We start from the raw sequence: 57104 nt of genomic DNA, 5'->3' as shown, positions 1-57104 counted from the left end.
GGTGGTCCGCGACGAGCTCTCGGCTCTCCAGCCGGTCCAGTGCGGCGGTGGTGAGATCGATCAGGAAACGACAGATCTGTTGTTCGTCCTCGTCGAGCACCTCATGCACGACGAGGGTGATCTCCGGTGGTCCGGCGTGCACGATGAAGGTCGTGGTCGACACCGCCCCTCCCGAGCGCTCCGGGACGGGGACGGACGGCCCCTTCTTCTCGGTATCGCCTCTGTCCCTGCAGATCTCGGTGCCGTCGGCGCCGAGCAGAAGCACTTTCGCTGCCGCGACGCTCGTGGCCACACCCTCGCACAGCGCGCGTGCGAGTCCGGTTCGGTCCGTCGCCCCGAGCACCGCGGCGGCGGCAACGTCCAACGCCGGACCAGCCGGCGAGTCCGGGCTCATCGGGCGGAGGCTGCCGCGACTCTGACTTCCCGGTGATAGGCCGCTGCCTCCGCGCGGGAACTGGCGCCGATCTTGCGGAATATCCGGCGCACATGGCATTTGACCGTTCCATCGGAAATGAACAGTCGGTCGGCGATCTGTTGGTTGGTGGCGCCGGTGGCGAGAAGCCGGAGGACTTCGTCCTCCCGATCGGTGAACTCGATCGCGGGGTCGTCCGATCGTTCGTCCAGTCGACGGCCGGGATGTGCCTCGCTCCCGAACTGCGTCCCGGGCCGAGACGTCGGCACGGGCCGCGTCAGGTCATCGACGAGCGCGGTCAACTCCTGGATGTCACGACGGACACGCCGGCGGTTGTCCCTCGTGGCGATGACGGTCCCGGAGATGTGCGCCGCGAGAAGCAGGAGACGGACGTCCTCGTCGGTGATCCCGTCCCGGTTTCGATCGACGTGCAGAGTCGCCACGGTGCGACCGTCGGCCACGATGGGTGCGGCAGCGTACGCGGCCGGGTCGGAGAGGTCGATGAGCGGGCGGTAAGCCTCCCGGTGGAAGGCGTTGCGCCCAAGCACATACGGGCGACGATGACGGATGAGGTCGGCCTCGCGCGGCGCGCGGACGAGCGGTACCGCAGTGCCGTCGACCGCGTTGCAGAGCTCGTCGAATTCGTCGCGGACGCCCTCGGCGACATGCACGTACTCGGGCGCCCACGATGCGCCACGGACCCACGAGAACATCGCTTTGGAGAACCCCAGGGACGTGCACGCCTCCCGGCAGGCGACGGCACCGGTCGCGGCGTCGTCGGAGCTCTGCAGCTCGACCAGGAACCGGCGTAGTCGTGTCGCCGTGGCAGCTGCGGTCTTCGGTTCAGCCGTTGTCATGAGGTGAGTTCTTTCGGATGCTCTCGACGTGTGACGCAGAGCACACTCTATCAGGGTGCCCTGCGTCGACGTCACGGTCAGCCGGCCGGGGGCAGGTAGACGGTGTGCAGGTGCTGGAAGGTGTGCAGTCCCTCGGGTCCGAGTTCTCGTCCCATCCCGCTGCTCTTGATTCCGCCGAACGGGGCGACCGGGTCATTCGTGTAGTGATTCACTCCCACCGTGCCGGATCTGACCCGGCCGGCGAGATCGGCGGCGCGATCGATGTCGGAGGACCACACCGAACCGCCGAGCCCGTATTCACTGTCGTTCGCGATCGCCAGGGCCTCGGCTTCGTCGGCGAACGGGATGACACTGAGGACGGGGCCGAAGATCTCCTCGCGCGCGATGGTGGCCGTGTTGTCCAGATCGGCGAACACGGTCGGTTGGACGAAATAGCCGCTGTCGAGTCCGGTCGGACGTCCGCCCCCGGTTGTCAGCCGAGCACCCTCGCTCTTGCCCGTGGCGATGTATCCCTCGACGCGCTCGCGCTGCCGCGCCGACACCAGTGGGCCGACCTTGGTCTCCGGATCGAGAGGGTCGCCGATCTTGAGGGATTCGGCAAGACCGGTCAGTGCGTCGACGACCTCCGAGTACCGGGACCTGGGTGCCAGTACGCGGGTGTTGAGCCAGCAGATCTGTCCGTTGTTCAGGAAGGTGACGCCGAACAACGACTCCATCGACGCGTTCAGGTCGACGTCGTCGAGCAGGATCGCGGCGGATTTGCCGCCCAGCTCGAGTGTCACCGGGCGCAGCAGTCGACCGCAGGTCTCGGCGATGGAACGGCCGGCCGCGGTCGAACCGGTGAACGAGACCTTGTCGACACCGGGGTGCTCGACGAGGTAGGCGCCGATCTCACGGCCGCCGGGTACCACGTTGAGAACACCGGGCGGCAGGCCCGCGGCGGCGGCTGCCTCGGCCATCAGGAAGGCGTCCAGCACCGTCTCCTCGGCGGGCTTGAGCACGACCGTGCATCCGGCTGCCAGGGCCGGCGCGAGTTTCAGGAAGCTGATGGCCTGTGGGACGTTCCACGGAACGATCGCGGCCACGACGCCGATGGGTTGCCGCGTCACACGCGCGGTGCCGCCGAGCATGCCCGGGCGCTCGTCCACCTCGGGGGAATCGACCATCATCTGGCTGAAGTAGCGAATCAGGACGGCCGGGAAACCGCCTTCGAACTGCTCGGCCAGCCAGATCGGCATCCCGTTCTGGATCGACACCCGTCGGGACGTCTCGGCCGCCCGCGACTCGAGTTCGACCGCGAACCGTTCGAGGATCTCGGCGCGTTGCTTGGGGTGCAGCGTCGCCCAGCCGTCCGGGGAGTCGAACGCGGTCCGGGCGGCGGCGACCGCGCGGTCGATGTCGGCAGTGGACGCCGACGGCACGCTTCCGATCGCGGCTTCGGTCGTGGGCGAGTGTACGTCGATCACGTCGGTGCCGGCCGGCTTCTGCCAGCCGCCGTCGATGTAGAACTCGCGGTAGTCGATGGTGGTCATCTCGCTCCTAGATCGGTGCCGTGACGACATGGTCGTCCGGTGTGAACGGCGTCACTACAGGATCGTAGACTTGGACCTATAAGGCAATGGTTTGTTTGGTAGGACCATAAATATCACCCCTCGATCCCTCGTGTTACCCCTTTCGAGTGATCTCTCGCCGATCCCCGGTCAAGCGGATGTCGACTTGATTCGATGGGGGGCGGTAGGGACTTGCAGATATGGTCCAACCATTCTAGCCTTTAGCTGATGTGTGGGACTGATCAACGGAGGACGGCGTCATGACGAGCGAACACAACCTCGGCCGGTACACCACGGCGCAGGTCGAGCAGTTCTACGCGAGCGGGCAGTGGACGAGCGAGAATTTCACGGAGCTGTTGCGGTCCCGCCTCGAGGCCAACCCGGACAAGGTGTTCGTCACCGACGGGGTCCACGCCCTGACGTATTCAGACCTGTACGACACGTCGCAGCGACTCGCGCTCGGACTCCACCGACGTGGGCTCGGTTCCGGGGACCGGGTGGCGGTACAGCTACCCAACTGGGCCGCGTTCGTGGTGATCGCCGCGGCGCTGTCCCGGATCGGCGCGGTCATGGTCCCGATCATGCCGATCTACCGCAAAGACGAAGTCTCCCACGTCGTTTCCGATGCATCGATCAAGATGGCGATAGCCCCGGCCGATTTCAAGGGATTCGACTACATCTCCATGTTCGACGAGATCCGTCGCGACTCGGACACGCTGACCTCCATCGTGGCCGTACGCGCCGTCGACTCGCTCCACGATGCACTCGCCGAGCGCGACGTCCTCGTCCTGGAAGACCTTGTCGTACCCGACGTCTCCGCGCAGGACGTCGATGCCGAGCTGGACGTGCGCGTGCACCCCGACGATCCGTTCGTCATCGTCTACACGTCGGGAACGACGTCACGACCCAAGGGGTGCCTGCACACCTTCAACACCTACGCCTCCGGCGCTCGCGCGCTGACCGTGGCGTTCGGACACACCGAGGCCGACGTGCAGTTCGGACCGTCGCCCATCACGCACACCACCGGATTGGTGACCAGTGTGTTGATCCCGCTGCTCGCGGGCGCGTCCACGCACGTCATGGCGGAGTGGGATCCGGTGCAGGGCCTGGCGGAGATCGAGAAGTTCGGCTGCACGGCGGCGGTGACCGCGACGACGTTCCTGCAGACGCTGCTGGCTGCGTCGGACGAGCACCCCGAAGCCGACCTCTCGTCCCTGCGCGTGTGGACCTGTGCCGGATCGCCGATCCCGTCGTCGGTCGTGGAGAACGCCTACTCGAAGCTGCCAGGGACCAGCATCCTGTCCCTGTACGGGCGCAGCGAGAACCTGTCGACCACCACCTGCACGATCGACGACGATCCGCAGCGTGCCGTCACCTCGGACGGAGCCGCGCTCCCGGGTGCAGAGGTCAGGGTCGTGGGCGAGGACGGTTACGAGGTGCCGCGCGGCAGCGAAGGTGACATCGCCTATCGCGGACCCTCCCACATGATCGAATACCTCAATCGGCCCGACGAGACCGTCGAGTTGTTCACACCGGAGGGATTCTCTCGTTCCGGCGATGTCGGGGTGATGACCGATGACGGGTTCGTGCGGGTGACCGGGCGGACGAAGGACATCGTGATCCGGGGCGGCATGAACATCAGCGTGCGCGAGGTCGAGGACAAGCTGGCCGATCACCCGGATCTGCTGGCGCTGGCCGTGGTCGGGATGCCCGACGAGAAGCTCGGCGAGAAGGTCTGCTGCTACGTCGTCGCCAAGCCCGGACACGCCGCGCCCACCGTCGACGAGCTGCGCGACTATCTCACCAGCCGGGGCGTCGCGATTCAGAAGACGCCGGAGCGGGTCATCGCGATCGACGAGTTGCCGATGACGGCAACGGGGAAGATCCAGAAGCATGTGCTGCGCAAGCGGATTGCCGAGCAGCTCGACCAGCCGTCGACGGCGGGCGCACGCTGAGCTCGGCCCAGCTCACCACTGACGACTTCGTCCTCAGTGGACCCGAGGTGCTGCTCGGGGTGACACCCGTGTCCCTCACGTCCCGGAATGCCTCGCTGTCGATGCCGGCGGGACCGAGGTTGGTCGACGAACGCTCCGGGAGCGTGCGGAGTGCGCTCGCGGTTCCACTCGACGACGTGACGGGGTACGTCGTCGCCGCCGGGGCGCCGGCGGGACGATGGCCGGTCAGTCTGGGAATACGGGTGGACTTCCTGTGCGACCCGCCGTCGCGGGGGCGGCCCATGACCGTCAACGGCGATCTCATCGCCAGGGACGAGCGCGGCGGCACCACCAGAGGTGTCGTGACCGGCCCCGACGGCACGCCGATCGCGATCGTGGTGCAGCGGTCCCATCTGGTCGCTGTTCCGGCGCGTCCGACGAGCCGGCTGAACCTGCCCGCTCGTCCGCCCGAAGCGGTGCCCATCCGGCACGCGCTGGGAATCGGTGAGTCGGCCCCCGGGGTCGTGACCATGCCTCCAACCCTGTTCGCGGCGAACGGGATGGGCAACGTGCACGGTGGAATCCTGCTGTGCGGAGCAGAGTTCGCCGCGATGTCGGCGGTCGATGCACGCTGCGAATGGCGAGTCACCAGCATCGACATCAACTACCTTCGCCCCGCATCGGCCGAGGACACCACGACCTTTGCCGCGGACGTCGTGCACCGGGGCCGCTCGACCGCAGTGGTTCACGTGATGTCCTCCCTGGCCTCCGGGAAGCCCTGTGCCACGGCCACTGTCACGCTTCAGATGTCTGTCTGACTCTCGGGTGGTCAGCTCGACGCCACCCGGGCCCGCGCGTGCGCAGAGACGACGACCCGGTCGCCGACGCTGGCTCGCAGGGACAGTTCGGCGACCAGGCCGTCGACGAGGTCCCCGACCGACTCGACTTCACCACTGAGCGTGAGAGTTTCACCGATCTGAAGAGGCGAGGCGAAGCGGACCGAGAAGCCGAGCAGGTGTTCGACGTGAACGAGATCGGCCACCCACGCGGCGAGCATTCCCGCCTGCATCTGACCCATCGAGATGACACCCGGCAGTCCCGCGCGGACCGCGTACTCGGCGTCGTGGTGCAACGGGTTGAAATCCCCACCGGCACCGGCGAACCGGACGATGTCGGTCTGCGTGATCGGGCCGATGGATCGGGACCCGAGGTCTTGGCCTTCGGTCAGAACGGCAGGTTCGCGCATGGTTCAGACACCTCTCTCGATCAGGACCTCGCGTTGTATGACGGCCGTGTCACCGGATGAATCGACCCAGGTGGTCTCCAGGGTGACCAGCCGCATGGTCCCACCCCGCTTTCCCTCGCGGGTCGTGTCGTCGACCACCCGCCGGGTGCCGGTCACGTGATCCCCCGCGAGCAGCGGCCGGGTGAACTCCCACTCCACCGATCCGACGACCACCCGCTCGATGGCGAGACCCAGTGTGGCAACGAATTCGGCCTGATTGCGATGGTGGCCGGCGACGACCACGTGTGTCGGGGTCGCGGGTACGCGATCGAACCCCGCCGCTCCCGCGGCGGTAGTGTCGACATATACCGGGTCGTCGGCGCGTGTCGCCCGAGCGAACTCCCTGATCTTTCCTGCCTCGACATCGAATGTGACGACGTCGAGGACACCGTCCTCCGGCACCGCGCGTGTCATCGAAAGCCTCCCTTGGTTTTTTGGTCTGACCTATTGTAGCGTTGGTCCGTAACGATGTGGAGGTTCGAATGGATCTGAGCGATTCGCCCGACGAAGCCCGCTTCCGGACCCGCGTCCGCGACTGGCTGACCGAGGTGCTGCCGACGCTGCCCTGGCCGGAGCCGTCGCGGCTCGAAGACAAACGCGGGTTCTGGTCCGCATGGCAGCGACAGTTGTTCGACGCCGGGTTCGCCGGATTGTCCTGGCCGGAGGAGTTCGGCGGCGCGGGTGCCGATGCCAAGGTCAAGGCGATCTTCAACGAGGAGATGGATCGCGCCGGTGCGCCGGAGCGGCTCAACATCATCGGTGAGGACTTCGCCGGGCCGACGATCGTGACCTTCGGGAACAGCGAACAGAAGCAGCGCTACCTGGCTCCGATTCTGAAGGGTGAGGAGATCTGGTGCCAGCTCTTCTCCGAGCCCGAGTCCGGTTCGGACCTGGCGTCGCTGCGGACGAAGGCGACCAAGGTCGACGGCGGCTGGAGCATCCAGGGTCAGAAGATCTGGACGTCACGTGCGCAGATCGCGGACAACGCCATCCTGCTGGCCCGCACCGGGGGCGGTGACCGGCACAAGGGGATCACGTACTTTCTGCTGCCCATGGATGCGGCGGGCGTGACCGTGCGGCCGCTGGAACACATGCTCGGCGAGGCGGAGTTCAACGAGGTGTTCCTCGACGACGTCTTCGTCCCGGACTCGGCTGTGGTGGGCGAGGTCGACGGGGGCTGGAAGGTGGCGATGGGCACGCTCGCCTTCGAGCGCGTCGGGATCGCCACCGGCCGGGTGAACACGACCCGTGCGGTCAAGGATGTCGTGGCGCAGATGTCCTCGACGACCGACGAGGACGGCGCGCCGCTTTCGTCGGATCCGACTGTCCGGCAGACGATCGCCGATCTGTACGGCCGAGCGCTCACCCATTACCTGATCGGTCAGCGGGTCATCTCCGGCGCCGCATCCGGCGAACCGCCCGGCCCCGTGGCGTCGATCGGGAAGCTGTACTTCTGCCCGCTCGTGGAGGACATCGCCGATTTCGGGCTGTCCATTCGCGAGATGGGTGGTCAGTTCGGTCTGTCCGACGCCTCGGCGGACCCCGTGCAGCAGAGATGGCTCCGCCTGGCCTATCAGGCGCGCGGCACCGCGATCGCCGGCGGTTCGACATTCATCCAACGCAACATCGCGTCCGAGCGCGTGCTCGGCATGCCCCGAAGCTGAGAGAGGTCGCGACATGAGTTCCTATGTGTGGAATCCGACCGCCGAGCACCTCGAGAGTGCCAATGTCATGCGGCTGGCGCGGCGTCACGGCGTCGAGTCGATCGACGATCTGCGACGACGGTCGACACAAGACGTGTCCTGGTACTGGGATGCGGCCGTCGAGGATCTCGGCATCCCCTTCGCGACGCCGTACGAGTCGGTGCTCGACACCTCGCAGGGGATTCAGTTCCCCGACTGGTTCATCGGCGGCACCTTCAACGCCGTCGACGCCTGCATCGGCCGCTGGCTCGCCGACGACGCGCATCGCCCGGCCATCGTGCACGAACGTGAAGACGGGGTGGTCACGACCCTGACCTACGCCGAGCTGGCCGAACGCGTGGGACGAGTGGCCGCGGGCTTCCTCGATCTGGGTATCGGTGAGGGCGACGCGGTCGCGATCTACATGCCGATGGTCCCGGAGGCGGTCATCGCCTGCTATGCCGCGGTGGGGATCGGGGCGATCATCGTTCCGTTGTTCTCCGGGTTCGCCGCGCCGGCCATCGCGTCCCGGCTCAACGACGCCGAGGTCACCGCGGTCGTCGTGGCCGACGGTACTGTTCGTCGCGGCCGGACGGTCGCCATGTCCGGCGAGTTGAGCAAGGCGCTTGCCCAGACCCCGTCCGTGCGGTCCGTGATCACCGTCGAGAACGTCGGCATCGCAGCCGATCTCGACGTCGATGGCCGGACGGTCACCGTCACCGAGTGGGCGTCGCTCGTCGCCGACGGCAAGCCGGGACACGAATTCCGGGCGTTCCCGGCCATGCAGACGATGATGCTCGGCTACACCTCCGGCACCACCGGCAGACCGAAGGGCGCGGTGCACACGCACGCGGGCTTCACGATCAAGGTGGCCACCGAGGTCGCCTACTCCTTCGACATCTCGCCGGGGGACTCGTTCTGCTGGATCACCGACATGGGGTGGGTCATGGGCCCGCTCGCCGCCTTCGGCACACACGCCAACGGCGCCACACTCGTGTTGTACGAGGGCTCGCCGGATGTCCCCGACGCGACCCGGCTATGGGATCTCGTCGCACGTCAGCGTGTGTCGATGCTCGGCGTGTCGCCGACCCTCATCCGGGCGCTGAAATCCACGCCGCTGGAGCAGATCTCCTGGCACGACCTCAGTTCGGTCCGGGTGCTCGGCTCCACCGGCGAACCCTGGGACCCGGATTCCTACGACTGGCTCGCGGCCGAGGTGTTCGGCGGGCGGGTCCCGGTCATCAACTTCTCCGGCGGTACCGAGGTGGGCGGGTCCTTCCTGGCCCCTTACCCCGTGGAGCCGATTCCGAGCTGCTCGCTCGGCGGCCCCTCATTGGGTATGGACGTCGACGTCGTGTCCGACGACGGGTCACCGTTGCGCGGTGCGATCGGTGAACTTGTGTGCCGCCAGCCCTGGCCGGCGATGACCCGTGGGGTCTGGCGCGACCGGGAACGGTACCTGGAGTCCTACTGGTCGACCTTCGAAGGTATGTGGTGCCACGGCGACTTCGCACTGGTCGACGAGGACGGCAGGTGGTACATCCTCGGCCGTTCCGACGATGTGATGAATGTGGCGGGCAAGCGACTCGCGCCCGCGGAGGTCGAGTCGGTGCTGACCACGCATCCGGCGGTGGCCGAAGCCGCGGCGGTGGGCATTCCGGACCCGAAGAAGGGCGAGACGGTGTGGGCCTTCTGGGTCCCCCGCGCGGGGGCCGACACCGAGCACGTGTCCGACGAGCTGCGTCGGCTGGTCGCCGACGGGCTGGGCAAACCCTTTGCGCCGTCGCAGGTCTGGATGGTCGACGCACTGCCGAAGACGCGGTCGGCCAAGATCTTGCGCCGGGCGATCCGAGCGGCAGCCACGGACACCGAACCCGGCGATCTGTCGAGCGCGGAGAATCCCGGCGCGGTGGACGCAATTCGAGACGTCGTGCACGGCACGTCGGTGAGCTGAGGAGAGCGGCATGCACTGGGAGTTGTCCGACGAACAGGAGATGTTCGCCTCGTCCCTGCGCGAATGGATCGGCGCGAAGTTCCCGACCGAGACCGTGCGCGAGCTGCAGTCCGGCGGCGACGCTGCGAAGTTCGGTTCCGCGCTCGTCGGCGAGGGCTGGTGGGGCGTCGGTTATCCCGAAGAGGCCGGCGGTGAAGGAGGCGGTGTCCTGGAGCTGGCCCTGGCCGCGCGCGAATTCGGTCGCGCGGCTGTGCCGAACTCCCGATGGGTGGCCGCGGCGCTGACCGTGCCGCTCCTGACCGAGGCGGAGCTGGCCGCCCAGGTGTCCGGCGAGCGCCGGTTCACGGTGGCGATCCCCGCCGATCGGGTGCCCGGCTGGAGCCCGCTGGCCGTGAGCGGTGCGGAACTGAGTGGATCGGTCGCGCATGTCCTGGGCGCCGAGGACACCGACGTGTTCCTCGTCGCAGTCGAGGGGCCGGAGGGTCCCGGGTATGCCCGTGTCGAGGCCTCCGCGGTCTCGGTGTCCGCGGACGATCTGCTCGATCGTTCGCGCTCGACGGGAACCGTCGATTTCTCCGGTGCCACGGTCTCCGACGTCGTCGTCGGTGTCGAGGGCATCGCGGTGGCCGCGAACCTCGCTGCGGTGCTGGTGGCCGCCGACGCGCTCGGCAGCGCCGAGCGCATGCTCGAACTGGCCGTGGACTACAGCAAGCAGCGCAAGCAGTTCGGGCAGGTCATCGGTTCCTTCCAGGCCGTCAAGCACGCCGCGGCGCAGATGCTCGTGACCGTGGAGTCCTCGTTCTCGATCGCTCTCTACGCCGCGGCCGCCGTCGACGCCGGTCTGGACGACGCCGCAACCGTGGCGGCGGTGGCGAAGGCCCAGGTGACCAGAACGGTCGCGGACCTCGCGGACACGTCACTCACCGTGCACGGCGCGATCGGATACACGTGGGAGCACGATCTCCATCTGTTCTACAAGCGGGTCAAGCTCGACCGGACGCTCTTCGGAGCACCGAAGGTCTGGAACGAACGAATCGCGGCTGCACTGCTGGACGGAGAACGGTCAGCGTGACCGCTCCGTTTGTTTTTGGTCAGTCCATTGATATAGTTGCGAAAAATGTGAGAGACGGAGGACCGACGTGGATTTCGAACTGACCGAGGATCAGGCCACGATCCGAGACGCGGTTGCCGAACTGGCCGCCAAGTTCGACGACCAGTACTGGGCCGCCAAGGACGAGGCGCACGAGTTCCCCCGCGAGTTCTACGATGCCTTCGCCGACGGGGGATGGCTCGGTATCACCATCCCCGAGGAATACGGCGGACACGGCTACGGCATCACCGAGGCGTCGATCCTGCTGGAGCAGGTCGCGGCGTCGGGTGCGGGGATGAACGGTGCCAGCTCCATGCACCTGTCCATCTTCGGGATGCACCCGGTGATCGTGCACGGCAGCGAGGAGCTGAAGAAGCGGACGCTGCCGCGCATCGTCAACGGTGATCTGCATGTGTGCTTCGGGGTGACCGAACCCGGCGCCGGCCTCGACACCACCAAGATCACGACATTCGCCAGGCGCGAGGGCGACAAGTACATCGTGAACGGTCGAAAGGTCTGGATCTCCAAGGCCGTCGAATCGGAGAAGATCCTCCTGCTCACCCGGACGCAGAAACTGGACGAGTCGCCCCGGAAGACCGACGGGATGACCCTGTTCCTGACCGACCTCGACCGAGACAAGGTCGACATCCGGCCGATCAAGAAGATGGGCCGCAACGCGGTCACGTCCAATGAGCTGTTCATCGACGGGTTGGAGATCCCGGTGGAGGACCGCGTCGGCGAGGAGGGCGAGGGCTTCAAGTACATCCTCGACGGTCTGAACCCGGAGCGGATGCTGGTCGCCGCCGAAGCGCTCGGGATCGGTCGGGCCGCGATGCGCGCCGCCGTTCGGTACGGCAACGACCGCGAGGTCTTCGGCCGTCCGATCGGGAAGAACCAGGGCATCCAGTTCCCGCTCGCGGATTCGCTCGCGCGCCTCGACGCCGCCGAACTCGTGCTGCGCAAGGCCACGTGGCTCTACGACAACGGCAAACCCTGTGCCCGCGAGGCGAACACGGCCAAGTACCTGTGCGCCGACGCCGGCTTCGACGCCGCCGATCGGGCGCTGCAGACCCACGGTGGAATGGGTTACTCCGAGGAGTACAACGTGTCCCGCTACTTCCGCGAGGCGCGCCTGACGCGTATCGCGCCGATCAGCCAGGAGATGGTCTTGAACTACCTCGGTTCGCATGTCCTCGGCCTCCCGAGGAGCTACTGATGACCGCAGTCGACAAAGACGACCTGAACTCCGCGTACCCCGCGTCGGAAGGCGTGTTCGGACTCGCAGGCCGAACGGCCCTGATCACCGGCGCCGGCGGTGGAGTGGGCGCGGCGGTGGCCGAGGCCTATGCCGCCGCGGGTGCCGCGGTCCTGGTGACCGACATCGACAAGGATGCGGCGGCCCAGGTCAGTCAGCGGATCACCGCGCGTGGCGGTGTGGCCGAGCCGTTCGCGCTCGACGTGTGCGACGGCGACAGTGCTCGTGATGCCGCGGCGGCCGCCGCGCAGCTCGGCGACGGAACCCTCAACATCGTCGTGAACAATGCCGGGGTGATCGCCCCCGCCATGTTCCCCAAGATGGACGAGGCGCGGTTCCGCAAGGTCCTCGACACCCACCTGATGGGTAGCTACCACTGCAGTCACGCGGCTCTGGACCATCTGCCCGACGACGGCACCGGCCGGATCATCAACGTGACGTCGGCCGCGGGCCTCACCGGCACCATCGGCCAGGCCAACTACGGTGCGGCCAAGGCGGCGATCGTCGGGCTGACCAAGTCGCTCGCCCGCGAACTCGCCAAGCAAGCGGTGACGGTCAACGCGGTCGCACCGCTGGCCGCCACCGCCATGACCGAGAACATCCGGTCCAACGAGAAGCTCGCGGCCAAGACCCTCGCTCGGATTCCCCTTGCGCGCTGGGCATTTCCCGAAGAGATCGCCCCGACGTTCGTCTTCCTGGCCTCGGACGCGGCGGCCTACATCACCGGTCAGATCCTGCCGGTCGACGGCGGGACGGTGATCTGAGATGGCCCGTGTGACCGGACCTTTCGTCTCGTCGGGGCGGGAAGTGGTGATCGCCGAGGCGGTGCGCACGCCGATCGGCAAGTCGCATCTGGAGAAGGGCTGGTACCGCGACATCCATCCGAACGCGATGCTCGCCGCCTGCTACCAGGACCTGATCGGACGGTCCGGCCTCGATCCGAGCGCCGTCGAAGACCTCGTGATCGGGTGCACCGCACCGTTCGGCGAGCAGTCCCGCAACATCGGCCGGAACGCCTGGCTACAGGCCGGGTATCCGGCCGAGGTGCCCGCCACCACCCTCGACCGGCGGTGCGGGTCCGCGCAGACGGCCGTCAATTTCGCGGCGTCCCTGGTGGCGTCGGGAGTTCACGACATCGTCATCGCGGGTGGCGTCGAGCACATGGGACACGTCCCGATGAACTCGCCGGCGAAGATCAGCGAACTCTACGGCGAACCGTGGCCGGCCGAGTTGCGTGCGCGCTACGACTTCGTGACGCAGGGGGAGAGCGCCGAACTCATCGCCGAGCGGTGGGACATCTCCCGTGAGGAGATGGATCGCTTCGCCGCCCGCTCCCACGAACTCGCGGTCGCGGCGATCGAGGCGGGCCGATTCGCCGACGAGATGGTCCCGATGAAGCTCGACGGGGAAGTCCGCACCGGCGACCAGACGGTTCGCCCGGGCACGTCGATGGAGTCGCTGGCCGGGCTGAAGACCGTGTTCCGCGCCGAGAACGGCCGGATCACCGCCGGTACGTCGAGCCCCATCTGCGACAGCGCGGCCGCGGTCCTGCTGTGCACGCGCGAAGCCGCCGAGCGGCACGGGCTTCGGATCCGCGCGCGTGTCGCCGACCAGACGACGGTCGGGGTGGACCCGATCATCATGCTGACGGGTCCCATCCCGGCGACGCGGAAACTGCTCGAGCGCAACGACCTCACGATCGGTGACATCGACCTTTTCGAGGTCAACGAAGCGTTCTCGTCGGTGGTACTGGCCTGGCAGCGCGAACTCGAGCCCGACGAGGGCCGGGTGAACGTGAACGGCGGCGCGATCGCACTCGGCCACGCCGTCGGTGCGACCGGCGCTCGACTCATCGCATCCCTGCTCCATGAGATGGAGCGGCGCGACAGCCGGCTCGGACTGGTGACGATGTGCTGCGGCGGAGGCCTCGGTACCGGAACCCTCATTGAACGAGTCGATTGATGATCGACTTCGCGGCATGGCTCCGGCCGGGGATGGGCGTGTGGTGGAGCCAGGCGGCCGCCGAACCCCGTCCACTGGTCGACCAGCTGCTCGAACAGGCGCCGGAGCTCGGACCCCTGCGCCTGTTCACCGGCCTGAGTTGGAACGACCAACTCGCGCACTCGCTCTCGCCGGCCGACATGATGGTGTCCTACGGCGGTCTCGGGGCGCTCCGAGAACTCGGAGCCACCGACCAACTCGATGTCGTGCCCTGCCACTACTCGGCGCTGCCCCGGATGTTCGCCGAGCACCGGCTGCCGTGCGACGCCGGCCTGCTGCAGGTCTCCCCGCCCGATCGCGACGGGATGTGTTCACTCGGGATCGGGGTGGACTACATGGCCGACGCGATCGACCACACCTCGCTGCTCTTCGCGGAGATCAACCGCCAGATGCCGGCCGTCGCCGGGTCGCCGCGGGTGCCGCTGAGCCGGTTCACGGCCACCATCGAGACCGATCGTCCGCTGCAGGAAGAGGATCGCCGGCCCGCCGGCGATCTCGACCGCGCGATCGCCGGTCACATCGCCAACCTCATCGACGACGGCGACACCGTCCAGGTGGGCATCGGGTCCACCGGGGCCGCCGTGTTCGAAGCGCTGTCCGGTCACAAGGACCTGGGGATACACACGGGTATGGTCACCGATGGTGTGCTCCGCCTGATCGAGAAGGGCGTACTCACCGGCGCCCGCAAGCAGATCGATGTCGGGATGGCCGTCGCCGGCACCGCATTGGGCTCGGCGGAACTCTACGAACGGATCGCCGATCTCCCGGTGTTGTTCCGGCCGACCAGCTACACGCACACGCCGCCGGTTCTCTCCCGACTGTCCTCGCTCGTCGCGGTCAACTTCGCCATCGAGGTCGATCTCACCGGTCAGGTCGGCGCCGAGATGAGTCGCGGGACCTACCTGGGCGCCGTCGGTGGACAGGTCGACTTCGCGCGTGCCGCGGCGCTGACCGGCAAGCGATCGATCGTCGCACTCCGATCGACGATGCGCGGTCAGTCCTCGATCAAGTTCTCCCTCGACGAGGGTGTGGTCACGACCGCTCGTGCCGACGTGGACTGCGTGGTCACCGAGCACGGTGTCGCACACCTGCGAGGTCAACCCCTCGCCGAGCGCCGGCGGCGGCTGATCGACGTCGCCGCACCCGAATTCCGAGACGAGCTCGCCCGAGCGGTGCAGTCCGCGACCGGCTAGCCGATCAACCGTCCACCACCCACAACTCCGAGAGGACCACATCATGAGCAACCGAGTAGCACTCGTCACCGGCGGCGCCCAGGGCATCGGCGAGGGGATCTCGCGCAGGCTCGGCGCCGAGGGATTCCGCGTCGCGATCGCCGACCTCAACCTCGAGGTCGCGCAGCAGACGGCGAAGGAGATCGTCGCTGCCGGCGGCGAGGCGATCGCCGTGCCGATCGACGTGACCGACACCGCCTCGGTGAAAGCGGCCGTCGAGCAGGTGACCGCAGAACTCGGTCCCATCGAGATCGCGGTGAACAACGCCGGCTGGGACGACTTCATGAAGTTCGTCGACACCGACGAGGACTTCTGGGACAAGATCCTCGAGATCAACTTCAAGGGTTCTCTGCGCGTGAACCACACGGTGGTTCCGGGGATGGTCGAGCGCGGATTCGGCCGGATCATCAACATCGGCTCCGACGCCGGCCGGGTCGGATCGTCTCTCGAGGCGGTGTACTCGGGAGCCAAGGGCGGCACCATCGCGTTCACGAAGACCCTCGCGCGTGAGGTCGCCACCAAGGGAGTCACCGCGAACAGCGTGTGCCCGGGCCCCACCGACACGCCCGCGCTGCGCAAGTTCGCCGACAACTCCGGCCAGGACGCCGACAAGGTTCTCGGCGGGATGACCAAGGCCGTGCCGATGAAGCGCCTCGCCACTCCCGCGGACATCGCTGCCGCCGTTGCCTTCTTCGCGTCCGACGACGCCGGATACATCACCGGGCAGACGCTGTCGGTCAGCGGCGGCCTGACGATGGCGTAGTCGATCGTGACCGAGGTGTCCGTGGAGTGGTCGACGGTCCGGCGCTACGAGGACGTCGACTACTCGCGTACGGCGGACGGGATCGCCAAGATCACCATCTGCCGGCCGGAGGTGCACAACGCGTTCCGGCCGCAGACGCTCATCGAGATCTCCGACGCGCTCACGCACGCACGTGAGGATCCGTCCATCGGGGTCATCGTGCTGACCGGTGAAGGCGACAAGGCGTTCTGTTCGGGTGGCGATCAGCGGGTGCGCGGCGACACCGGTTATCTGACTGAACCGGACCGCCCGAGGGCGGTCGGCCGGTTCCATGTCACCGACCTCCAGGTGCAGATCCGGCGACTCCCGAAGCCGGTGGTGGCCATGGTCGCCGGCTACGCCATCGGCGGGGGACACGTACTGCAGATCGTCTGTGACCTCACGATCGCCGCCGACAACGCCCGGCTCGGGCAGGTCGGACCTCAGGTGGGCTCGTTCGACGGCGGATTCGGCGCGGGTCTGCTGGCGAACATCGTCGGCGCCCGCAAGGCCAAGGAGATCTGGTTCCTGTGCCGACAGTACGACGCGGCGCAGGCGCTCGAGATGAACCTGGTCAACACCGTTGTGCCGCTAGCGGATCTCGAATCGGAAACCGTGGCGTGGTGCCGTCGGATGCTGGAGCTGTCACCCTTGGCGCTGCGGCTGATGAAGGCGAGTTTCCACGCGGCCGAGGACGGACTGGCCGGTATCCAGCAACTCGCACACGACACCAATCTGCTCTTCTACTCGACCGACGAGGCCAAAGAGGGCCGCGAGGCCTTCAAGGCGAAGCGGACACCGGACTTCGGTCAGTTTCCCCGGCGTTCTTGACTCCACGCGAAAGGCTCCTTCAATGACGACGTTCGGCGTCAACGCTTTCGGTACCGGCACAGGTCCGCACAGGTTCTCCTCGATGGTCGACCTCGCTCGCGAAGCCGAGGCCGCCGGCTGTGCGGCGATCTGGACCAGCGAACTCTACAGCCGGTCGGCGACCATCCCGATGGCCGCTCTCGCCGCCGGCACGAGCACGATCCAGATCGGTTCGAACATCGCCTACGGCGTCGGTCGGAGCCCGCTGATGTGGGCGGCCGAGGCGCGTGACCTGGACGAGATGTCCGGCGGGCGAATCATTCTCGGTCTGGGCAACGGAACCCCGAAGATGATGGAGGCCTGGCACGGCGTCAGTGGCGAGGCGCCCGCGGCGAGGATGGCCGAACTCCTCTCCGTGCTGAAGGCGCTGTGGCGTCTCCACGAAGGTCCGGTGCACCATGACGGACGGTTCTACTCGGTGCACATCACGCCGACCGCGGATGTCCCCGTACCCGTCCGGCCAGAGATCCCGATCTGGATCGCGGGCGTCAACAAGTACATGCTGCGTACCGCGGGGCGGCACGCCGACGGGCTCGTGGGGCACCCCATGTTCACCGCCGACTACGTCCGGGGTCCGGTGAACGACGAGCTCACGGTCGGCGCACAGAGCGTCGACCGTGATCCCGCGGACGTGACCATCATGGGGATCCGGATGTGCGCGATCGACGACGACGTCGAGGTGGCACGCCGTCAGGCGGCGTTCGCCATCGGTCAGTACGCCGCGTCCCGCGTCTACGACCGACTGTTCGACTTACACGGCTGGAGCAAGGACCAACAGGTCATCCGGCAAGCCGCGCGCGAGCGTGACGAGGAAGCACTCGTGCGGGCGGTGACCGACGACATGATCGACACGATCACCATCGCCTGCGCCCCCTCGCAGTTCGCGGACGCGCTCGCGCGCATCCCCGACGGCTTCGACCATCTCGATCTCATCGCGCCGCCGTGGGGCCTGTCCGACGAGCAGACCCGCGCGACGACATCGGCGATCCTCGACGGCCTGCGGACGCACCTGGCAACCCGCTCGGCCTGACGCCGGCCGGGCGGTCAGGTGTCGGACAGGTCGATCTCGGTCCGCTGCTCGATCTGAACGACTGCCTCGGCATAACCGTGGACGTGCTTGGTCATGCGCCGCATCGCCGCTGCGGCATCGCCCGCCCGGATCGCGTCGGTGATGTTCTTGTGCGCGCGGAACGTGGTCTTCCGGACGTCGTCGTCGACGAATGCGGTGTTCTCCGTCGAGCTGTAGATCGCCGTCGACAGCGCCGTCATGAACCCGGTGAGCAACTCGTTGTGACTGGCGATCGCCACAGCCAGATGCCAGTCGACGTTCGCCTGCAAGAACGATTCGAGAGGGAGCGACGTGTCGCCCAGTGTGGTGTTGGCGGCGTCGAGGGCGGCCAGGTCGTCGTCGGTCCGGTATTTCGCCGCCAAACTCGCGCACGCGGGCTCGATGGCCTCACGGGTCTCCAGAAGGGCCGTCAACCGCAGTTGCTGACCGCGGATGAGGAGGCTGACCGAGGTGGCGACCGAGTCGCCACCGGGCTGCTGCACGAAGGCGCCACCGGATCGGCCGGTCTTGATCGCGACCAAGCCCTGCACCTCGAGAATCCGGAGCGCCTCACGGACGGTCGTGCGACTCATCCTGGTCTGGGTGACCAGCTCCCGTTCGGGCGGCAATGCGGTACCCGAGGGGAAATCGCCGCGGAGAATTCGTTCACGCAGATCGTTGGCGAGAACGTCGGATGCCTTGGGTACCTGCATCGGCTGGAGCTGAACGGGGTGGCGCGCAACCGTGCTCGACGAGGACGACTCGGGCATGAGACCTACTTCCTGTGCTTTTGGTCTTACCTAATCTATCAGCATATCGCGAGCTGCCGCGACTTCTAGCTGCAGAAGCGTGTTCATGGTATTTTGGTCCTACCAAAATAATGGTTGACTTGGGACGTTGAGAATGGCTACGTTGCAGGGAACCGCGGTCGAGCGACGACTGCTGCGATGGAATGCGAGGGATTGCGATGACCGAGCGAGCCGAGGACGTCGTCACCTGGACGACGGTGAAGCCGGGCGTCACCTCCGTCGTGCTGAATCGGCCGCCTGCCAACGCGCTGGGGATGCCACTGCTGGAGGGCATGCACCTCGCCATCGACGCCGCTGAGAAGGCCGGCGACGTCAAGGTCATGGTGATCTCGTCGGCGCGGCCGAAGTTCTTCGCGGCGGGGGCCGACATCAAGCATCTGTCCGCGATCGATGCCGAGTCGTTCACCGCGTACGGCGACGAGATGCGGAAGGTCAACGACCGGCTGGCCGCGGCGGGCTGGATCTCGATCGCCGCAGTGGACGGCGTCGCGCTCGGCGGCGGCCTCGAACTGGCGATGGCCTGCACGCTCCGGGTGGCCGGCAGCGGCGGGAAGTTCGGCTTGCCGGAGGTGAAGCTGGGCCTCATTCCCGGCGCCGGCGGGACCCAGCGGCTCCCGAGGCTCGTCGGCCGCGGCCGGGCGCTCGACATCATGCTCACCGCCCGGCAGGTCGGAGCCGAGGAGGCCTACCGGATCGGGCTGGTCGACCGCGTGACCGACGGGGATGTTCTCGGGGCGGCCCTGTCGTTCGCCGACGAGCTGGTCGGCCCATCCCTGCCGGCCCAATTGTCCGTCGTCCGCACCGTCGACGCCGCCTTCGACCTCCCCCTCGACGAGGGAGCGCGGTTCGAGGTGGCCGAGATCCAGTTCCTCTTCGAGCACGGTGAGGCGTCCGAGGGCATCTCGGCGTTCGTCACAAAGCGGGCCCCGCAGTTTCGCTGACACACCACAGACCGACGTTCGACCCCAGACCGACATGGGACAGGGCATCAATGACTAGGAGCCGGGCGATGCACACTCTGGACGAGACCTTCGAGACCTTCCTCGCGGAGGAGGTGAAACCGGGCATCGTGGTGGTCACCCTCAACCGTCCGGACCGGTACAACGCGATGACCAACACGATGTTCCTGGAACTCGAGCGTCTCGCCTGGGGTCTGGAGACCGAGGACACCTGCCGCGTGGTCATCCTGACCGGCGCGGGCAAGGCGTTCTGTTCGGGTTACGACCTCGCCGACGCCGACGACCTGCCCAACCTGGGCGCCCTGGGCATGCTCGACCAGCAGGAACGTGCCGCCCGCGCGCTGTCCGCGATACGGTCACTCCGGGTGCCGGTCATCGCGGCGGTCAACGGCCCGGCCGCCGGCGGGGGACTCGCGCTGGCACTCGCCGCCGACATCCGGCTCGCCGGTGCCGCTGCGAGATTCAACGCCGCGTTCGTTCGGATCGGCCTGTCCGCGGGCGATCTGGGGACGTCTTGGCTGCTGACCCGACTCATCGGCCCGGCGAAGACCAGCGAGATCTGCTTCACGGGACGCATCGTCGACGCCGAGGAAGCAGCACAGCTCGGCATCGCCAACTCGGTGAGCGCCGACGACGTGGTCGCCGACGCGATCGCCCTGGCCGAGAAGATCGTCGCGAACTCGCCCGGCGGGGTCCAACTGTCCAAGCGAGCTCTGCAGGCCAACCTCGAAGTCGGTTCGTACGGGGCAGCACTCGAACTCGAGAACCGCGGGCAGGCCCTGTTGACGAGGAGTCCGGACATGGCCGAGGCGCTCAACGCCTTCAAGGAGAAGCGCGCTCCGGTCTTTCAGGGCCGATGAGCATCCTGTTCCCCCACGATGAGGTAGGCGATCATGACATTTGAGTTCCCCGAACTGGAGACACTGACCTTCGAAGAGCCGGATCCCGGTGTCGGAGTGCTCCGGATCAACCGTCCTGATCGGATGAATTCCCAGACGGTGAGGATGTTTCACGAGTACCTCGTCGCGGGACGCGCGCTGCGCGACAGCGGATTGCGTGCACTCATCGTGACCGGAACGGGGGAGCGGGCCTTCTGTGCCGGCTTCGATCTGGACGAGATCCACGTCATCACCGAGATGGGCGTTCGCGAGTTCTTGAAGTTCCAGGAGACCGCGACCGGGGGCATCCAATCCCTCCGGCACCTTCCCTTCCCGGTGATCGCCGCCATCCACGGTCCGGCCACCGGCGGCGGTCTGGCGCTCGCACTGGCGGCCGACATCCGACTGGCCGCGCCGACCCTCAAGATGAGCGCGGCGTTCGTCAAAGTCGGTCTCTCCTGCGGCGAGCTGGGCACCTCGTACAACCTGTCTCGCTTGGTCAACCCGGCGCGGGCGGCCGAGATCGGTTACACGGCACGGATCGTCGGGGCCGACGAAGCACTCGCCATCGGGCTGGTCAACCATGTCCATCCGTCGGAGGCGCTGATGGACGAGGCGATGGCGATGGCTCGGCAGATAGCGCAGAACTCCCCGGGTGGCGTGCGGATGTCGAAGCGCGCCATCCAGCGCAACACCGAGATCGGATCGTACGAGGCTGCATTGGAGCTGGAGAACCGCGGACAGGCGCTCCTGACACGTTCCGAGGACATGCCCGAAGCGCTGGCCGCCTTCAAGGAGAAGCGGGCTCCCGAATTCATCGGGCGGTGACGGCGATGTCCTGGGATTGGACCGTCGAGACCCTGGCGTCGTTGCGCCGGTTCCTGGAGTCGCGCGCGATATTGACCGGTGACATCACGACGAAACCCATCGGTGACGGGCACTCGAACCTGACCTTTCTCGTCAGTGACGCGACGCGCAGCGTGGTGGTCCGGCGTCCCCCGCCGCCGCCCATCCCGCCGGGAGCGAACGACATGCTCCGAGAGGCGAAGCTGCTGTCGGCGTTGTCGCCGAGTGCCGTCCCGGTTCCCGAGGTGCTCGCCGTCGCACAGGCCGGCGAGGTGCTCGACGTCCCGTTCTACGTCATGAGCTTCGCCGACGGCCACGTGGTGACGTCCACGACGCCGTCCCCCCTCGACGCCGTGGACTGCCGACGTTCCATCGGGCACAGCATGATCGACACCCTCGCGGAACTGCACGCGGTGGACTGGCGAGCAGCCGGACTCGAGAAGCTGGGCCGCCCGGAGGGTTTCAACATCCGCCACCTCCAGCGCATGCGTCGCCTGGTGGCCGACGACAACGACCGCCTACCGGACGCGTTCGCCGACGTCGACCAGTGGCTGCAGGAGAACGCGCCGCCGGAATCCGGTGCCACCCTGATCCACTGCGACTTCCGGATCGGCAATGTCGTCATCGCACCGGGTGCGCCGGGGCGTATCGCGGCGGTCCTCGACTGGGAACTCGCCACCATCGGCGACCCGCTGCTCGACGTGGGATACCTCCTCGCGACGGTCCCGACGGCGGGCTTTCCGATGAACCCGACCGCGGAACTCAGTGCCGCGCTGCTCGAGGATGGCTACCCGTCGAAAGACGAACTGGTGCAGAGATACAGCGACCGAACGGGCCGGGACCTCAGCGGCCTCGCCTGGTATACGACGTTGTCGTTGTGGAAGCTCGCGGTGCTGTACGAGTACAGCCGGCGCCGGGTTGTGGATGGCATCGGGGACCCGTACTACACCGATCCGGCACTGGTGCAGCGATTCCTCGACGATGCACGCCGGTCGTCAGGTCTCGCCTGAGTCCGGCTCGGGCCGGAGACATGCGGCCGCCCACGCGGCCGCCGCAATCTTGGAAAGGAACGCAGATGGCCGCAGACACAGATACGGCAAGTTTTCACGACCGCCTCGTCGGTCCGGAGGTCGTCGACCTGCCACGAGGATTCTTCGACCGGCTGATGTTCAACATGCATCCGGTCGACGAGCGGTCACCATCGGTGATCATGGGTTACGGCATCTACCCGCCGCGGGGGACCAGCGACGGATTCGTCGTCGTCACGGACGACGTGGAACAGCGCAACCTGCGCTTCTCCAGCGAGATCGAGGCCAGCGGTCGACAGGGCGCCGGCCCGTTCTCCTTCGAGGTCGTCGAGCCGAACCAGGAATGGCGACTCACGTTGGCTCCCAACGACATCGCTGTCGAGTTCGATCTGACCTGGCGGGCGAGGACAGCGGCCTGGTTCGGCGAGGTCGCGGTCGAGAACGCCTCGGCGACGCGCACTGCGTTCGACCACCTCTTCCAGTCGGGGCGCTACGAGGGGTCACTCCGGATCGACGGCCGTGAGATCCCGGTGGACGGCTGGTACGGACAGCGGGATCGGTCACGCGGTGTCCGGACCATGTCCGGCGGACAGGGACTCCACGTCTGGTACCAGGCGCAGTTCCCGGATTTCTCGATCGGTTTCCTGCTCGTCGAGACCCGTGAACACGATCGGTTGCTCCTCGAGGGCGCGGTGATGCACGAGGACGGCAGGCTCGATCCGATCACCGACGTCCGGCATTCCCTGCAATTCAGCGAGGCGGGCGATCTCGTCGACGGCGACGTTCACGTCGCCACCCGTTCGGGTGAGAAGTATGTCGTCCACGCGGATGGCCGTGCGGGCGGCGGATTCATGGCCGGCGCCGGATACGGAGGCCACCACGGTGAGTCGCACGGGGTCGACCACATCGAGCACGATCGGTACCTGCTCGACGGTTCGGTGTCGCCACGCACCCTCGACTCCGCCCTCACCGATCGGTTGTGCTCGTTCAGCCTCGACGGTGTCCGCGGCACCGGCATCTTCGAGTTCGCGCTCACCCGCAGTTCGACGTACAGGTACCGACCGACCCTCTGAGCAGTTCGGTTTCCGACGTTCCACGCCAGAACCGAAGGGGCGCATCCGGTGGATGCGCCCCTTCGGTTCTCTTCTGGACCGGTGCCGTGTCACACGCTCCGCTGGGCCTTGCTCGATTCCGAGGCGGCCTTGCTCGTTTCCTTGATCTGCGCCCAGTCGGCGTCGGTCAGACTCGTCAGCCCGGCGAATGTGCCGGGACCGGCGAGCATCTGACCACCATCCATGGCGATCGTCTGTCCGGTGAGGTAGTCACAGGCGTCGGACAGCAGGAACATGGTGAGGTTCGCGAGCTCCGCCATGGTGCCGGTGCGCCCCGCCGGGATCTGGTCGGCCTGCGTTGCGCCGACCGCGCTCTTCTCGGTCGGGTTGAGCATCTCCCACGCATAGTCGGTGGGGATGGGCCCGGGGGCGAGGGCATTGACTCGGATGTCGTACTTCGCCCATTCGACGGCCAGCGACATCGTCATCGAGTGGACCGCGGCCTTGGCCATCGCCGACGGGACCACGAAGGCCGAGCCGGTCCACACCCACGTGGTGAGTGTCGACAGGACGGAACCGGGTAATCCGTCTGCGATCCACCGTTTTCCGGCGGCATGGGTGGTGTGGAACGACCCGTTCATGACCGTGCTGGTGATGGCGGAGAAAGCGCGCGGACTGAGATCTTTCGTCTGAGCGATGAAGTTGGCGGCCGCGTTGTTGACCACACCGGTGAGCGGTCCGTGATCCGTCCAGATACGGCCCATCGTCTCGTCGACGTTGTCGTAGTCGCGCACATCCACCGTGTGGTAGTGCACAGAGCCGGGTCGCGAGGCCGATGCCTCGTTCGCCGCTTCCGCGAGGACCGCGTCCCGGCGACCCCATAGGTGGACTTCGGCACCGTGTTCGACGAGGTGGCGGGCGACACCTCGACCCAGGCCGGTGCCGCCGCCGGTGATCAGGATCCGCTTACCCGACAGGAGTTGCGGCGAGAATGTCGGTTGTTGCTCGGTCATCGTGTTTCTCCATCTCTTACACGGTCGTCGCCGGGGTGCGAATCACAATCCGACGTGGTTGGCGATGATCTCGCGCTGAATCTCATTGGTACCGCCGTAGATCGGTGGAGCGAGTGCGCGTCGGACCTGCCCCTCCATGCCGTATTCGCGCGCATACCCGTAGCCGCCCATCATCTGCATGGCTTCCAGACTGGTGTTCTTGGCGACTTCGGTGCACCGCATCTTCGCCATCGCACTCTCGCGCGCGAGATCGTCCTCGAGACCGGCGTCGATCTTCGCTGCCACGTCGTAGACGAACACCCGCGCGAGCTCGGCATCGGTTGCGAGGTCCGCGATTCGATGACGCAACGCCTGGAACGACGAGATCGGGACCCCGAACTGCTCGCGGTCGCGTGCGTAGGCGACGACGTCATCCAAGGCACGTCGAGCCGCTCCCACACTCATGGCGGCGATGATCAGTCGTTCGATGCTCAACCCGCGCATGAGCTGTTTCCATGCCTCGCGCGGTGTGCCGACCACAGCGTCCAGAGGGACTTCCACGTCGGTGAAGAACACGTCGTTGCAGGTGTGGGCTTCCATCGTCTCGATGGCGCGGATCTCCAGGCCGGCGGTGGATGTCGGCACCATCAGCAGGGTCATGCCCTGGTGTTTCGTCCCGGACGAATCCTCGCGCGCGAGCACCAGGATGTGCTCGGCGACGTGCGCGGCGGAGATCCAGGTCTTCTGACCGTTGACGACATACCGGTCGCCATCGCGGCGTGCGCTCATCCGTAGACCGGCGAGATCCGAGCCGGCGCCTGGTTCGCTGAGGGCGATCGCCTCCAGCCTTCCCGACGTCAGGTTGGCGACCACGGTCTTCTTCTGGTCATCGGTGCCCCACCGCAGGTAGGTCTGGGCTGCGGTCAGACCCGTCGCGTACCCGGTGATGGGGGCGAGACCCCGCGCGGATTCCTCGAGGAAGATGCACTCGTCGACGAATCCGGCTCCGCCGCCACCGAACTCCTCCGGCAGGGACACGCCCAGCCATCCGTTACGCGCCAGGTCGGCGAGCACCGAGGGACTGTTCGACAGCGTGCCCCCATCGGTCACGAGGTCGCGCTGCGCGACAGTTGCCAGTTCGCGGCGACAGTAATCGTGCACTGCCGCCGCGAACTCGCGTTGCTCCGAAGAGAACTGCATTCACTTGCCCCGGTACTTGGAGAAGTCGGGCTTACGCTTCTCGTTGAAGGCGGTGATGCCTTCCTGGGCCTCAGGTGTGTCGCCGAAGATCTCGAGCGTGGAGTAGGCCATGGTGCCGATGCTGACGAAGTGCTCGGTGTCGGTGTTCATCGACTGCTTGAGGACCTTGAGTGCGGTGGGCGAGAAGTCCAGCATCTGGTCGGCCCAGGCCCGCACCTCGTTGCGGAGCTCGGCTGCCGGGACGACCTTGTTGACCAGGCCCCAGTCCAGCGCCTCCTCGGCCGACAGACGACGCAGCATGAACCAGATCTCCCGGGCCCGCTTCTCACCGACGACGCGTGCGAGGTAACCCGATCCGAGCCCGGCGTCGAACGAGCCCACGCGCGGACCGTTCTGACCGAACTGCGCGGTGTCGGCGGCGATGGTGAGGTCACACAGCACGTGCAGCACGTGGCCGCCGCCGATGGCGAGTCCGTTCACGGCCGCGATGACCGGCTTCGGTGCGTCGCGGATGACACGGTGCAGGGCCTCGACCTCGAACAGGCCGCTGGTCGACGGCCCGTAGTCACCGGTCTCCATACGCTGCTTCTGGTCCCCGCCGGCGCAGAATGCCTTGTCACCGGCCCCGGTGAGCGCGATGACGCCTACGTCGCTGCTTGCCCACGCCTTCTTGAACGCGAGGACGAGTTCGTCCACGGTCTGCGCCCGGAACGCGTTGTAGCGCTCGGGACGGTTGATGGTGATCCATGCCAAACCGTTGTCGACTTCGTAGGTGATGTCGCTGAACTCGGTCATCAGACTTCGGTGTCCTCTCGTGTCGTGGGCGCCCCGCCCGCTTCTGGTCATTGGACTGACCATTTGCAAGAACCATAGACGTCTCGCCGGGACTCGGCAACCACGTCCGATGTGACAGCACTGGTCCGATCTTTACAATTGGACAGTCCATATGTTCAGATACTGTGACTCGCGGCACAGTGTCGTCGAGAACTCGAGACGAACAGGAGAAGCGGCCGATGACCATGACCGCGACCGACGCCGGCGCGTCGCCCACACGCCAGCTCAACCGATGGTGGTTCCCCGTCACCGGGTTCCTCACCTTGCTGTTCGGCAGCAGCACGGTCAACGTGCTGTTCAACGTCCTGGGTAAGGAGATCGCCGACGATTTCGGCTGGAACCGGAGCGTCATCACCAACGGCTTCTCCGTCGAGACGATCCTCACCGGCATCAGCATCGTCGTCCTCGGCGTGCTGGTCGACCGCTACGGTCCCCGGGTTCCGGCCATTCCCATGACCCTCGGGTTCGGCGTCGGATTGATGTTGATGGCAGCCCTGCCGAACAGCCAGGCGGTGTTTTACCTGCTGTGCATCGTGATCGGCGCGTGCGCCGGCGCCTTGAACCCGGTCGCCCATGCGACGGTGGTGAGCGCCTGGTTCGCCGATCGCCGGGGCCTCGCACTGGGCGTGCTCATGGCGGGGATGGGCGCGTGCGGGGTGCTGATCCCGTATCTGGCGAACTTTGTGTTCGGCCTGGTGGGCTGGCGGGGGACCTTCCTCGTCATCGGCGCCCTCTGCACGATCATCCCGACTGCCGTCTACCTCTTCGTGACGCGCATGCCTGCGCGCTTCGAGGAAGAGCGGGAACAGGCACGAGCGGCCGGGCGGACAGCCGGCGAGTCGCTGTGGTCGATCGCGCGCCGGTCTCGCCAGTTCTGGTTGCTCAGCGCCGCGATCTTCCTCGTGTCGACGGCGACCTTCGGACTGATGTCGCAGGTCGTCCCGATGACCACCGACAAGGGAATCGACCGGACCGTCGCCGTCGCGGTGTTGTCGGTGTTGAGCCTGTCGTCGGTCTTCGCCCGCCTCCTCGTGGGCTACCTGCTGGATCGGTTGTTCGCACCCGCCATCGGGTCGGTGATCTTCGCCCTGTGTGGCGTCGGCGTCGCGATACTCATCTCGTCCAACAGTCCGGCGCCGATGTTCCTCGGTGCCGTCCTGGTGGGACTCGCGCTCGGTGCCGAAGGCGACATAGCCGCGTACATGATCAGCCGCTACTTCCCCAAGCACTCGTACGGGCGCGTGTTGGGATTCGTGTACTTCCTGTTCGCGATGGGCTCTGCCACCGGCGTGTTCATCCTCGGGCAGGTGTATGGATTCACCGGCTCGTACGGCGCCGGCATCGTCCCCATCGTCGCGATGGTGGTCGTCGCAATCGTGTGCCTCCTCGGCATGGGCAAGTACCGGTACTCGCTGGATCATCGTGAACTGGCCGACGACGAGCCGGACTCGGGCCCGGGAGCTGCCGAATCCGTGCGCGACGATGCCTCCGAGGCCCGACGATGAGTGCGCGAACCGTTCTGTCCTTCGGTGCGACGGCGATCGAGGTGCTCGTCACCGCGCTGGCACTGATCGCCGGGCTCGTCGTCCTGGTCGTTGCCGAACTGGTCGGGTGGGTCTTGCGGCCGTGACCGATGACTCGCCAGGACCCGGCATGTGGGTCTGAGTCAGCTCAGACCGGGCGCAATGCTCGACGCGCCGCCGGGTGGAACCAGCAGGATCGATGCTCAGCGACTCCGGACCATCGGCATGCTGAGTTCGATCGCCGGGCTGCAGTCACCGCATGAGTGATCCGGGCCGGCCGGGGGTTCCACTTCCACGTCGTCGACATCCGTACTGGCCCCGCAGGTCTCCAGCGCCAGGAGGGCAGCACCATAGGCGCCGGTGATCTGCGGGTCCGACGGAACCTCGATCGGACCGCCCAGGGCGGTACTCAGATAGTGGACAGCCGCGGCGTTCTTGGCCACCCCGCCGGTCATGACGACGGGAGCGCGCTTACCCACCTGGGCGACGAGGCCGAGTGTCCGGGCGGACACGGCCCGGTGGACCGACGCCGCAATGTCGGTGCAGTCGCATCCGCGCGCGAGGAGCGAGACGATCTCCGTTTCGGCGAAGGTGGCGCACATACTGCTGACCTCGAGATTGTTGTCGCCGGACATCGCCAGGTCGGCCAGCTCGTGTACCTCGCATTCGATGGCGCGCGCCAGCACCTCGAAGAATCGCCCGGTGCCACTGGCGCACCGATCGTTCATCGCGAAGTCCTCGACCAGACCGTCGTCGTCGACCGCGATGACCTTGCTGTCCTGTCCGCCGATGTCGATGATCAGCGCCACCCCGGGGCACAGGGCTGCGACGCCCCGGGCGTGGCAGGTGATCTCAGTGAACGTGCGGCCGGTGTCCGGGACGAGCCGACGTCCGTACCCGGTGCTGACCGTCGCCGTGATCTGCTCCCGGCCGAGAGACGCCTGGGCCAGCGCGGAGTCGATCGCCTTGTGCAAGCCGGCCCTGCTGACAGCCCCCATCTGTATCGCGCTGCGGGCGCACAACCGTCCCGCGTCGTCGAGGATGACGGCCTTGGCCGACGTCGAACCGAGGTCGACACCCATGAAATGCTCGACCACAATCGGCTCAGATCCTGCTTCGGCGGACATCGATACCCTCGAGCATCGCGGCGAGGCGACTCTCGAGGATCTCGTCCTTGTAGAAGGATGCGTCGGCCACATCACCCTCGAAGAACATCGAAGGGATGCCGAGCTCCTTCTGCGCGGACTTTGCCAGCAGGTGCTGGGGGTTGGTGAACGCGCGACACGTCCGGGATGCGTGGAAGACGATCCCGTCGATGCCGTAATCGACACAGTCACGGTTGGTCAGGTGTTTGAGCGTCTTCACGCCATGGTTCGTCGGGCAGAGCAGGTAGTGCTGAGCCATCCCCCGGATCGGATCGTCGGTCTCGATCAGATGCGGCTCCTGCCAGAACGCATTGTGGGTGTAGCGCCCGCACACGACGGCGACGCCGGCGTCGGCGAACTTCCGTGACAGCCATCCGAGCTTGTTCCAGTTCATGATTCCGTCGAAGTACAGGCGGTAGCGTTCGTCGCGTACCCCGGAGATGCCCTCGTCGAGGCGACGCTGAACCTCGTCTCGGACATCGGCGAAGTACTGGACGAGTTCCGGACCGGCCGGCATGAAGTTGATGTGCGCGATGCTGGCGATCCAGTCCCAGTACGTCGCCGGCGTCGGCGCTGCCTGGCACAGTGCCATCGCCTCACGCCGGAGTTCGGACGCACGCTTGATATGGAGCATGTTCTGCCGCAGTGCATCCCAGTCGAACGGCCGCCCGGTCATCGATTCCAGGAACTCGATCAGCCTGTGGAGCTGATCGGCGACGTAGCTCGAGGCCTGCTCCCATTCCTCGCCTCGCAGGTAACCGGCGTCGGGTTTGTTGCCGGGAAGGAAGGGGAGCGAGACGTTGAAGATCGGGACCTCTTTGCCGAACACACGGTAGGAGATCTCGTCCCACTGCTGGCCGGTGCTGCATCCCGCGTAGGCGTTGACGAAGAAGTCGGGTGCCGGCAGGCGCGCGGCGAGTTCCTGTTGATCGACGAGTCCCACGATGCCGGTCTCGTCCTCCGCCCTGGCCTGTTTGGTGAGCACCGCGCAGCCCAGGTGGGTCCTTGCGTACGAGCACAGTTCGCCGATGTACCCGTATTCCTCGCCGGCCAGCTGGGCCGGCTTCTCGAGTTGCTGTGCGGCCAGGCGCGCCGAGAACGCCTCGCCGTGGCACCACTCCAGGCCGGCTGCTTGGAAGATCGGGTTGACGGCCGATCCGTTGTACCAGACGACCTGCTTGCCACGCTCTTTCGCGGTGAAGAGATTGTCCCAGTAGTCGCCGACCATGTTGGTGGCGGTGGGGATGACGATCTTGTTCGCATTGGAGAGGGTGGGTGCTGACACAGTTGTGGTCCTTACGTGTGGTGGGGAGGGGTGTCACACGGCGGTGAGCTGATTACGCCGGATTCGTTCGACGAGCGCTTCGATCCGTGTGCGAACCGATTCCATGGGGATTCCCTCATGCTCGGTCTCGATGAGCAACAGAGGGATCGAGTTGGCTGCCAGAGTTTTCCGGAGCTCGGGATAGAACAGCATGTGTGGCTCGCAGAACTTCGCCATCAACACGATGACGCCCTGGGCGCCGCTGGCGAGCACCGAATCGACCAGAAAGCGATCCCAGTCGACGTCGTGCTGCACCCGGGTGGGGCACGGAACGGTGGTATTGCGGCGCAGGTACGCCGACGCCAGGGCGGCCATCGGATCGTCGGTGCGCCCGATGTCGGTGGAGACGTATCGGGTTCCGTGAAACAGATCGTCGTCGACGACGATGGCGCCACTGTCCTCGATCATCTCCAGCAACTCCGGCCGCGGCGCATGACAGAAATGACCGGACAGGTGGACGCGAACCCGGTCGTCACGGGATGACGGGCTGAGGCCGGCCATCACTCTGCGCAGCAGGGCGGTGTGCTCCTCCTTGTCCATGACCATGCTGGACTTCACCAGGACCTGGATCTGATCCGGTGTGAGTGCCGCATCGCCATGCCGCCGCTGCTCGAACACGGCTCGCAGCAGGCGCCGGTTCTCGTCGAAGATGTCGATGCTGCGCGCGATGTCCGCGTCCAAAACCGTTCTGCCAGCAAAATGTTCAATTTCTGAACGGATCTCGTTCATCGTTTCCCGCACCTGCGGGAGGGTCCACGCATCGCTCATCGAGGACATCAGCTGGCCGAAATGTACCGGCTTGTCCGACTCGAACTCGCGCACGACGTCGACCGCGCCCAGTAGCTGGATGCAGTGGTCGGCGTGGAAGAACCCGTCGTATACCTCGAGCCGCCCGAGGGCCGCTTGGTCGGCGAGGTTACGGGTGTAGCCGCAGTTGAACTCGCCCAGTAGGTTTCGGCCCGCGGTGATGGGCTCACGGTCCTCTTGGATGAGTACCGGCAGGACTCCGGCGGCGTGGGCCAGTTCGGCCGGGAAGTTCATGGGGAGTATCCCCATCGCTTTCCGTCCGGTCCGCGTTTTCCACTGGGAGACATACTCGTTCGGTCTGTCAGCGACGGTGCGGAGGCTGAGCATGGCTTCGGTTGATGTCGACGGCATGGTTGTGCTCGTCCTTCTGTCGGGGAGGCGATGCGCTGGCGGGTGCAGGCGGTTCGGGCTGTGACCCACCTGACAGTCGTCATCATGCGCCGACGTTAGACAAATTGCAACTTATTGAGTTTGATTCTGTACAACGTTGCAGCTGACAGCTATGCTCGTCGTGTGTGGGATGCGTGGCACAGGGCTACGCACGGACCCTGTGTGTCACTGTCCGGCCGGCCTGGGCGCTCCTGGCGCCCGGGCTCCTCGGTTGCGTCGTGGCGTTAAGGCGTTGCTGCGCAGTGGATTACGGTGACCTTAAGCCCGATCGGGGTATTGACGAGATCCAGATCACACCCTATGGTCGTACCATTCGCGGTCGCCGAGGAAGCTCCGCGAAGCGTTCGAAATCAGCCTCCCGCCCCCGTCACCCCCAGGAGCAACATGTCCACCTCCCTACCCGGCGCGCAGGCGCCGGCGCCCTCGAGAGCGGTCTCTCGCCGCGCGTCTCTCGCCGCGTTCTCGGGCTCGGCGATCGAGTACTACGACCTCGTGGCCTACGGCACCGCCGCGGCCCTCGTGTTCGGCGACCTGTTCTTCCGGGACGTCAGCACCCACGTTGCCCTGTTGCTCTCCTTCGCGACCTTCGCGGCGGGCTATCTGGCCCGACCTGTCGGAGGGCTGCTGTTCGGTTACATCGGCGACAAGCACGGTCGCCGGACCGCGGTTCTGCTCACCATCGTGGTGATGGGGGTGGCCACCGTCGGTATCGGTCTCCTGCCGACCTACGACACCATCGGCGCTTTCGCGCCGATCCTCCTGGTGGTGCTGCGCGTACTCCAGGGCCTGGCCGTCGGCGGCGAACTCGGTGGGGCGGTGCTGATCTCGGTGGAGCACGCGCCACGTGACAAGCGAGGGTTCTACGGCAGTTTCTCGACTGCCGGCGCCCAGGGCGGCACGCTGTTGGCGACCATCGTCTTCGCGGTCGTCACGCTGATGCCCGACGATCAGTTCGATTCGTGGGGTTGGCGAGTGCCCTTCCTGCTCAGCATCGTCATCGTCGCCGTGGGTATGGTCATCCGGCGCGGGCTCGACGAGACCCCCGACTTCAAGCAGAGTCAGGAAGACCGCGCGTCGGCGCCCACCGGCGTGGCGCACCGCCCGATCCGGGATGCTCTGACGAAGCACCCGATGACCATCGTGGGGATCACGTTCATCATGGCCGGCATGATGTCGATCTGGTACGTGATCACCGTCTACAGCCTCAGCTATGCGACCGAGAACGCCGGTATCCCGCGGACCAGCATGCTGTGGGTGGTCTCGGCGGCCACGCTCGTCGTCGTGCTGATGAATCCCGTGTGGGGTGCCTTGTCGGACCGGGTCAGCCGTAGCCGGCTCATCGTGTTCGGGTTGTTCGCGGAGGCACTGCTGCTCTTCGTCTACTTCGCGATGCTCGGTGTCGGGAACCTGTTCCTCGTGTTCGTGTCGCTGATCCTGGTCGCCGGGCTTGGCCACGCCGTCGTCAACGGGATCTTCCCCGCTTTCGTGGTCGAGAGTCTGCCGGCCGCGGTGCGATACACCGCCGGTTCGTTCGGCATGCAGCTGGCCGCGCTGGTCGCCGGCTTCGCCCCGCTCGTCGCCACCGCGCTCGAACCCACGTCGGGAGGCGTGTGGACCGTCTGCGCACTGTGCCTGGCGATGTGCACGCTGGGCGCGGTGAGCGCCACGTACATCGTGAAAATTCATGGCGGACAACATCAGTCCGATTCCCCCGCGGTATCGCCCACTCCCGAGACAGAAACGAGCAACGCCTGATGACCCACGTATCCGAGACCGCCGCCACCCCACCCCAGAGCGGCTACGACTTCAGCCGCGCCGGCATCCTGATCGCCGGAGGCACCTCTGGAGTAGGCCTCTCCACGGCCCGGTACTTCGCCGACTGCGGCGCGACCAGACAGGTACTCGTCGGACGCAACGAAGCCCGGGGCAAGGACGCGGTCGGTGCCCTGGCGTCCTCGCACCCCGACTGTGACGTGCTGTTCATCGCTGCCGATGTCAACGAGACAGGCGCGGCCCAGGACGTCGTCCGACAGGCGCGGCAGCACCTGGGCGCCGTGGATGTCCTCGTCAACTCCACCGTCGCGCAGTATCAGCCGACGCTGTTGCACAACATCGCTGCGGAGGACCTGGCAAACATCCTGGTGCAGCAGTCGTTCGGACCGATTCTCATGAGCCGTGCCGTCATCGAGACCATGCGCGAGCAGGGACACGGGTCGATCATCACCATCGCCTCGGATGCGGCGAAGGTGCCGACCCCGGGTGAAACCGGGATCGGTGCGGCCATGGCGGCGCTCGTCACCTTCTCGCAGACTCTCGCCGTGGAAGCCAAGCGCTACGGGGTGCGGGTCAACGTGCTCACCCCGTCACTGATCGTCAACACGGGCTCCTACGATCGAGCCATGAACGCCGAGTTCAGCAAGAAGATCTTCGACAAGATCGTGTCGCAGGCACAACTCGGACTGACCGAGCCCGAGGACCTCGCCAACGCCATCATGTTCCTGGCGTCGCCGATGTCGCGGCGCATCACCGGTCAGGTGATCAGTGTGAACGGTGGTATCTCCGTTGCCTGAGACCACAGCGCGCCGTGGCGTGGAGCGGCGGCGAGTTCGCTCCCGGGCCGACATCCTCGATGTCGAACGCCTCGATCCCGCGGAGCTGCTGCCCGCCGACACGGTGTTCGGATGCCTTCTCGAGTCCGCCCGCAGGTTCCCCGACAAGCCGGCGATCATTCATCTCGAGGCTCCCGATTTCACCGCCCCGAGCCGGGAGGTGACCTACCGTCAGCTCGCCGAGTCGGTGGAACAGGCGGCGTCGCTGTTCCTCGATCGGGCAGCGGGAGCCCCGAGCGTCGTCGCGGTGATGCTTCCCATGCTGCCGGAAGGACTCGTCGCCACCTGGGGTGCGCAGCGGGCCGGGATCGCGGTTCCGCTCAACCCGTTCCTCGAGATCAACTCGCTCGTGACCATCCTGAGGCGCACCGCGGCAACCATTCTGGTGACGACCGAACAGGTTCTGGCCGAGCGGAAGTCCGATGTGGCCGCGCTGCTCGCAACGGTGCCGTCCCTCACCGACGTCCTGCTGGTCGGCGGAGACGACACCTTCGGGAGGGCACTGGAACACCACCGAGGACGTACGGTGACGGTCGACGACGATCCCCGACGCGACTGCATGGTGATGCCCACCGGAGGCACCACGGGTGCGCCGAAGTTGGTTCGGATGTCGCAGTACGGGCAACTGATCATCGCGTGGAACGTGGGTGCGCTCATGGGCTCGGAAGAAGACACCGTGATCGGCCACGGCATGCCGAACTTCCACTGCGGTGGCAGTATCGCGCTGGCGCTCCGCTCGGTGGTCTACGGGCAGACGTTGTTGACGCTCACCTCGGGCGGGTTCCGGTCCCGCGAGGTCGTCGACAATTTCTGGGACATCGTCGAGCGATACCGCATGACTTCGACGATGGCGACTCCGACCACGGCCTTCGCCCTCCTGCACGCGCGATCCGCGCCTAGCGGACCGGTCACGTTGACCGACTTCAACGTCGGTGGAAGCACCGTGTCGCCGGCGCTCATCAACGGTTTTCACGAACGGTTCGGTGTGTGGTTGCGAGAATGCTGGGGCGGCACGGAGTTTCATGGCACCATCACCGGTCACCCGAACAACGGTCAGGAACCCCGCGTGGGCTCGGCGGGGCGACCGCTGCCGTACTCGCGAGTCCGCGCCGCGATCCTCGACGACGACGGGCGCTGGATACGTGACTGCGCCGCGGGCGAACCGGGGGAGTTGCTGATCGGCGGTCCGACGGTCAGCGAGGGTTACCTCGACGACGCGCTCGACGCGCAGTTCTTCGCCACGGGTGTGCCCGACGAGGGCGCATGGGGTCGGACCGGCGATCTCGGCGCGGTGGATGACGACGGGTACATCTGGGTCTCCGGACGAAGCAAGGACCTGATCATCCGGGGCGGCCACAACATCGATCCTCGTGATATCGAAGAGGCGCTCGCCGCGCACCCCGCCGTGGAGATGGTGGCCGCGGTTGGCAGGCCCGACCGGATGAAAGGGGAAATGCCGGTCGCGTATGTGCAACTCGAGGACGGTGCTGTCGTCGAATCGTCTGATCTACTCGCGTTCTGCGGTAATGCGGTTCAGGAGAAAGCTGCCGTGCCCGTGCACGTGACAGTCCTGGACCGGCTCCCGCTGACACCGGTCGGGAAGATCTCGAAACCCGTGCTCCGGACGCTCGCGCTGAAAGCCGAGATCATCCAGGTGGTCACCGAGTGCAGTCGCGCCCCGGTCGAGTGCGTGATCGACGTCGACGACTCCGGGCTCAGACGAAAGGTCACCGTGCGGCTGGATCCGGCTGGCGCATCCCACGTCGACGTCGAGTCACTGGCGGACAGGCTGGGTGCCTATGAGTTCCTCTCCCACGTCGAAGTGGGTAACTTGGTCAACGAACCCTAGGAGGATCTCCGATGGTGGCCTATCACCGCTTCGCCCGACCTCCTCTTCCGCCGCCGAGCGCTCGCTCGATGCTCCTGACGGTCATCGGTGAGTTCCTGTTCGACTCCGACGCGGGCGCGTGGACCGCCGCGCTGATGAGAGTTCTCGGCGGCATGGGCATCGAGGAACACGCTGCGCGGCAACTGCTCGCGCGCGCCGCATCCGCCAGGTGGGTCGAGCGTGAGCGCGTGGGTCGTGCGGTGCGGTGGCACCTCGCCGATCACGGACGAGCGCTGTCCGCCGACGGCATCAGACGATCGAATGCGTACCTCGACGGCCCGCTGCCCTGGGACAACGAATGGCTCGTGCTGGCCGTGACGACGGCTCAACGCAGCAGCACCGTGCGTAACAGACTCAACGGTGGTCTCACCTGGCTCGGGATGGGCAATGCGACGCAGGGGGTGTGGCTCACCCCCCACGTCGAGCGTGAGCAGGAACTCGCGGAACTCCTCGGGACGCTCGGCTTGACCGACGCCGCACTCATCCTGCACGGTGCGATCGCGCCGGGTGGGCTTGACAACACTGAAATCGCTTCGCGGGCGTGGGATCTCACCGATCTGGCGGCGAGCTACCGGTTGCTGTTGGACCAAGACGGCGCACACGAACCCGCCGATGACGACGAGGTCCTGTTCGCCTTCGTCGAATTGGTGTCTCTCCAGCAGCGGTTCATGCGCCTCGATCCCCAGTTACCGAAGCAGCTGCTGCCGGAATGGATCGGGCGAGAGGGCGCGGCACTCTTCCGGCGACGACGCGAGCAATGGTCCGCGCGGGCGCACGCGCGATGGCAAACGCTCCTCGAAGAGTCTGCGTTTCGCTAGCTCGGACCGGGCGTGGTCACCGGTCCCGAGGCGGCTGGGTGTTCAGGACGGCCGTCACGAGGGAGTCGGCCAGTTCTGCTGGCGAGCCGGGTATCGCGACGACTGTGCATGTGGTGACGCCATCGCGGTGATCGCGCCCCGCGCGCGGACCGACCTCGACGACGACGCCCTCCCCGCGGGTGAGCATCTCCTCCCGCACGATGTGGCCTGCCTCGGTGCCGCCGGGTAGGTCGACGACGACGTCGGCCTCGCCGATCGCGCCGGACAGTTCGGCGACCATCCGTCGCGCATCGCGGGGTGAGGTGAGGTCGCCGGCGGCGGATATCGCCCAGATACCCGACGCGGCGCCGAAGACCTCCTGCGCCAGTTCCTGTCCGCGCGTCTCGTCGGTGGTGAGGATGCCGATCCGTTGTGACCCGGCCCGGACGAAGTGCAGTGCCACGATCCGTCCCAGGTCGCCGTCGTCGACGACGAATACGCCGGAGTCGCCGAGGTCGGGGGTGGTCACGATCCGGTGCGCAGCGTCAACGGGACCGGGCCGTGGTCGTGATGGCCGTCGAGTTCGCCGTCGCACCCCGCGCATTGCGGGACGATCCCGGCGGCCCGTTCGGCCAGCTGCGACCTCGCCGCGGAGTCGCGGTTGTCGGCACGGCCCAGGTTGCCGCGGTGTTCATCCCGCGCGAGCAATCCCGCGCCGTACGCGCCGGCGATCTGCGGTTGCTCGAGTAGTTCCACCGGGTTTCGAAGCGCCCTCTCGATGTGGTGGCGGGCCGCTTCGTTGCGCGCGACCCCACCGGTCATCACCGTCGGCGTGGCCTTGCCGACCTGCGCGACAAGACCGAGCGTCCGGGCGGCGACGGCCTTGTGCACCGACGCCGCGATGTCGGCCTTGTCCCGACCCTGTGCCAGCATCGAGATGACCTCGGTCTCGGCGAAGGTTGCGCACATGCTGCTCACCTCGAGACCGTCGGTCCCCGACATCGCCAGCCGTCCCACCTCGCTCACGTCGACCTCGAGTGCACGGGCGAGAACATCGAAGAACCGTCCGGTTCCACTCGCGCACCGATCGTTCATCGCGAACCGCTCGACGAGTCCCTCCTCGTCGACCGCGATCGCCTTACTGTCCTGGCCGCCGATGTCGATGACCAGTCGAACGCCCGGGTGCATCGCGGCGGCGCCACGCGCGTGGCAGGTGATCTCGGTGAATGATCGATCCGCGCCCGGCACGAGTTTGCGGCCGTAGCCGGTGCTGATCGTACGAGCGATGTCGTGAGTATCCACGTGGGCATCCGACAGGGCCCGGTCCATCGCGACGACGACGGCATCGCGGCTGACCGCGCCCATCTGGACGACACTCGATCCGGCGAGTCGACCGTCCTGGTCGACGACGGCCGCTTTCGCCGTCGTCGAGCCGAGGTCGACCCCCATCACGTACCAGGACATCAGATCAGGGACTTGGCGCGCTGCACGTCGATCGTCTCGAGCATCGCCTCGAGACGACTGTCGAAGAGCTCGTCGTTGTAGAAGGATGCGTCGGCCACATCGCCCTCGAAAAAGAACGATTTCACTCCCCGCTCACGTTCGGCGGTCTTGGCCAGCATGGTCTGCGGGTTCGTCATGGCCCGGCAGGTTCTGGTCGAATGGAAGGCGATGCCGTCGATCGAGTACTCGTCGAGGCGGCGGATCAGCAACTCCTGCAGGTTCTTCAAGCCGTGGTTCAGGGGGCACAGCAGGTAGTGCTGGGCCATGCCGCGCAGCGGATTGTCCACGTCGATGAGTTGTGGTTCCTGCCAGAAGGATTCATGGGTGTAGCGCCCGGCCACGACCGCCACGTCGTATTCGGCGAACTTTCTCGTAAGGAAGCCCAGCTTGTTCCAGTTCATGATCCCGTCGAAGTAGACCCGATAGCGTTCGTTCGCCACTGCTGACTCGCCGTCGACGATGCGCTGTTCGATCTCGGCCTTGACCCCCGCGAAGTAGTCGACGAGCGCCTGGTTGCCCGGCAGGAAGTTGATCGGGGCGATACTCGCCACCCAGTCCCAGTAGGTCGCCGGAGTCGGCGCCATCGTGCACAGCTGCATCGCCTCCAACCGCAGCTCCGACGCGCGCTTGATGTAGGACATGCTTTCGCTCAACGTATCCCAGTCGAACGGGCGGCCGGTCTGCTGCTCAAGGAAGCCGATCAGCTCACGGAGCTGCCCCTCGGCATAGGTGCTGACGTCTTCCCATTCCTCACCCCGCATGTAGCCGGCATCGGGCTTGTTGCCCCACAGCATCGGCAGCGAGACGTTGAAGACCGGGAGTTCGCGGTTGAACACCCGGTACGTCATCGCATCCCACTGCTGCCCGGTGCTGCAGCCCGCGTACCCGTTGACGAAGAAGTCCGGAGCCGGCAGTTTGGCCGCCAGTTCCTGCTGGTCGAGCATGCCCACGACGCCGGACTCGCGTTCGCTCTGATTCTGCTGGGTCAGCACCGCGCACCCGAGATGTGTACGGGCATACGAGCACAGTTCGCCGATGTAGCCGTACTCGGCTCCGGCCGCCTGCGCAGGCTCCTCCAGATGCTGGGCGGCGAGTCGGGCCGCGAACGCCTCGCCGTGGCACCACTCGAGACCGGCGGCCTGGAACAACGGGTTCAGGGCCGCGCCGTTGTACCAGACGACGTGCTTGCCGCGTTCCTTCGCGGTGAAGATGTTCTCCCAGTAGTCGGCGGTCATCTTGCCGCCTACCCGCGTGCTCCGCAGCTTGTTGGTCTTGTCTCTCTGGAAAAGTTCGGTACTCAACGCCATGCTCCTCGTATCGGCTGGGCTGGATCGGTTGTGGTGGGTCGGGGTCAGACCGTCACGGGCTGGCGACGGATGCGTTCGACGAAGGTTTCCATCTGAGTGCGCAGCTTCTCGATCGGGATGCCCTCGTGTTCGGTCTCGATGAGAAGTGACGGGATGCCGTTGCTCTCGAGCGCTTTTCGCAACTCGGGGTAATAGAGCATGTGCGGCTCGCAGAACTTCGCCATCAGGATCAGCACACCGGTGGCACCGCTGCGGGCTACGGCATCCAGCAGATAGGTGTCCCAGTCGACTTCAGTCGTCACCCGAGTCGGGCAGGGGGCATTGAGGTTTCGCTCGAGATACCAGGTCGAGAGTGCGTGCAGGGGATCCGCGGTCTCCGGCACGTCGGTGGAGATGTATCGGAATCCGGTGTAGAGGTCGTCGTCGACCACGATCGCGCCCGGCTCCTCGATCACGTCGAGGATCTCGGGGCGGGGGGCGTGACAGAAGTGTCCGGAGATATGCAGGCGGACAACGTCATCGGGAGCCTCCTCCCGGACCGGGAGTTCGGCGATGACGGAGCGGAGGAGGGCGGTGTGCTCGTCGACATCCATGACCATGCTCGACTTCACCAGCACCTGCATGTCGCTCGGGGTGATGCGGGCGCGCCCGGACCTCCGGAGCTCGTAGAGGTGACGCAACAATTGGCGATTCGTGTTGAACGTCGCGATGCTCGCCAGGAGTTCGTCGTCGGTCACGACATGACCCGTGACGAGTTCGACCTGCGACTTCAGTTCGCTCAATCGGCCGTCGACTCGCGGCTGGGTCCATGCATCGTCCATGGCGCTGGTGAACTGCGCGAAGTGGACGGGCTTCGCCGGTCGGGTGTATCGAATCGCGTCGACCGCCCCCAGCAGCTGGACGCAGTGATCGGCGGTGACGAAGGCGTCGAACACGTCGAGTTCGCCGACGGCCGCCTGGTCCGCGACGCTCCTGGTGTACCCGCAATAGAACTCGGCGAGCAGGCTGCGGCCTTCGGTGATCGGGGTTCGGCTCTCCTGCACGATCACCGGCAGTGCGCCGGACGCGTGGATGAGTTCGGCGGGAAAGTTCATCGGGAAGGACCCGATCACCGGTCGCTGATAAATCTTCTTCCAGTCGTCCGCGTAGGCGACAGGGTCGTCGGCGATCGTTCGAAGCAAGGCCATCGACGGTGCGTGCAGTTCGATCACGGTAATCCTTTGGCTGAAGAGATACGCCGTGGATCGGGGATGAGGGGCTGACTCATCGGCGGCGCGTGGTTCAAATACTACAGATCGCGCGTGGAGGTGTCTAGAAATGTAAAACATCAAGGCCTGTCACTGCTGTCGAGAGGATGAGGATGGTTCAGTCCAACCGGGCGACGGACAGCCAGTGCGCGTGGGCCGCCGGGGACCGCTCGGCCCGAAGGGCCTGGAGGCGGCCGATGACTTTGAGGCCCGGCCAGTCGGGCAGGAGCTCACTGGGGAGCTGCGGGTCCATGTAGGGGGTGTGGCGCAGGGCATCGACCAGCTCGATGTGTGCGACGAGCGCCTCTTTCCCGGTGAGATGGTCGTCGGTGTCGAACCGTTCCCGGAGCTCGTCGTATGCGACAGCGACCTTGCGGAGATCCCATGCACGGTGCACGAGTTCTGACTCGGGTATCCCGACTGCCGCTGGCGAGCCCACGAACGACAGCGTGTTCTCCGATAACCCGAGCGACTCGATGGCGGCCTGTGCCTCGGGGAGGCGTTCGACGTGCGGGGTCACCCAGATGCCCGCGCTGGGGTTGCCGAATCCCGCCCAGCGCAGAGCGGCGTAAAGCTTCTTGCGAATCGCGCGCTGGGACTCCGGGACTGGCACGATGAGGATGAGCCAGTTCCCGTCCCAGTGCCGACCGGCGGCATCGGGGAAGACCCGGTCGGCACCCTCGCGGAAGAGTTCGTAAGTGCGTTCGGTGACCGCCCATTTGGTCTCTCGGCCGTCTCTTTCCGCGGAGATGAGCCCGGAGGCCCCCGCCCGGGCGATCGCCTGCCGGCTCGCTGATTCGCCGAAGCCCACTCCGGTCAGGCCGTACAGGAGCGCGGACGTCCGCACCGGGCGGCGGTACGGCGCGACCAGTTCGCCGAGGATCGAGATCAGGGCAGAGCGGGAGCTGCTGATCGAAGTCGTCGACCGCGCGGCCGCGTCGACGGCGGGTTCGGTCATGGGCGTCATCGTAGCCATCGGCTACCGGGTTCTCGTCGACGTGGTCATGCGAGGACGGGAGCAGACAACGACTCGGCGAGCCGGCGGAGAATGGTGGCCGCGTCGGCCGCGGTACTCGGGACGAAGTCGGCGATGTCGATGATGTCATCGATCGCCGAGGCCACCTGACCGGCCAGGACCAGGCCGTTCTCGACGTCACCCGTGGTCTGCGCGCTCTGCATCGACTCGATCTTCCAGCGGGTCAGCTCGACGGCATCGAGGACTGCGCCGGATTCGGTCCCGCTGTGCTCGACGAGCTTGCGCGACGCCGCGTTCCGGAGGCCTCGACAGGGTCCGTAGACGCCGTCGAACGCGACGTCATCACCTGCCTGGGCGTCGAGGATGGCCTGGATGTATGCCGGGTGCCAGTCGGTGTTGGCGGTGCTGGCGATGAATCGGGTGCCCATCGCCACGCCGTCGGCGCCCATCGCCAGAGCCGCCGCGAGTCCCCTGGCATCCCGGGCGCCGCCGGTGAGCAGCACCGGGATATCGACCCCCTGGGTCACGCTGGGAGCCAGCACATAGGAGTGGACCGCTTTGCTCGGTGCGTGGCCACCCATCTCGAATCCCGCGGCGATGACGACGTCGACCCCGGCCTCTGCAGCTTTGACGGCTTGCCGCGTGGAACCGACCTTGTGCTGGTGGATCATGCCGGCGTCCTTGATCGCGGCGATGTAGTCACCGGGGAAACCCGCGGAGGTCGTCAGCACGGTCAGTTGCCGCGCCAACGCTGCATCGGCCCTGCGCGCCTCGAGGACCATGCGGATGTAGACGTCGGTGAAAGGGAGTACGTCTCCGTTGGTGTCGACGCCGACCGGGATGTTCACCGCGAAGGGGCGGTCGGTCAGCGACAGGCATTCGTCGATGTGCGCGCGGAACATGCGTGCACCTGCCTCCAGGTCCACGGGCATCCCGGGCATGGAAACGGTGCCCAGGCCGCCCGCATTCGACACGGCCGCTGCGAGTTTCGGCGTGCGGAACGGCCCGAGTCCCTCTTGGACGATCGGGTGGTCGATGCCGATGAGCCTGGTGTACCGGTTCGCGATGGGGTTCATGTGATCTCCAGAGTTGAGAGGGGGTCTGGTGCGTCGGGGACGGAGGGGGTGACTACGCACCCAGACAATACAATTTTAGACATGATCGCGTCTATCGTGTAAAACGTTCTGTGTGAGTATCGGCGAGTGCCGGTAGCATCTGTCGACCCGTGATGGTTCGTGGTCGCGTCCACGAGAGGTGAATCGATGTCAGAATCTCCGCTGGTTCGGACCTACGAGGAGTCCGGGGCCGTCATCGTCGGCGGCACTTCGGGGATCGGCCTGGCGACCGCACTCGGGTTCGCCGCCGCCGGCGTGAGGCGCATGGTCCTCGTGGGTCGTGATCACACGCGGGGCGAGGAAGCGCGACGTACGGTTCTCGATCGTCACCGCGACGTGGACGTACAGTTCGTCTCGGCCGATTCGTCGAACATCGATGAGGTCGAGAGGTGTGTGGCGACAGCGCATTCGGCGCTGGGGACGGTGGACATCTGCGTCAATTCCACGACGACGGCCTATCGTCCGGAGTTGTTGCACCGGACGCCGATGACGGCGCTCCCCGACATCCTCACGGGGCAGGCCGTGCCGCCGATGTTGATGACCCGGGCGGTGCTGCCGCTGATGCAGGCGCAGGGCGGCGGAGGCATCATCAACATCGCCTCCGACGCGGCCAAGGTGCCGACGCCAGGGGAGAGCGCACTGGGAGCGGCGATGGCCGCGATCGTGATGTTCTCGCGAGTCGCGGCGGTGGAGGGCAAACGCAACGGGGTGCGCGTCAACGCCGTCACCCCGTCGTTGGTCAGGGGCACGCGCACCGCGGACAACGTCCTCAGTGACGGCTTCAGTCGTTCACTCTTCAAAAAGGCCTCCCAGCAGGCACATCTCGGAGTCGCTGAACCCGACGATCTGGCGTCGCTGATCGTCTACCTCGGCGGCCCGGGCGCAGCTCGCCTGACGGGACAGACCATCAGCGTCAACGGCGGGATCTCCGCGTTCTGAGATTCTCCGCGAGACCGGCCGCGCGCTGATCTGTCGACGGGAGGCGTACGGCACGCCCGTCGATTCGCACAGCGGCAGAGCCGGATTCGTCGACCGCGAGTCGCCGTTGAGGTCGTCCGTCGCCGACCATCCACTGTCTGCCGGGCGTGCGTGCCCGGCATACGTTCACGTGTCAAAGTCGCTTGCAGACAACACCTTCGACGCCTGATGGGGCAGCTGCCCCGCGAAAGATCAGGGTTGCGGACCAATGGTACGACCGATAATATGTGATGTGCAGCACTCAGAGCGGTGGGCCGGTCGCGTCGCGCGTCATCGCTCACACGCCCAAGGAGGCACCATGCAACTCACCACTTCTCACTGGCCCGCGGTTCCGAGCGCGGGCGTGCGGGACATCACGCTGCCGGCCCTTCTGGAGGAGTGCGCCTCCGCCGTGCCAAATCGGATCGCATTGGTCGATGCGGTAACCGAGAAGGACGAGCGGCGCACGTGGACCTACGCCGAGATGCTCGACGACACTCGGCGATTCGCTCGCGCACTCCTCGGCGATTTCGCGTCCGGGGACCGGGTGGCGATCTTCGCGGCCAACAGTGCGGACTGGGTGATCATGCAGCAGGCGATCGCCATGGCCGGGATGGTCGTCGTCGCGGCCAACCCGGCCTACCGGCGAGACGAGCTCGCCTATGTTCTGCGGCAGTCGGGAGCGGTCGGTGTCTTCTTCCAACAGTCGTATCGGGGGGCGGATCTGGGTGCCATCGTGTCGGCCGCCGTCGCGGAGGTCGACACCGTTCGAGTGACCGTGCCGGACCGCGACTGGGCCGCATACGCCGAGCGCGGGAACGCTGATCTGGCGCTTCCCCACGTCGCTCCCATGGACCCCGTGCAGATCCAGTACACCTCGGGCACGACCGGCTTCCCCAAGGGCGCTCTGCTGCATCACAAGGGCATAGTGAACGAGGCATCGTTCGTCTTCGAGCGTGCCGGGATGGATGACGGCGGAGTGTGCATCAATGCGATGCCGATGTATCACATCGGCGGAGGCGCGTTCACCGAGCTCGGCACGATGTCGGCGCGCGGCACCTACGTGGTGCTGCCCGGGTTCGACCCAGCCAGCGTTCTCGAGGCCTTCGAGACCTACCGGGGTACCCACGGCCTTCTCGTTCCGACGATGCTGATCGCACTCCTGGATCACCCCGACACCGCGACGCGTGATCTCACCAGCCTTCAGACCATCCTGTCGGGCGCTGCCACCGTGCCCGAGGCGCTCGTGCGCCGTGTCATGGACACGTGGAATTGCAGTTTCTCGATCCTCTTCGGCCAAACTGAGATGCACGGTGTGATCAGCCAGACCAAGGTCACCGACTCGACAGAGGACCAGGCAACCACCGTCGGGCAGCCACTGCCGGAACTCGAGATCCAGCTCGTCGACCCGATCGACGGCAAGGTCGTCGCGATCGGTGATCAAGGCGAGATCTGTTGTCGCGGATACCAGAACATGCTCGGATACTTCGACATGCCGGAGGCGACCGCCGCGACCATCGACGCCGACGGGTGGCTGCACATGGGCGACCTCGCCAGCATGGACGAACGAGGGTTCCTGAAGATCACCGGCCGGCTGAAGGAGATGATCATCCGCGGCGGGGTCAACATCTCCCCGCGCGAGATCGAAGACCTGCTGTTCGAACATCCTGATATCCATGATGTCACGGTTATCGGGGTTCCCGACGACTACTGGGGTGAGCAGATCGGAGCCGTCATCTGCGCGGCAGACCAGTCCGCCCGCCCCGATCCGGATGTCCTCAAGGAATGGTGTCGGGAACGTATCTCGGCGCACAAGGTGCCGTCGATGTGGTTCTTCGCCGACTCGTTCCCCATGACGCCGACGGGGAAGATCCAGAAGTTCAAGATTCGCGACCAGATCGCGGACGGCGAGCTGGTGCCGGACAAGGTCACCGGCGGATCGCCGACTGCTGCCCGGTGATGAGGTCGGCGTTTCGTTCCGGGAGCCCGTCGGGCTGACGCGGCGAGCCATGACAACGCGGCGTCAATAATCACGCGGTCCGCGTATGGAACGCGTTAAGGACTCTCCCGCAGCCGGCCGGGTTGCGTGATCCTTCGATGTGGCCACCGAATCGGTGGACGTCGATGTGATCGGAGAGTGACTGCGTGGCGGACCTCGTGTACCTGCTGCCGGCCCTCGCGGGGTTCGCCCTGTGTGTGCTGGCCGTACGGGCCCTCGATGTCAGGACCAAGTCGTGACCGCGGACGGGGTGACCACCATCGTGCTGCTGGCGCTCGCCGCCGCGACCGTGGTGTTCCTGCTCGTCGCGCTGGTGTTCCCGGAGAGGTTCTGATCTCGTGAACACAACTGTTGCGGGGTTGCTCCAGGTGGCCGCGCTCGTGATCATCCTCGCTGTCGCCTACGTCCCGCTGGGCGACTACATGGCGCGGGTGTACACCGGTGCTCGAGACCTCCGAGTCGAGCGCCTGCTGTACCGGATGGCGCGGGTCGACCCGCGTCGTCAGCAGACCTGGGTGGGTTATGCGCTTGCGGTGCTGGCCTTCTCGTTGATCTCGTTCCTCGTCGTCTACCTGCTGCAGCGTCTGCAGGGGGTGTTGCCGTGGTCCGACGGCAAGTCCGGCGTGCCTCCCTCGATGGCGTTCAACACCGCCATCTCCTTCGTGAGCAACACCAATTGGCAGTCTTTCTCGCCCGAACTGGTGATGAGCAACCTGACGCAGATGCTCGGGTTCGCCGTCCAGAACTTCGTCTCCGCAGCGGTGGGCATGGCGGTCGCGATGGCGGTCATCCGCGGCATCGTGAGTCGTCGTGGGACCGGCGAGATCGGGAACTTCTGGGTGGACCTGGTGCGTGGATCGATCCGAATCCTGCTGCCGCTCAGCCTGGTCCTCGCGACCCTGCTGATCACGCAGGGCCTGGTCCAGTCCTGGCACACCGGTTTCGGGTGGACCACCCTCGACGGTGCCGATGCGCGCAGCATGCTCGGTCCGTTCGCCTCGCAGGAGGCCATCAAGGAACTCGGCACCAATGGGGGCGGGACGCTGTCGGCGAACTCGGCACACCCGTTCTCGAACCCCACGCCGCTGTCGAACCTGCTGGAGATCACCGCACTCCTGCTGATCCCGGTCTGCCTGACGCGCACCTACGGGACCCTGGTCCGCGACCGGCGGCAGGGTCTGACACTGCTGGCCGTGATGGCCGCCATCTGGTCGCTGATGCTCACCCTCGTGTGGTTCTTCGAGAGCCGCACCGCAGGAAGCGCTTCCGCGGCCGCCGGGGCGATGCTGGAAGGCAAGGAGGTCCGGTTCGGGATCCCCGGATCGGCCCTGTTCGCGGTCTCGACCACCGGCACGTCGACCGGCGCGGTGAACTCCGCGCACGACAGTTTCTCGGCGGTCGGCGGCGGCGCCGTCCTGTGGAACATGCTCCTCGGCGAGGTCGCACCCGGCGGCGTCGGGTCGGGTCTGTACGGCATCCTCGTCATGGCGATGATCACCGTGTTCATCGGGGGGCTGCTCGTCGGACGCTCACCGACCTTCCTCGGCAAACGCATCGGACAGCACGAGATCACCATGGCGGCACTGTATGTGCTGGTGATGCCTGCCCTCGTGCTGACCGGCACCGGGATCTCGATGATCCTGGGATCGACGACCGAGGCGCAGGGCAACAGCGGGGACCCGGGGAGTCCGGGCTCGATCCACGGCTTCAGCGAAGTCCTGTATGCCTACGCCTCGGCGGCCAACAACAACGGCAGCGCCTTCGGTGGCCTCACGGCGACCGGTGACTGGTTCCAGGGCTCGCTCGGCATGGCCATGCTGCTCGGTCGGTTCCTGCCCATCGTGGTGGTGCTCGCGCTGGCCGGACTTCTCGCCCGGCAGATCCCGCGCGGCGGCGGCACCGCTGCACCTGCCGTCGCACCCGTCGCCGTCGCGGTGAACCGCGCGAGCGGATCGTCGACCGCGGTGATGCCCGGGCCGACCGAGATCGCTCCGGATGTCGGTGCGTCGGAGGCGCGCTCGACCCTGCCCACCTCCGGTCTCCTGTTCGGATTCCTGCTGGCCGCGACCATCGTGCTCGTCGCCGGACTCACCTTCTTCCCGGCCATGGCGCTGGGACCGATCGCCGAGGCACTCCTGTGACCACACAATTCGTCCCCACCGACGAACCCGCGACGCCGGGCGCCGAGAAGTCCGATCAACCGGCATCGCCACTGGTGTCGCGCGGCGCCTTCGACATCCGCTCGCTGGTGACGTCGATGCCACTCGCGCTACGGAAGCTCGCCCCGCGGGCCCAGGCCCGGAACCCGGTGATGTTCGTGGTGTTCCTCGGAGCCGTCGTCACCACCGTGCTCGCGGCGCTGCATCCGTCCTGGTTCAGCTGGACCGTCGCCGCCTGGCTGTGGTTCACCGTTCTGTTCGCCAACCTCGCCGAGGCCGTGGCCGAGGGTCGTGGTCGCGCGCAGGCCGACAGTCTTCGAAAGGTCAAGCGCGACACGATCGCCCGCAGACTGATCGACGGTGATGACGTTGCCGGGGTCGGGGCGACCGAGGAGATCTCCGGCAGCGACCTGCGGGTCGGCGACCTCGTCCTGGTCGAGGCGGGCGAGGTCATCGCCGGTGACGGCGACGTCGTCGACGGGATCGCCACCGTGGACGAGTCGGCGATCACCGGTGAGTCCGCGCCGGTCGTCCGTGAATCCGGTGGCGACCGGTCGGCGGTCACCGGTGGAACCGTGGTGCTCTCCGACCGCATCGTCGTCCGGATCACCACGGCACCCGGGGAGACCTTCGTCGACCGGATGATCGCCCTCGTCGAGGGTGCCGCCCGCAAGAAGACCCCCAACGAGATCGCGCTCGACATCCTGCTGACCAGCCTGACGGTGATCTTCCTGCTCGCGGTGGTCGCGGTCGCGCCGATGCAGGAGTACGCCGGGCAATCGCCCGATCCGGTGAAGCTGATCGCGCTGCTGGTCTGCCTCATCCCGACCACCATCGGCGCCCTGCTCAGTTCGATCGGGATCGCGGGCATGGATCGGCTGGTTCAGCGCAATGTCCTGGCCATGTCGGGACGCGCGGTCGAGGCTGCCGGTGACATCGACACGCTGCTGATGGACAAGACCGGGACGATCACCTACGGCAACCGCCGCGCCACCGACCTCAACCCGGCACCGGGAGTGTCCGTCGACGAACTGGCGCGTGTCGCCTGTCGGTGCAGCCTCGCCGACGACACACCCGAGGGCCGCAGCATCGTCGAACTCTGCCGGTCCGCGTACGGCGTCACGACGGACGGCGGGGCCGACACGACCATCCCGTTCACCGCGCAAACGCGGATGAGCGGCGTGGATTCCGACGACGGCGGTGCACTCGTCGAGTACCGCAAGGGCGCCGCCGATGCGGTCGCCCGATGGGTCGCCGCCGGCGAGGGAACCGTCGACGACACCGTCGCCGCCGATGTGGAGCGGGTCTCGTCGGCGGGCGGTACACCGCTCGTGGTCGGGGTTCGCACCCACGGGCAACCGGCCCGGGTCATGGGTGTGATCGCGTTGTCCGACGTGGTGAAACCGGGCATGACGGCACGGTTCGCGCAGCTGCGCGCGATGGGCATCCGCACCGTGATGGTGACCGGCGACAATCCGCTCACCGCCCGGGCGATCGCGACCGAGGCAGGCGTCGACGACTTCGTCGCCGAGGCCACCCCCGAACAGAAACTCGACCTCATCCGCGCCGAGCAGGCCGCCGGACGCCTGGTCGCGATGACCGGTGACGGCACCAACGACGCACCCGCGCTGGCACAGGCCGACGTCGGGCTGGCGATGAACACCGGGACGTCGGCGGCGAAGGAAGCCGGCAACATGGTGGACCTCGACTCCGACCCGACCAAACTCATCGAGGTGGTCGGCATCGGCAAGCAGTTGCTGATCACCCGGGGTGCGCTGACGACGTTCTCGCTCGCCAACGACCTCGCCAAGTACTTCGCGATCCTGCCCGCCATGTTCACCGCCGTCTATCCGCAGCTCGACGCCCTCAACATCATGGGTCTCCACTCGGCGCAGTCGGCGATCGTGTCCGCGGTGATCTTCAACGCGCTGATCATCGTGGCACTCATCCCGCTGTCGTTGCGCGGCGTGCGCTACCGGCCGGACACGGCGTCGAAGTTGTTGGGCCGCAATCTAGCTGTTTACGGGGTCGGTGGGGTCGTCACGCCGTTCGTCGGAATCTGGCTGATCGACCTCGTCGTCCGTCTGCTACCGGGAATGGGATGACCTCATGAACACAGTCTGGTCCGGCTTCGTCCGGCAATGTGTCGCCGCCGCGGGCATGATCCTGGGTCTCACGCTGATCCTCGGCCTCGCCTATCCGGCTGCGGTGTGGGCGATCTCGCGGGTGAACACCGCAGGCGCGGAGGGGTCGCAGGTCTCCGACGCCGCGGGCTGCCCCGTCGGATCCACGCTGATCGGTCTCGATCCGCGGGTCGAACCGGGTGCGCCCGACCCATACCTGCACGCCCGGGTCCTGGGGGCTGCCGGCGAACCGATGGCGACCGGCGATCCGTCGGCATCGGCGGCGACCAACCAGGGACCCAACAGCGAGGTCCTGCTCACCAACGTCGCCGCGCGACGTGCGCTGATCGCCGAACGGGAGGGGGTCGCACCGGCACAGGTCCCGGCCGACGCGGTGACCGGATCGGGCTCGGGACTCGATCCGCACATCAGTCCCGAATACGCCGGTCTGCAGGTCGCGAGGCTGGCCCGCGAGAACCGTCGCACACCCGCGGAGATCGAGGCAGTCATCGACGAGCACACCGAGGGCCGACAGTTCGGATTCCTCGGGCAACCACGCGTGAACGTCCTCGAGGTGAACCTCGCGCTGGGTCATGCGCCACCCGGCTGTCGCGCCCCGTGACCGACGTTAGACTCGGCCGATGACCTCACCGGCCGGACTCTCCGAGGGGCGGGGGACACTGCGGGTGTTCCTCGGCTGTGCACCCGGTGTCGGGAAGACCTACGAGATGCTCGCCCAGGCCCGAACCCTCGTCGACGAGGGGACGGATGTCGTGATCGGCATCGTCGAAACCCACGGCCGGGTGGCCACTGCCGCGCTTGCCGAGGGACTGGAGACCGTTCCGCGCATCAGCCGGTCGTACCGCGGGACGCCGCTGGAGGAGATGGATCTCGACGCGGTGCTGGGTCGCCGACCGCAGGTGGCACTCGTCGACGAGCTCGCGCACACGAATGTCCCCGGATCTCGAAATCGCAAGCGGTGGGCGGACATCGAGGAGTTGCTCGGTGCCGGCATCGATGTGTACTCGACGATCAACATCCAGCACCTGGCGAGCCTGAACGATGTCGTCGCCCAGATCACCGGAGTGGTGCAACGGGAGACCGTGCCCGACGACATCGTGCGCGGTGCCGACGAGATCGAACTGGTCGACATCGATCCGCAGGCGTTGCGGCAGCGCCTGTCCGCGGGCAAGGTCTACCCGGGCGGACGTGTCGAGGGTGCCCTGGCCAACTACTTCCGGCAGGGCAATCTCACCGCGCTCCGCGAACTCGCGCTGCTGTGGCTGGCCGACCAGGTCGACGACAAGCTCGCGGATTACCGTGCGGCACATTCGATCACCGAGACGTGGGAAGCGCGCGAGCGGGTCGTCGTAGCCGTCACCGGCGGCGCCGAGTCGCCGACGCTGCTCCGGCGGGCGAGTCGGATCGCATCGCGTTCGAGCGCGGAACTGCTGGCCGTCCACGTGGTCCGGGGCGACGGGCTGACCGGTGCGCGGATCGACCTCGCCGCGCTCAAGGAGCTCGCCGCGGGATTCGGGGCACGGATCCACACCGTCGTCGGCGACGACATCCCGAGCACGCTGCTGGAGTTCGCCCGCGGGGTCAACGCCACCCAGCTCGTTCTCGGGACGTCGCGGCGACCGAGGTGGCAGCGGATCTTCGACGAGGGCGTCGGGGCCGCCGTGGTCAGCGAGAGCGGCCGCATCGATGTGCACATGGTGACCCATGACGAGACGACCCGACGGTCCCGGCTCGACATCCGGGACACCCGCTTTCACCGGCCGTTGAGTTGGGTGTTCGCGGTCGTGGTCCCGGTCGGTCTCACCGGGCTGCTGCAGGCCCTCGATCCGTGGTTGGGCTTCGCCAGCCAGTCGGCGCTGTACTTCGTTGCGGTGCTCGCGGTGTCGATGCTCGGCGGCATCCTGCCGGCTGCTCTGTCGGCAGTGATCTCGGGGCTGCTGCTGAACTTCTTCTTCACCGACCCGCGATTCACGTTCACGATCAGCCAGCCCGACAATCTGATCACCATCCTGGTCATGCTGGTGATCGCGATCGCGGTTGCCGCGCTGGTGGATTCGGCAACCGTCCGGCGCGCGCAGGCGCAGGACGCCGCGCGCGAGGCCGAGTTGCTGGCGCTGTTCTCCAGCGTCGTGCTCGGCGGTGCCGACGTGCCGGTCCTGCTGGAACGATTCCGCGAGACCTACGACCAGTCGGCGGTGGCGGTCGTGCGGCGGACCTCACGCTCGACTCGCACGGTCGAGGCCGCGGTGGGCTCCTCGCCACCGGCGACACCCGAGGACGCCGACACGGTGTGCGTCGTGCCCGGCGAGACGTTCGAACTGCTCCTGCGTGGACCGAAACTCGGTGCGCGGGACCGCCGTGTACTCGCGGCGGTGGCCGGGCAGGCCGCGGGCGCGGTGCAGCGTCACGCCCTGGAAGCCGAGGCGGCGACGGCCGAGGCGCTCGCGCGCACCGACGAGTTGCGCCGAGCTCTGCTCTCGGCGGTCAGCCATGACCTCCGGACACCACTGGCCGCGGCGAAGGCCGCGGTGTCGAGCCTGCGCAGCGACGACGTCACCTTCAGCGCCGAGGACACCGCAGAACTGCTGGCGACCGTCGACGAGTCGGTCGACCACCTCACCTCGCTGGTGGGGAACCTGTTGGATTCCTCCCGGCTCGCCGCGGGCGCGGTCCGGCCGCACCGGCAGCGGACCTTCCTCCCCGAGGTCGTGCATCGCGCCGCCGCGGCGGTGGTCCGACTCGATCCGGAGCCCGCCCTGTCCTTCGACCTCGGGCACGCCTGGGCCTACACGGATCCCGGATTGCTCGAACGTGCGCTGGCGAACCTCATCGACAACGCGCGGCGCCACGCCGGCGGCCATGTGGAGGTCACCGCCGGGTTGACCGCGGCCGACCCGCCCCGATGTGTGATCCGCATCGTGGACCACGGGCCGGGTCTCCCGGTCGAGGACCGCGACCGGGTCTTCGCGGCTTTCCATCAGGGAGGTGATACCAGCGGCGCGTCGTCGGGGGTGGGTCTGGGGTTGTCGGTGGCACGGGGATTCGTCACCGCGATCGGGGGAGTGCTCGGTATCGAGGACACGCCGGGTGGCGGTGCCACGATGGTCGTCGACCTGCCCGCGACCGACGACGACGCTCCCGTGGTGACGGGAGGGCCGGCCGGATGAACCCGGAGAAATCGACGACCGACAAGACGAGGGTCCTGGTCGTCGACGACGAGCCGCAGTTGTTGCGGGCCTTGCGGATCAACCTCAACGCGCGCGGCTTCGCGGTGACGACCGCGGCCACCGGTGCCGCCGCGCTGACGGCGGCGGCGCGGGAGAACCCGCACGTGGTGGTGCTCGATCTGGGCCTGCCCGACATCGACGGCCTGACGGTCCTCGAGGGGTTGCGCGGATGGACGACCGTTCCCGTCATCGTCCTGTCGGCGCGGACCGACGCCGCCGACAAGGTCGTCGCCCTGGACTCGGGGGCCGATGACTACGTGACCAAACCGTTTGGCATGGAGGAGTTCCTGGCCCGGTTGCGGGCCGCACTGCGGCGTGGCTCCGCGTCGAACGCGACGTCGGAGTCCCCGGTGGTGGACGCGGGCGCGTTCGTCGTCGACCTCGCCGCGAAACAGGTGACTCGCGGAGGAGTTCCGGTCCATCTCACGCCGACCGAGTGGGGCATCCTGGAACTGCTGGTACGTCACGAGGGAAAGCTGGTGTCGCAGAGCGACATCCTGACCTCGGTCTGGGGTCCGGGATATCTCGGTCAGAGCAACTATCTGCGCGTCTACCTGGCGAGCCTGCGGCGCAAACTCGAAGAGGATCCAGCACATCCCCGCCACCTCCTCACCGAGGCCGGGATGGGCTACCGATTCGTCCGGTCGGGGCCGGGATGATCGCCGCCTCCGACATCCCGGCCGGATTGTCGGATCAGGCCGAGTTGGGGCCGCTCTGGGCGGATTGGCTGCGACGCCTCCCGGTCACGATCTCGGGACTCCTCGACGAGTGGGCCCTGCGCCGCGACGGCGACGAGTTGTGGCACGGGTTCGAATCGCTCGTGGTCCCGGTGTTCGATCGCGAGGGTGCGCCGGCTGTCCTGAAGGTGGCGTTCGACGGAGACGACGAGGGCGCGCACGAGGCTCTGGGACTGCACCATTGGCACGGTCGTGGGGCGGTGCGAATGCTGCGCGCCGATCCCCGTCGCCGCGCGATCCTCCTCGAACGACTCACCCGACGCGACCTGACGACCGTCGACGACGACGAGGCCTGTCTGGTGGTCGCCGGTCTCTACGGCCGGTTGCACATCCCGGCGCCGGGCCGGCTCACGCCACTCACCGCGCATCTGGAGCGGTGGCTGGACGACCTGGCCGGCATCCCGCGCGACGCGCCGGTGCCGAGACGCTTTGTCGAGCAAGCGCTCTCCCTCGGCCGGGACTTCCTCGCCGACGCCGCCACCGTGGGCGTCATCGTGCACGGCGACCTCCACCACGAGAACGTCCTCGCCGATGCCGACGGCCGCTGGACCGCCATCGATCCCAGCCCGATGTCGGGTGATGCACACTACGAACTCGCCCCCATGATGTGGAACCGTCTGGACACGCGCGCTTCCGACGTGCGATACGACATCCGCCGGCGCTTCTCCACGATCACCGACGCGGCGAACCTCGATCCGGATCGTGCGCGCGACTGGGTCATCGTGCGGATGATCCTCAACGCGCACTGGGCGATCGAGGATGCCGAACGTGCGTCGCGCGCACTGCGCCCGACCGACCGTGAGTGGATCACGACGTGCGTCACGGTCGCGAAGGCGGTGCTGGATTGACGTGCGTCCGATCCCGCCCGTTGACTGTGCATTGTTGCGCGACTCCGGCTTCTTTGGCAGTTCCCCCCTGCCGGGTTGAACCGGCGACCCCTCCGCTGGTTGAGCCGGCCCGAGCGAAGCCGCCGGGCCGAGCAAGCGACGTAGGCGTGCGTCGAGGTCGCGGCGCCCGCCCTCCGCTGGTTGAGCCGGCTCCGAGCGAAGCGAGGCGCCGAGTCGAAACCACCTGGTGGCCGGTGACCTGAGGAACTCAGCCGCCACGAGCCGGCCGGCACCATACCGCAACGCCCAGATTCTATTTCGTCGACGACGACCTCGCCTCCTGTGGAGACTCATCCGGGAATGTCGGTGGCCGGGTTTACATTGGTCGTATCAGATCACCCAACTCGGGGCGGGTGGCAGAACAGGCGTCGGGGGGCGTGGTGAGGGTGTGGACCGATCTGCCGGGCGAGTTCGTCGCCGGGGTCGACCCTGCCTGCGCGGCCGAGACCGACATGGTCATGTTGATGGTCGGCCTCGACGCGTCACGACGCGGGGAGTCCTATCTCGCCTGGCATCGGTATCAGACGATCGCGGTGATGGTCGACCGCCTGGTCACCACCAGCGCGTCGGGATTCGTGATGGACGGCCACGCCGACTGCGCCGCCCGGATCGCCCGTCAAGCCGCGGTGTCGCGACGGCAGGCAGAGATACTCATCGACGACGCTATCGCGCTACGAGACCGGCTCCCCGAGGTCGCGGACACCCTGCGTGACGGGATCCTGTCGCAGTGGCAGATTCGGCTGATCATCTCCCGCACCGAGTTGATCCGCGCCGATGACCCGATCACCCCCGGCCTGGATGCCGAGATCGCCGCGACGATTCGCCGGCGCTCGGGCGTGTGGGACCGGGCGCGGCTACGGGACATGGTCGACCGACTGGTCTTCCGGCACGACCCCGATGCGGTGCGCGAGCGCCGCAAAGACGCGATGGACCAACGTGGGGTGTGGACCCACGAACTGCCCGACGGCACCGCCGAACTCACCGCCGTGATGTCGGCGGAGAACGTGCGGGTCTCGGCCAAAGCGGTCGCCATCCTCGCTGATGCGGTTTGTAAGCAAGATGGCCGCACCAAGGGGATACGCAAGTCCGATGCGATGTTCGCCCTGTTGACCCGCACCAGCTTCGACTGCCAGTGCAACGGCGATGAGCCCTGCACCGCCACGATCCCGGACCCGCAGAGTGTGCTCGACGCCGTTCGCGCCGAGGTCGTGATTCATGTGGTGACCGATGCCGCGACCCTCGCTGGGGCGCCGGGGGTGGGATTCCTCGACGAGCACGGCATCATCAGCGATGAACACGTCCGGGACCTCGCCGCCCGCCCCGACGCCACCCTCACCCCGGTGACCCCTGCCCGTACCGCACCCACCTATGTGGTCGGTACCGCCGACGATGACGCGCAGCGAACTGCCCATCGCCCCGCGCCGGCCGACACAATCGGTTCGAATGTCCACGGCGGCACTGATGTCGACGCAGCCGAATCCGGTGGCGTCGGCGGGACCGGTGGCCTCGCCTCGGCCGTTGCGGTGGTGTATCCGGCGACCCATCCTGGCAACGGGTACCGGCCGACCGCGTCGTGCGCTGATTTCGTTCGGGTGCGGGACGGCTATTGCACCGAGCCCGGCTGCACCCGTTCGGCGTTCGCCTGCGATCTCGACCATGTCACCGAGTACGACCACACCGATCCTGCCCGGGGTGGGGCGACGTCGAGTGAGAACCTCAACGCCAAATGCCGCCCTAGTCACCTGTTCAAGACCCACGGGAACTGGGTGGATGTGCAGTACCGCGACGAAGACGGACGCCTGGTCACCGACTAC

The 57104-nt window shown here is 66.9% G+C and carries 51 protein-coding genes (2 of these 51 only partly in view); 33 read left to right on the top strand and 18 right to left on the bottom strand.

The window, feature by feature from the left end; genetic code table 11:
- From ABIC25_RS09165 to ABIC25_RS09155, 3 genes are all read right to left on the bottom strand, one after another.
- Positions 1-394, bottom strand: partial view of a LuxR C-terminal-related transcriptional regulator gene (locus tag ABIC25_RS09165; protein WP_354561064.1) — the 5' portion only. 281 nt of this gene lie to the left of the window's left edge; 394 of the gene's 675 nt are visible here — the first part of the coding sequence; it begins with the start codon at positions 392-394; its stop codon lies beyond the left edge, outside the window.
- Positions 391-1269 (bottom strand): helix-turn-helix transcriptional regulator, encoded by an 879-nt coding sequence (locus ABIC25_RS09160; RefSeq protein WP_354561062.1) that lies wholly within the window; start codon positions 1267-1269, stop codon positions 391-393. The genes ABIC25_RS09165 and ABIC25_RS09160 overlap by 4 nt, the downstream gene beginning before the upstream one ends.
- Positions 1270-1346: 77 nt before the next feature.
- Entirely contained in the window at positions 1347-2801 is a 1455-nt protein-coding gene (locus ABIC25_RS09155) for an aldehyde dehydrogenase (protein ID WP_354561060.1), read from the bottom strand.
- A 278-nt stretch (positions 2802-3079) separates the two neighbouring features.
- On the opposite strand from ABIC25_RS09155, the gene ABIC25_RS09150 reads away from it, so the two are divergent.
- Both ABIC25_RS09150 and ABIC25_RS09145 read left to right on the top strand, forming a co-directional pair.
- Complete coding sequence (locus tag ABIC25_RS09150) at positions 3080-4774, top strand: AMP-binding protein (RefSeq protein WP_354561058.1); 1695 nt, start codon at positions 3080-3082, stop codon at positions 4772-4774.
- A gap of 68 nt (positions 4775-4842) precedes the next feature.
- The gene (locus tag ABIC25_RS09145) at positions 4843-5571 is read left to right on the top strand and encodes a PaaI family thioesterase (RefSeq protein ID WP_354561057.1); all 729 of its coding nucleotides are present in this window, start codon (positions 4843-4845) and stop codon (positions 5569-5571) included.
- Between the two features lie 11 nt (positions 5572-5582).
- On the opposite strand, the gene ABIC25_RS09140 is transcribed toward ABIC25_RS09145, so the two are convergent.
- Together ABIC25_RS09140 and ABIC25_RS09135 are read right to left on the bottom strand one after the other, a co-directional pair.
- A complete protein-coding gene (locus tag ABIC25_RS09140; RefSeq protein WP_354561055.1) occupies positions 5583-5999 on the bottom strand; it encodes a MaoC family dehydratase in 417 nt (138 codons plus the stop codon).
- Positions 6000-6002: 3 nt separating this feature from the next.
- Positions 6003-6452, bottom strand: coding sequence for an FAS1-like dehydratase domain-containing protein (locus ABIC25_RS09135; RefSeq protein WP_354561053.1), 450 nt, complete (start codon positions 6450-6452; stop codon positions 6003-6005).
- Between the two features lie 68 nt (positions 6453-6520).
- Between ABIC25_RS09135 and ABIC25_RS09130 the strand changes: the two genes are divergently transcribed.
- The 10 genes from ABIC25_RS09130 (at position 6521) to ABIC25_RS09085 (ending at position 17933) form a co-directional block, all read left to right on the top strand.
- Positions 6521-7702, top strand: a complete 1182-nt coding sequence (locus ABIC25_RS09130) for an acyl-CoA dehydrogenase family protein (RefSeq protein WP_354561052.1) — start codon at positions 6521-6523, stop codon at positions 7700-7702.
- A 13-nt stretch (positions 7703-7715) separates the two neighbouring features.
- Entirely contained in the window at positions 7716-9674 is a 1959-nt protein-coding gene (locus ABIC25_RS09125; protein WP_354561050.1) for an AMP-binding protein, read from the top strand.
- 10 nt (positions 9675-9684) lie between these two features.
- The gene (locus ABIC25_RS09120; RefSeq protein WP_354561048.1) at positions 9685-10746 is read left to right on the top strand and encodes an acyl-CoA dehydrogenase family protein; all 1062 of its coding nucleotides are present in this window, start codon (positions 9685-9687) and stop codon (positions 10744-10746) included.
- A 67-nt stretch (positions 10747-10813) separates the two neighbouring features.
- Positions 10814-11980, top strand: coding sequence for an acyl-CoA dehydrogenase family protein (locus ABIC25_RS09115; protein ID WP_354561046.1), 1167 nt, complete (start codon positions 10814-10816; stop codon positions 11978-11980).
- The gene (locus ABIC25_RS09110; protein ID WP_354561044.1) at positions 11980-12783 is read left to right on the top strand and encodes an SDR family NAD(P)-dependent oxidoreductase; all 804 of its coding nucleotides are present in this window, start codon (positions 11980-11982) and stop codon (positions 12781-12783) included. The genes ABIC25_RS09115 and ABIC25_RS09110 overlap by 1 nt, the downstream gene beginning before the upstream one ends.
- Before the next feature lies 1 nt (position 12784).
- On the top strand, positions 12785-13981 hold the full coding sequence (locus tag ABIC25_RS09105; RefSeq protein WP_354561042.1) for a thiolase family protein: 1197 nt from the start codon (positions 12785-12787) through the stop codon (positions 13979-13981).
- Positions 13981-15213: an acetyl-CoA hydrolase/transferase family protein gene (locus ABIC25_RS09100; protein ID WP_354561041.1), complete on the top strand. Its 1233-nt coding sequence runs from the start codon at positions 13981-13983 to the stop codon at positions 15211-15213. Before ABIC25_RS09105 ends, ABIC25_RS09100 begins: the two co-directional genes overlap by 1 nt.
- A gap of 43 nt (positions 15214-15256) precedes the next feature.
- Positions 15257-16015: an SDR family NAD(P)-dependent oxidoreductase gene (locus ABIC25_RS09095; protein ID WP_354561039.1), complete on the top strand. Its 759-nt coding sequence runs from the start codon at positions 15257-15259 to the stop codon at positions 16013-16015.
- Positions 16016-16030: 15 nt separating this feature from the next.
- Positions 16031-16864 (top strand): 1,4-dihydroxy-2-naphthoyl-CoA synthase, encoded by an 834-nt coding sequence (menB, locus tag ABIC25_RS09090; protein ID WP_354561294.1) that lies wholly within the window; start codon positions 16031-16033, stop codon positions 16862-16864.
- Positions 16865-16886: 22 nt separating this feature from the next.
- Positions 16887-17933, top strand: a complete 1047-nt coding sequence (locus ABIC25_RS09085; protein WP_354561037.1) for an LLM class flavin-dependent oxidoreductase — start codon at positions 16887-16889, stop codon at positions 17931-17933.
- Between the two features lie 14 nt (positions 17934-17947).
- Here the strand turns inward: ABIC25_RS09085 and ABIC25_RS09080 are convergent, their stop codons facing one another.
- On the bottom strand, positions 17948-18721 hold the full coding sequence (locus ABIC25_RS09080; protein WP_354561036.1) for a FadR/GntR family transcriptional regulator: 774 nt from the start codon (positions 18719-18721) through the stop codon (positions 17948-17950).
- Positions 18722-18918: 197 nt separating this feature from the next.
- Between ABIC25_RS09080 and ABIC25_RS09075 the strand changes: the two genes are divergently transcribed.
- The 5 genes from ABIC25_RS09075 to ABIC25_RS09055 all read left to right on the top strand — a co-directional run bounded on the left by ABIC25_RS09075 (position 18919) and on the right by ABIC25_RS09055 (position 23544).
- Positions 18919-19701, top strand: a complete 783-nt coding sequence (locus ABIC25_RS09075; RefSeq protein WP_354561034.1) for an enoyl-CoA hydratase/isomerase family protein — start codon at positions 18919-18921, stop codon at positions 19699-19701.
- 68 nt (positions 19702-19769) lie between these two features.
- Positions 19770-20579 (top strand): enoyl-CoA hydratase/isomerase family protein, encoded by an 810-nt coding sequence (locus ABIC25_RS09070; RefSeq protein ID WP_354561032.1) that lies wholly within the window; start codon positions 19770-19772, stop codon positions 20577-20579.
- A gap of 33 nt (positions 20580-20612) precedes the next feature.
- On the top strand, positions 20613-21425 hold the full coding sequence (locus ABIC25_RS09065) for an enoyl-CoA hydratase/isomerase family protein (protein ID WP_354561031.1): 813 nt from the start codon (positions 20613-20615) through the stop codon (positions 21423-21425).
- 5 nt (positions 21426-21430) lie between these two features.
- A complete protein-coding gene (locus tag ABIC25_RS09060) occupies positions 21431-22453 on the top strand; it encodes a phosphotransferase family protein (protein ID WP_354561029.1) in 1023 nt (340 codons plus the stop codon).
- 65 nt (positions 22454-22518) lie between these two features.
- Positions 22519-23544 (top strand): Rv3169 family protein, encoded by a 1026-nt coding sequence (locus ABIC25_RS09055; RefSeq protein WP_354561027.1) that lies wholly within the window; start codon positions 22519-22521, stop codon positions 23542-23544.
- An 89-nt stretch (positions 23545-23633) separates the two neighbouring features.
- Here ABIC25_RS09055 and ABIC25_RS09050 read toward each other — a convergent pair whose 3' ends face one another.
- The 3 genes from ABIC25_RS09050 to ABIC25_RS09040 are packed head-to-tail and all read right to left on the bottom strand — an operon-like array spanning position 23634 to position 26510.
- Positions 23634-24536: an SDR family oxidoreductase gene (locus ABIC25_RS09050; RefSeq protein ID WP_354561026.1), complete on the bottom strand. Its 903-nt coding sequence runs from the start codon at positions 24534-24536 to the stop codon at positions 23634-23636.
- A 42-nt stretch (positions 24537-24578) separates the two neighbouring features.
- Positions 24579-25715: an acyl-CoA dehydrogenase family protein gene (locus ABIC25_RS09045; protein ID WP_354561024.1), complete on the bottom strand. Its 1137-nt coding sequence runs from the start codon at positions 25713-25715 to the stop codon at positions 24579-24581.
- On the bottom strand, positions 25716-26510 hold the full coding sequence (locus ABIC25_RS09040; protein WP_354561022.1) for an enoyl-CoA hydratase-related protein: 795 nt from the start codon (positions 26508-26510) through the stop codon (positions 25716-25718).
- Between the two features lie 218 nt (positions 26511-26728).
- Here ABIC25_RS09040 and ABIC25_RS09035 point away from each other — a divergent pair, with 218 nt between their 5' ends.
- Entirely contained in the window at positions 26729-28054 is a 1326-nt protein-coding gene (locus ABIC25_RS09035) for an MFS transporter (RefSeq protein WP_354561020.1), read from the top strand.
- Positions 28051-28179: a hypothetical protein gene (locus tag ABIC25_RS09030; protein ID WP_354561019.1), complete on the top strand. Its 129-nt coding sequence runs from the start codon at positions 28051-28053 to the stop codon at positions 28177-28179. Before ABIC25_RS09035 ends, ABIC25_RS09030 begins: the two co-directional genes overlap by 4 nt.
- Positions 28180-28275: 96 nt before the next feature.
- Here ABIC25_RS09030 and ABIC25_RS09025 read toward each other — a convergent pair whose 3' ends face one another.
- From ABIC25_RS09025 to ABIC25_RS09015, 3 genes are read right to left on the bottom strand one after another with little or no spacing between them, the layout of a single operon-like run.
- Positions 28276-29154: an acyl-CoA dehydratase activase gene (locus ABIC25_RS09025; protein ID WP_502916472.1), complete on the bottom strand. Its 879-nt coding sequence runs from the start codon at positions 29152-29154 to the stop codon at positions 28276-28278.
- A gap of 22 nt (positions 29155-29176) precedes the next feature.
- The gene (locus ABIC25_RS09020) at positions 29177-30502 is read right to left on the bottom strand and encodes a 2-hydroxyacyl-CoA dehydratase subunit D (protein WP_248643566.1); all 1326 of its coding nucleotides are present in this window, start codon (positions 30500-30502) and stop codon (positions 29177-29179) included.
- Positions 30503-30535: 33 nt separating this feature from the next.
- On the bottom strand, positions 30536-31699 hold the full coding sequence (locus ABIC25_RS09015) for a 2-hydroxyacyl-CoA dehydratase subunit D (RefSeq protein ID WP_420871492.1): 1164 nt from the start codon (positions 31697-31699) through the stop codon (positions 30536-30538).
- 423 nt (positions 31700-32122) lie between these two features.
- On the opposite strand from ABIC25_RS09015, the gene ABIC25_RS09010 reads away from it, so the two are divergent.
- Genes ABIC25_RS09010 through ABIC25_RS08995 form a run of 4 tightly spaced genes read left to right on the top strand, consistent with a single transcriptional unit; the run spans position 32123 to position 37053 of the window.
- Positions 32123-33493 (top strand): MFS transporter, encoded by a 1371-nt coding sequence (locus tag ABIC25_RS09010; RefSeq protein WP_248643564.1) that lies wholly within the window; start codon positions 32123-32125, stop codon positions 33491-33493.
- Complete coding sequence (locus ABIC25_RS09005) at positions 33493-34308, top strand: SDR family NAD(P)-dependent oxidoreductase (RefSeq protein ID WP_248643563.1); 816 nt, start codon at positions 33493-33495, stop codon at positions 34306-34308. Before ABIC25_RS09010 ends, ABIC25_RS09005 begins: the two co-directional genes overlap by 1 nt.
- Positions 34301-36196, top strand: a complete 1896-nt coding sequence (locus tag ABIC25_RS09000; RefSeq protein ID WP_248643562.1) for an AMP-binding protein — start codon at positions 34301-34303, stop codon at positions 36194-36196. Before ABIC25_RS09005 ends, ABIC25_RS09000 begins: the two co-directional genes overlap by 8 nt.
- Before the next feature lie 11 nt (positions 36197-36207).
- The gene (locus ABIC25_RS08995; RefSeq protein WP_248643561.1) at positions 36208-37053 is read left to right on the top strand and encodes a PaaX family transcriptional regulator; all 846 of its coding nucleotides are present in this window, start codon (positions 36208-36210) and stop codon (positions 37051-37053) included.
- Positions 37054-37069: 16 nt separating this feature from the next.
- Here the strand turns inward: ABIC25_RS08995 and ABIC25_RS08990 are convergent, their stop codons facing one another.
- The 6 genes from ABIC25_RS08990 to ABIC25_RS08965 all read right to left on the bottom strand — a co-directional run bounded on the left by ABIC25_RS08990 (position 37070) and on the right by ABIC25_RS08965 (position 43141).
- Positions 37070-37561, bottom strand: a complete 492-nt coding sequence (locus tag ABIC25_RS08990; RefSeq protein WP_248643560.1) for an SDR family oxidoreductase — start codon at positions 37559-37561, stop codon at positions 37070-37072.
- A complete protein-coding gene (locus ABIC25_RS08985) occupies positions 37558-38496 on the bottom strand; it encodes an acyl-CoA dehydratase activase (protein ID WP_248643559.1) in 939 nt (312 codons plus the stop codon). Before ABIC25_RS08985 ends, ABIC25_RS08990 begins: the two co-directional genes overlap by 4 nt.
- Positions 38496-39842 (bottom strand): 2-hydroxyacyl-CoA dehydratase subunit D, encoded by a 1347-nt coding sequence (locus tag ABIC25_RS08980; RefSeq protein ID WP_248643558.1) that lies wholly within the window; start codon positions 39840-39842, stop codon positions 38496-38498. The genes ABIC25_RS08985 and ABIC25_RS08980 overlap by 1 nt, the downstream gene beginning before the upstream one ends.
- Positions 39843-39886: 44 nt before the next feature.
- Entirely contained in the window at positions 39887-41053 is a 1167-nt protein-coding gene (locus ABIC25_RS08975; protein ID WP_248643557.1) for a 2-hydroxyacyl-CoA dehydratase subunit D, read from the bottom strand.
- Positions 41054-41207: 154 nt separating this feature from the next.
- The gene (locus tag ABIC25_RS08970) at positions 41208-42047 is read right to left on the bottom strand and encodes a PaaX family transcriptional regulator (protein WP_248643556.1); all 840 of its coding nucleotides are present in this window, start codon (positions 42045-42047) and stop codon (positions 41208-41210) included.
- 44 nt (positions 42048-42091) lie between these two features.
- Complete coding sequence (locus tag ABIC25_RS08965) at positions 42092-43141, bottom strand: NAD(P)H-dependent flavin oxidoreductase (protein ID WP_354561012.1); 1050 nt, start codon at positions 43139-43141, stop codon at positions 42092-42094.
- Positions 43142-43327: 186 nt separating this feature from the next.
- On the opposite strand from ABIC25_RS08965, the gene ABIC25_RS08960 reads away from it, so the two are divergent.
- From ABIC25_RS08960 to ABIC25_RS08915, 10 genes are all read left to right on the top strand, one after another.
- On the top strand, positions 43328-44119 hold the full coding sequence (locus ABIC25_RS08960) for an SDR family NAD(P)-dependent oxidoreductase (RefSeq protein WP_248643554.1): 792 nt from the start codon (positions 43328-43330) through the stop codon (positions 44117-44119).
- A gap of 337 nt (positions 44120-44456) precedes the next feature.
- Positions 44457-46097: an AMP-binding protein gene (locus ABIC25_RS08955; protein WP_248643553.1), complete on the top strand. Its 1641-nt coding sequence runs from the start codon at positions 44457-44459 to the stop codon at positions 46095-46097.
- Positions 46098-46371: 274 nt separating this feature from the next.
- Positions 46372-46470, top strand: a complete 99-nt coding sequence (locus tag ABIC25_RS08950) for a potassium-transporting ATPase subunit F (protein ID WP_248643552.1) — start codon at positions 46372-46374, stop codon at positions 46468-46470.
- A gap of 4 nt (positions 46471-46474) precedes the next feature.
- Entirely contained in the window at positions 46475-48277 is a 1803-nt protein-coding gene (gene kdpA, locus ABIC25_RS08945) for a potassium-transporting ATPase subunit KdpA (RefSeq protein WP_248643551.1), read from the top strand.
- A complete protein-coding gene (gene kdpB / locus ABIC25_RS08940) occupies positions 48274-50400 on the top strand; it encodes a potassium-transporting ATPase subunit KdpB (protein WP_354561010.1) in 2127 nt (708 codons plus the stop codon). Before kdpA ends, kdpB begins: the two co-directional genes overlap by 4 nt.
- Before the next feature lie 4 nt (positions 50401-50404).
- Complete coding sequence (locus tag ABIC25_RS08935) at positions 50405-51040, top strand: potassium-transporting ATPase subunit C (RefSeq protein WP_239403843.1); 636 nt, start codon at positions 50405-50407, stop codon at positions 51038-51040.
- Positions 51041-51059: 19 nt separating this feature from the next.
- Positions 51060-53606: a DUF4118 domain-containing protein gene (locus tag ABIC25_RS08930; protein WP_354561008.1), complete on the top strand. Its 2547-nt coding sequence runs from the start codon at positions 51060-51062 to the stop codon at positions 53604-53606.
- A complete protein-coding gene (locus ABIC25_RS08925; RefSeq protein ID WP_064569954.1) occupies positions 53603-54325 on the top strand; it encodes a response regulator in 723 nt (240 codons plus the stop codon). Before ABIC25_RS08930 ends, ABIC25_RS08925 begins: the two co-directional genes overlap by 4 nt.
- Complete coding sequence (locus ABIC25_RS08920) at positions 54322-55251, top strand: aminoglycoside phosphotransferase family protein (protein ID WP_354561006.1); 930 nt, start codon at positions 54322-54324, stop codon at positions 55249-55251. Before ABIC25_RS08925 ends, ABIC25_RS08920 begins: the two co-directional genes overlap by 4 nt.
- A gap of 425 nt (positions 55252-55676) precedes the next feature.
- A protein-coding gene (locus ABIC25_RS08915) for an HNH endonuclease signature motif containing protein (protein WP_354561293.1) crosses the window boundary here: on the top strand, positions 55677-57104 show its 5' portion. It continues 246 nt past the right edge of the window; the window shows 1428 of its 1674 coding nt (coding positions 1-1428); it begins with the start codon at positions 55677-55679; the stop codon falls past the right edge of the window.

The sequence above is a fragment of the Gordonia sp. PvP123 genome (genome assembly GCF_040547295.1).
GTDB lineage: Bacteria > Actinomycetota > Actinomycetes > Mycobacteriales > Mycobacteriaceae > Gordonia > Gordonia terrae.
Note: the sequence above shows the minus strand (reverse complement) of the source record. Positions and strands in the feature narration are given on the sequence as shown.

What these genes read in the sequence shown, in the direction of transcription:
- ABIC25_RS09160 (WP_354561062.1), bottom strand. Translation starts at nt 1,269, where the DNA reads ATGACAACGGCTGAACCGAAGACCGCAGCTGCCACGGCGACACGACTA.
- ABIC25_RS09155 (WP_354561060.1), bottom strand. Translation starts at nt 2,801, where the DNA reads ATGACCACCATCGACTACCGCGAGTTCTACATCGACGGCGGCTGGCAG.
- ABIC25_RS09150 (WP_354561058.1), top strand. Translation starts at nt 3,080, where the DNA reads ATGACGAGCGAACACAACCTCGGCCGGTACACCACGGCGCAGGTCGAG.
- ABIC25_RS09140 (WP_354561055.1), bottom strand. Translation starts at nt 5,999, where the DNA reads ATGCGCGAACCTGCCGTTCTGACCGAAGGCCAAGACCTCGGGTCCCGA.
- ABIC25_RS09135 (WP_354561053.1), bottom strand. Translation starts at nt 6,452, where the DNA reads ATGACACGCGCGGTGCCGGAGGACGGTGTCCTCGACGTCGTCACATTC.
- ABIC25_RS09130 (WP_354561052.1), top strand. Translation starts at nt 6,521, where the DNA reads ATGGATCTGAGCGATTCGCCCGACGAAGCCCGCTTCCGGACCCGCGTC.
- ABIC25_RS09125 (WP_354561050.1), top strand. Translation starts at nt 7,716, where the DNA reads ATGAGTTCCTATGTGTGGAATCCGACCGCCGAGCACCTCGAGAGTGCC.
- ABIC25_RS09120 (WP_354561048.1), top strand. Translation starts at nt 9,685, where the DNA reads ATGCACTGGGAGTTGTCCGACGAACAGGAGATGTTCGCCTCGTCCCTG.
- ABIC25_RS09110 (WP_354561044.1), top strand. Translation starts at nt 11,980, where the DNA reads ATGACCGCAGTCGACAAAGACGACCTGAACTCCGCGTACCCCGCGTCG.
- ABIC25_RS09105 (WP_354561042.1), top strand. Translation starts at nt 12,785, where the DNA reads ATGGCCCGTGTGACCGGACCTTTCGTCTCGTCGGGGCGGGAAGTGGTG.
- ABIC25_RS09100 (WP_354561041.1), top strand. Translation starts at nt 13,981, where the DNA reads ATGATCGACTTCGCGGCATGGCTCCGGCCGGGGATGGGCGTGTGGTGG.
- ABIC25_RS09095 (WP_354561039.1), top strand. Translation starts at nt 15,257, where the DNA reads ATGAGCAACCGAGTAGCACTCGTCACCGGCGGCGCCCAGGGCATCGGC.
- ABIC25_RS09085 (WP_354561037.1), top strand. Translation starts at nt 16,887, where the DNA reads ATGACGACGTTCGGCGTCAACGCTTTCGGTACCGGCACAGGTCCGCAC.
- ABIC25_RS09080 (WP_354561036.1), bottom strand. Translation starts at nt 18,721, where the DNA reads ATGCCCGAGTCGTCCTCGTCGAGCACGGTTGCGCGCCACCCCGTTCAG.
- ABIC25_RS09075 (WP_354561034.1), top strand. Translation starts at nt 18,919, where the DNA reads ATGACCGAGCGAGCCGAGGACGTCGTCACCTGGACGACGGTGAAGCCG.
- ABIC25_RS09070 (WP_354561032.1), top strand. Translation starts at nt 19,770, where the DNA reads ATGCACACTCTGGACGAGACCTTCGAGACCTTCCTCGCGGAGGAGGTG.
- ABIC25_RS09065 (WP_354561031.1), top strand. Translation starts at nt 20,613, where the DNA reads ATGACATTTGAGTTCCCCGAACTGGAGACACTGACCTTCGAAGAGCCG.
- ABIC25_RS09060 (WP_354561029.1), top strand. Translation starts at nt 21,431, where the DNA reads ATGTCCTGGGATTGGACCGTCGAGACCCTGGCGTCGTTGCGCCGGTTC.
- ABIC25_RS09055 (WP_354561027.1), top strand. Translation starts at nt 22,519, where the DNA reads ATGGCCGCAGACACAGATACGGCAAGTTTTCACGACCGCCTCGTCGGT.
- ABIC25_RS09050 (WP_354561026.1), bottom strand. Translation starts at nt 24,536, where the DNA reads ATGACCGAGCAACAACCGACATTCTCGCCGCAACTCCTGTCGGGTAAG.
- ABIC25_RS09045 (WP_354561024.1), bottom strand. Translation starts at nt 25,715, where the DNA reads ATGCAGTTCTCTTCGGAGCAACGCGAGTTCGCGGCGGCAGTGCACGAT.
- ABIC25_RS09040 (WP_354561022.1), bottom strand. Translation starts at nt 26,510, where the DNA reads ATGACCGAGTTCAGCGACATCACCTACGAAGTCGACAACGGTTTGGCA.
- ABIC25_RS09035 (WP_354561020.1), top strand. Translation starts at nt 26,729, where the DNA reads ATGACCATGACCGCGACCGACGCCGGCGCGTCGCCCACACGCCAGCTC.
- ABIC25_RS09030 (WP_354561019.1), top strand. Translation starts at nt 28,051, where the DNA reads ATGAGTGCGCGAACCGTTCTGTCCTTCGGTGCGACGGCGATCGAGGTG.
- ABIC25_RS09025 (WP_502916472.1), bottom strand. Translation starts at nt 29,154, where the DNA reads ATGGGTGTCGACCTCGGTTCGACGTCGGCCAAGGCCGTCATCCTCGAC.
- ABIC25_RS09015 (WP_420871492.1), bottom strand. Translation starts at nt 31,699, where the DNA reads ATGCCGTCGACATCAACCGAAGCCATGCTCAGCCTCCGCACCGTCGCT.
- ABIC25_RS09010 (WP_248643564.1), top strand. Translation starts at nt 32,123, where the DNA reads ATGTCCACCTCCCTACCCGGCGCGCAGGCGCCGGCGCCCTCGAGAGCG.
- ABIC25_RS09005 (WP_248643563.1), top strand. Translation starts at nt 33,493, where the DNA reads ATGACCCACGTATCCGAGACCGCCGCCACCCCACCCCAGAGCGGCTAC.
- ABIC25_RS08995 (WP_248643561.1), top strand. Translation starts at nt 36,208, where the DNA reads ATGGTGGCCTATCACCGCTTCGCCCGACCTCCTCTTCCGCCGCCGAGC.
- ABIC25_RS08985 (WP_248643559.1), bottom strand. Translation starts at nt 38,496, where the DNA reads ATGTCCTGGTACGTGATGGGGGTCGACCTCGGCTCGACGACGGCGAAA.
- ABIC25_RS08980 (WP_248643558.1), bottom strand. Translation starts at nt 39,842, where the DNA reads ATGGCGTTGAGTACCGAACTTTTCCAGAGAGACAAGACCAACAAGCTG.
- ABIC25_RS08970 (WP_248643556.1), bottom strand. Translation starts at nt 42,047, where the DNA reads ATGACCGAACCCGCCGTCGACGCGGCCGCGCGGTCGACGACTTCGATC.
- ABIC25_RS08965 (WP_354561012.1), bottom strand. Translation starts at nt 43,141, where the DNA reads ATGAACCCCATCGCGAACCGGTACACCAGGCTCATCGGCATCGACCAC.
- ABIC25_RS08960 (WP_248643554.1), top strand. Translation starts at nt 43,328, where the DNA reads ATGTCAGAATCTCCGCTGGTTCGGACCTACGAGGAGTCCGGGGCCGTC.
- ABIC25_RS08955 (WP_248643553.1), top strand. Translation starts at nt 44,457, where the DNA reads ATGCAACTCACCACTTCTCACTGGCCCGCGGTTCCGAGCGCGGGCGTG.
- ABIC25_RS08935 (WP_239403843.1), top strand. Translation starts at nt 50,405, where the DNA reads ATGAACACAGTCTGGTCCGGCTTCGTCCGGCAATGTGTCGCCGCCGCG.
- ABIC25_RS08930 (WP_354561008.1), top strand. Translation starts at nt 51,060, where the DNA reads ATGACCTCACCGGCCGGACTCTCCGAGGGGCGGGGGACACTGCGGGTG.
- ABIC25_RS08925 (WP_064569954.1), top strand. Translation starts at nt 53,603, where the DNA reads ATGAACCCGGAGAAATCGACGACCGACAAGACGAGGGTCCTGGTCGTC.
- ABIC25_RS08920 (WP_354561006.1), top strand. Translation starts at nt 54,322, where the DNA reads ATGATCGCCGCCTCCGACATCCCGGCCGGATTGTCGGATCAGGCCGAG.